Genomic DNA, 57,671 nt, shown 5'->3' with positions numbered 1-57,671 from the left:
GGTAACCCGGGCATAACACCAAGCCAGAACGGTCCTTATAAAATTGTACTCTTTAATGATCCTGACAGTGAGGATTCATAATGAAAAGTATACGTCTTCAACAAGGGTTAGCCATGGTCGAATTTACGATTATTCTACCCGTTTTATTAATATTACTTCTATCGATATTAGAACTAGGCCGTGCCTTTTACCTCTATTCAGAACTAGAAAAATTAAGCCGCGATAGCACTCGCTACCTTGCCAATGTGATTGGATCTGGCACAACAGGCGTTTATTCGTTAACAGATTCACAGGTAGCTAATGCTAGCAACCTTGTTGTATACGGTACAACCAGTACTGGTAACGATAGTTTACTCCCCTCGTTAACGACTGATCATGTATCTGTCACTTTTAACAACAATTATGTGCAAGTAGAGGTCGTATATCCTTTTCAACCCGTATTAACGACACTACCCAATTTTTTTTCTGGTGATGATATTTCTCTCAACTTTAATATGACGTCCAGTTATACGATGAGGGTGCTGTAATGAAACTACTAACACTAAATAATAAACAACATGGAATAACCATTGTAGAATTCAGTATTGTCGCTGTTTTATTCTTTATCATCATCTTTGCAATCATTGAATTTGGGCGTTTGATGTTTACATGGCATGTGCTCAATGAAACGAGCAGGCGTACCGCACGATTAGCCAGTGTTTGCCAAGTTACCACCGCAGAGCAAGCCGACATACTAACGGCTGCTATTGTTGATAATGTTCCACTTCAAAATTTCACATCGAACAACATCCAAATAAAATATTTAGGTAGTGATGGCAGTGAAATAGCGGGCTCATTATCTGACGCATCAACATTTCTTACCATTGAATATGTAGAAGCAAGCATTGTTGACTACGAAATAAATTTGATTATTCCACTGGCTACCTTTGGTGTTGATTTTATCGCCCCCAGCTTCACAACCCAATTACCTAGAGAAAGTTTAGGCGTTACTCGCACTGGCTTGTCTGACTGCTAAAGAATGGTGACATATGAATAATTTACAAGCAGTAGAAAATAAAGAAAAAAAAGCCAAACTGCCATTAGCTACCCTTTTAAAAGGTTGGGTTATTAGTAATAATGATCAGTTCACATCTCACCTATCTGCTTATATATCATTGTGGTCGAATGCAAAGTTTATCAGCATGACTAACTCAGAAGTCGAGCAAAGTTTAAGTCAATTAAAAGAATCAACCACACCTGATTTGATTCTAATGGATGGAAAAGATGATTGGCAAACACTTATCGTATCGTTAAAACAGGCACTAAAAGAAAACTCACGGATACCCGATATTGTATTACTGGTTGACCATGCTGATACAATCATAATGCGCCAAGCGCTTAAATTTGGCGTTAAAGATGTATTAACAATTCCATTTGGTGAAGAAGAGTTAGATCAGGTATTTTTTGATTGTGCAACCTTAAAAAAAAGCGACGTAAAGCTAGGCGAAATAAGTGTTTTCATTAATGCTAAAGGTGGAATGGGCGCGTCTATAATAGCAACAACTGTCGCACATATGGTGACTTTACAGCATACTTCCCCACCTGTACTCATTGATACTGATGCCCAATTTGGTTGTATACCCAATTTGCTTTCAACCAACCCTAAATTCATATTGAGCGATGCTTTAGAACAAACAGATGAGCTAGATGAATACGCTTTACAAGGGCTGCTATCAAAACATGAATCAGGGTTACGTTTTATTGCAAGTCGTAAAGATAAGCTATTTGACACTATACCTACACACTCCCCTCTTGCATTTAACCAATTTCTAACTAAATTGAGGGCTAACTTTGAACATATAATTATAGATATGTCGCGTGGTATAGAAAAATTCACTTTGCCTGCCCTATCAGAGGCCGAATATATTTTTATCGTTGTGCAACAGAATGTACCTGCGATAAGAGAAGCTGCAAATTTAATCAAACAACTTAAACACCTTTTGGGTATTAATGATAAAAAATTTAAAATCATTGTTAATCGTTATTCAAAAAAGATCGAAATAACACCTGAAGAAATAAAAAAATCACTACATATTGATGAACTGCTTTTAGTTCCTAATGACTTTCAATCTGTGAGCGCTTCAACCAATTTAGGCGAACTACTTGCCACTCACTCTAGCAAGCAGCCGATTATTAAAGAGATGAGAACAATCTCTAACATAATACTCAATAAGAACGAGAAAAAATTGAAAGGTATTGAACGGTTATTTTCATTCATAAGGAATTAGATATGTTTTTTAAAAAGGAACCACCAGCAGAGCTGATTATAGAAAATAACCCCGTGAAAGTTAATACCGAGGTTAAAGAACAAGAATCAAGACCACAACAGCACTCTATCAGTGAGAGTGATCGCCGAATTAAAAAAAATCTTCTAGAAGAATTATTTAACTCACTCGATTTATCACTGATAGAAACCCTAGATAGAGAACAAGCAAAAGAACAAATTTTTGATGCTGCCTCTACCTTGCTACTAGACCAAAATGTCCCTTTAAACGCCGATGCACGTATAAGAATCATCAACGAAATTATTGATGAAATTCTAGGACTTGGCCCCTTAGAACCTTTATTAAAAGATCCTACCATTTCAGATATTTTGGTTAATGGCCATGCCAGCATTTATATTGAACGGAAGGGTAAATTAGAAGCGACAGAAGCCCAATTTAGAGATGATGCTCATTTATTAAATGTCATTGATCGCATTGTTTCACTTGTCGGACGTCGTATTGATGAAAGTTCACCAATGGTTGATGCACGACTCAAAGATGGATCAAGGGTAAATGCCATTATTCCACCTTTAGCTATCGATGGCCCTTCACTGTCTATTCGACGTTTTGCGGTCGAAAAGTTGGACATAGAACAACTCTTAGACTACGGAAGCCTAAATAAACCCATGGCAGATTTACTACAAGCCATTGTTAAGGGTCGCTTAAATGTTTTAATTTCTGGCGGCACAGGCTCAGGAAAAACAACGACGCTTAATATTTGCTCAAGTTTTATTCCCTCTAATGAGCGTATTATTACCATTGAAGATTCTGCAGAATTACAACTTCAGCAACCTCACGTCGTAAGATTAGAAACAAGACCTCCAAATATTGAAGGCAGCGGCGCAATAACCCAAAGGGAACTGGTTATAAACTCATTACGTATGCGTCCAGATCGTATTGTAGTTGGAGAAGTTCGTGGCGGTGAAGCCGTTGATATGCTTGCCGCCATGAATACGGGTCATGATGGCTCAATGACTACCATTCACGCCAACACACCACGGGATGCTTTAGGGCGTATTGAGAATATGTTTGCCATGGCAGGCTGGAATATGCCCATAAAAAACGTACGCGCACAAATTGCGTCTGCGGTTCATATCGTTGTGCAGTTACGTCGAATGGAAGATGGTAAGCGCCGTATTACCAGCATTGTAGAGCTGAATGGTATGGAAGGTGAGGTCGTTACCATGACCGAGCTTTTTTGTTTCAAACGTATGGGTATCGATGAACAAGGCAATGTATTAGGTCATTATCAAGCAACAGGCAATGTTCCTTCATTTGTTGAAGCCTTTAAACATATGGGGATCAACCTGCCTTACTCACATTTCACACCAGATAATAGTTTACGGGGGCAATAATGGGGTTTGATATAAAAATATACTTACTTGTCTTTTTTATAGCGGCCGTTGTGGTTTCGCAAACCGTATTGGTTTCTTCTACTGGTTCGCGGGCAAAACGTTCTCGCTTGTTAAAAAATAAGCTCGAATTAATCGCAGAAACGGGCAATGGTCAAAATCAACAATCACTATTGCGTAAACATTACCTCGATAAACTGACCCCTACAGAACGCAAACTGGAAAACAATGCTGTTGGTGAATACTTATCAGAGCATTTAACGTTAGCAGGGCTTGAATGGAAAGCATATAAGACTATTTTCTGGTTAATCATAATGAGTATTGTCGCCGCTCCTATTACATTAGTGCTTACAAAAAGTATTATTTTTTCCGTTTTAATGCCATTTTTAATCATACTTTCTTTTACATTCTGGCTGAGATATAAAGCAGAAAAACGTTTATGCTTATTTGAAGAACAGTTCGTTGAAGCCTTGGATGTCATGAAACGAGCACTATTGGTTGGCTACCCTTTTACCGAAGTGATGAAAACGGTTAGCCAAGAAATGCCAGCACCAGTATCAGTAGAATTTGGAAAAACATTTTCTGAATTAAACTATGGGGTTGATATAAAAGTGGCTTTAGCAAATCTGGCACAACGCAACCCTTCTATTAGTGTATTGGCCTTTAATAGCGCTGTTATTATTCAGAAAGAAACCGGGGGGAATCTAGCCGAAACATTAGAAAACCTTTCCGAAGTCATTCGAGGTCGCTTTCGATTGCTCCGTAAGGTTCGTTCGTTATCTGCAGAAGGCAGAATGTCGGCATGGATTCTTATGTGTGTTCCCTTTGTTTTAGTCATCATGATTTATCTCTCTACACCCGATTACTTAGACCCTTTATTTGAATCTGATCGAGGTGTAAACCTATTAATGATTACAGGAGTGTGCATGCTGGTAGGTATGATTTGGATTCGTAAAATACTGCGTATCGAGGTCTAATATGGATTATCTTATTACCCTCATTACTGGTTTAGTCTCTGATGAAAACCTAGCGCGTTGGATATTTCTAGGGCTCGCATTTATTAGCGTGGTGACGTTCACTCTTTGTTTAACGCTGCTTATTACAAATTTACTTAACCCTTTAAAGAAACGATTACACAGTCTCTCTCATATAAGCAAGGATACAACCAAAAAAAGCGCAGAATCAAGTGCCCTTGATAATACGCTAGAATCAATGGACAAATATATCTCTCCATCTTCAATTAAAGAGCGGAATCAGACTAAAAATTTACTGATGCATGCTGGCTATGAACAGAAACAAGCATTAACCAACTTTTACGCCATAAAAATAATCTTGGTGATTATTGCCCTCTTCGGCGTATTAATTTCATCTAAATTTCTACCCGAACTCTCTACTCAAAAAATACTGTTCTATACTTTGCTTGCAATGGCTATCGCAACATTTTTGCCCAATTTTGTTCTTCAAAAGCAAGCAAAAAAGCGGATTCGAACATTATCCAATGCTTTTCCAGATGCGCTCGATTTACTTGTTGTTACCACAGAGGCGGGGCTTGGTTTTTTGGCCGCATTAAATCGAGTTGCGAATGAAATTGAGGCTCTATCCCCTGAATTAAGTAGTGAATTGCAAATTGTATGTAGAAAAGTACGACTCGGTGTACCTCTTCCTATCGCATTGTCACAATTTATCGAACGTACAGGGTTACTTGAGCTTCAAGGGTTGGTCAGCATCATCAGTCAATCCGTTAAACTTGGCTCAAGTATGGGCGACACGCTACGAGAATACGCCATAGAATTTAGGGATAGGCGTATGCAAAAAGCAGAAGAAGAAGCAGCAAAAATTGGGACTAAAATGATATTCCCACTAGTTACCTGCATCTGGCCTGGCTTTTTTACTGTTGCTATCGGTCCTGCCATTATCGCGGTACTGGAAGTCTTTGGCGGAAAATAACAAATTATTTCAAAGGGAGAGATTGAATGACAACATTTAGAAAAAAGACCTACCATTTTATACTATTATCAATACTCGCTCCACTTATTTTACTTGGGTGTGCGAGTAACGAGGTAACGGTAGAAACGACCAATCCTAACTTTGACCACGAACTTTATGATGGCAAAGCAACATTAGGATTGAATGGTGATTTTCCACCAGCATCTGCCGCTGAAGCAATCGCACGGGGTGATCAGGCTTATCGAAGTAAAGATACGGATCTCGCTCTTTATGAATACATAAGAGCGCTGAATTTCCCAGTTCAAGAGAATATCGATCAAGCTTATTATAAAATTGGGTATATTCACCAACAACGCGGTAATTATGAATTAGCACAAGTTGCTTATAATCGTGCTGTTATTATTAAAGATGATAATATTCAATATGCCGCAGCTTTGGGTATTATTGAACTCAAACAAGGCGAGCAAAAAAATGCAGAAAAGCAGTTATTGCGTGCCATAAGAATGGATCAACAGCGTTTCAAGAATGAAACATGGGATCCAACGAAACCTGATTTTGTACAACAATTAAAAATTAACCAAACATCGCCATTAAACGCCTATATTGCTTATGCCGTAATTAAAGACTTGAATGCACGCCATACTGAAGCTCAAGCACTTTATCAAGCCTGTTTGCGCATTAATCACAAATCTCGCCAAGCACTAACAAACCTCGGATATTCATATTATTTAAGCGGAGATTTAAAACAAGCAGAAGTGATCAATAGACGAGCAACAACTATTTATCAAACAGATAAACGCGCATGGTCAAATTTAGGATTAGTCTACATTCGCAGTAAGCGTTATAGCGATGCACTTGATGCACTTCAAAATGTAATGCCCGTGGCAGAAGCACTGAATGATATTGGTTATTTCACTATGTTAGAAGGTGATTATGAAGCTGCTGTTAGTTACTTAGAACGAGCTATCAATGCAAGCCCAACCTATTACGCAAAAGCACACCACAACTTAAAACAAGCTAAAAAACGTCAGATAGCATCTCCACCAGTAAAACTGACAAACAAATGGGGAAATGAGCAATCTCAGGCAACGGTATATTCCGTCGGAAACTGATCACAGAATAAACGAACCTGTGACTCATCCTTACCCAACGTTAGCTAAAAACCTAAAAAACCCGAAGTGAACATATGTCACTTCGGGTTTTAATGTTTAGGTCTGACAATAATTAAGTTGCAGTGGATCCTACAATTTAAATTGTGTTACCACATCAAATCATCAGGAATCACGAAATCTGCATATGGGTCATCTTCATCTACGTCTTTTTCGTCAACAATATTGTTTAGAACAACAATATCTTCATCACGTAAGCTGATTTTATCTGCGACAACCCCAGGAATAACGTCAAATCCATCACCAAAACGAACAATCGCCAAGCGACCTTTTACTAGCTCGTTTTGTGTTGTTTTATCAACATAAATATTTCGAACTAATGCACCGTCGGTGAAGTTATAGCTAATATCACCTTTAGTACGATCAATGCGATTCATTTCGATAAGCTGTTTAATCTGAGCAACAAATGCTTTCTTCATTGCTTCATCATCTCTTTGACGATTCAGCTCTTTGTCTTGCTCTAATTGTGCTGTGCGCTTTTCTTCAACGGCAGCTTTTGCTTCTCTTGATTGAACACGAGACTTTTTAGACGTTTTTGCTGCTTTTTTTAGTTTCTTTTTGTCAACAAGACCTGCTTTCAGCATTTGCTCTTGTAAGCTTAGCTTTGCCATCGAGACTCCATAATTTCGGTGAAAAATAAATGCCGGTTAATAACCTACATTTCTGTCAATTTGATCTATTGTACATATTATCGCTGGCGAGGTAGAAATGGGTCAAGAATACATTCCGATTAAACGCTCTAAATAGCCAAAAAATGCACATTATTGCTGTAACGCTTGCTTGAGAAAGTCGATTAAGGCTGTAATTCGCTGTGGTGAGAATTTACGATTAGGGAAAACGGCATACACCGCACCATCATCTTGTTGGAACTCGTCTAACACACTCACTAACGTTCCGTCGGCTAAGGCTGCCTTCACATCCCAAATAGATTTCATCGCGATACCTTTTGATGCCAGCGCCCAATGTTTTACCACTTCCCCATTATTACTGGAAAATGCCGCGTTTACGGCAACACTGTAGAGCTGATTGGCTTTATTAAACTGCCATTCAGCCTGTGTTTCTCCTTCACGGCTGATCAACAAGCACGCATGATCAGCCAATTCTTCCACACTTTGCGGATGCCCATGCTGAGCTAAATATTCCGGTGATGCCACCAGCACGCGATGATTATCAGCCAAACGGCGTGCGACCAAATTGGAATCCTTTAGCGCCCCAAATCGAATGGCTACATCAATACTCTCTTTCACCAAATCACTGAGCTTATCGGTGAGATGCAAATGAATCGACAATTGCGGATACAACGTCATAAACTCATCCAATAAAGGCACCAGAACATTGCGGCCAAAATCACACGTACAAGAAATAGCAATGCTTCCCTGTAACTGCTGCTGCTTTGACAAATGGTTTAATAACTCATCTTCTTGCTCTGCAGCTAATAAACAAAATTGGTAGAAATGCTCGCCTTCATACGTTAACTGTTGGTTACGCGTTGTTCTAGAAAGCAAACGTGCATCATATTGCTTTTCTAAGCGCGCCAACACTGCACTCACATTCGCGGGTGAGGCATTTAAACGACGTCCCGCAGCGGAAATACTCCCACTGTGTACTATTTCGAGGAATGTTCTGTAATCTGCAATACCCGCCACAATACTTAGCCTTTCTTCTTTATGATTCATTCAAGCTATAGCATAAACACACTTATAACTAGCTAAACAAACTCACTTTCAAATTTATTTTGAAGATGTTTACTGTAAGCACTGGCTTTTCAGCACCGTATTTCCTGTCACTATTATTCCATCAAACATTACACGACGGATCATTATTATGACTCACCCGCTATTCACACCAACATCGATGTCAAATAACTCTCAGCAGCCAATCGCACTTTCAAACCGAATGGTAATGGCACCAATGACACGCGCTAGAACCAGCCAACCGGGAAATATACCCAACGAAATGATGGCTGAATATTATGCTCAGCGTGCATCAGCAGGCTTAATCATTACAGAAGCTACACAAATTTCTGATGATAGCCAAGGGTACTCGTTCACTCCAGGAGTATATACCTCAGAGCACATTCAAGGCTGGCGAACAGTAACCGATGCTGTGCATCAGGCGGGCGGTAAAATATTTAACCAACTGTGGCATGTAGGTCGAGTATCGCATACACATTTTCAGAACGGCGAAGCACCAATAGCGCCATCGGCTATACAGCCTATCGATACGCAAGTATGGATTGTTAAAGACGGTGAAGATGGCACAATGTTTCCGTGCCCGATGCCTCGCGAAATGCATACCGATGATATTAAGCGTGTTATTGCCGATTTTGCACAAGCCGCAGAAAACGCGATAGAAGCAGGTTTCGACGGTATAGAGATCCACGGCGGAAATGGGTATTTAATCGACCAGTTCCTTCGTACTAATTCTAACAAACGCACCGATGAATACGGTGGCAACCGTGAAAATAGACTGCGCTTTTTGATGGAAGTAGTGGAAGCGGTATCTGCGCGTATTGGCGCTGAGCGTGTGGGCGTTCGCCTTGCACCCTTTGTGACATTTAAAGATATGGATTGCCCTGATATCGTTCCTACGATTTTAGATGCTGCAGAACACCTTAATCAATGTGGTATTGCGTACGTGCATTTATCTGAAGCTGATTGGGATGATGCACCTACTATTCCAGATGATTTTCGAGTTGCGTTACGTGAACGCTTTAGCGGAACCATTATTGTCGCGGGTCGATATGATCTTAAACGTGCAGAATCCATTCTAGATGCAGGCTATGCCGACTTGGTTGCCTTTGGGCGTGCATTTCTCGCAAACCCAGATTTAGCACATCGATTAGCCAATGACGTAGCCTTAGCAAAAGCAGATAACACTAAACTTTTTGGTGGTAATAAAAACGGTTATAGCGACTACCCTGCAAGCGTGTAATCGCTGGAAATAAACTAACAAAGCAATATAAAACGATATAGAGTAAACAAAATAAAAAGTCAGTAGTGTCGCGCTACTGATTTTCTATTTTTGATAACTGTTGAATAAACAATGGCCTCAAAACAAGGTAGGCTTGTTCCTTAATCCATTCAGGCTTAGAAAGGTAAACAATGCTTCAAGGTATTCATCATGCTGCAATTATTTGCTCAGATTATGAAAAATCTAAGCGATTTTATACCACTATTCTCGGGCTAACAGTGATTGCTGAAAATTACCGTGTTGAACGCAATTCTTACAAACTGGATTTAGCATTACCAAATGGCAATCAGGTAGAATTGTTTTCTTTTCCAAACAACCCTCCGCGACCTAGCTACCCTGAAGCTAGAGGACTGCGTCATTTAGCTTTTACCGTCGAATCGATAGACACTTTCACATTGCATCTACAAAACGCAGGCGTGGAAGTCGAACCTATTCGCACCGATGAATATACAGGAAAACGCTACACATTCTTCAGCGACCCCGATAACTTACCTTTAGAATTATACGAAGCTTAAAATTAAAACTGCCACGTAATGTGGCAGTATTTATCGGCGTTAAAACTCAAATATAAAATAGCAAGCTGTTCTATTTAGGAGTGACATTAAATAACAAATAGGCATCATGCACACCTTGAATCAACATTTGCATACCTATGACGGTTAAGATCAACCCCATCAAGCGTGTCGTAATATTAATACCGTTTTCACCAATCATATCGACCAATTTAGGTCCATATAAAAAGCATACGAATGTAATAAGGCACAAAATAGCAAACGCAGCGATAGTAACAATAATGTTCAGCATACTGCCAGATGCAGAATAATTCATTGCTGTAGCAATAGTACCGGGGCCAGCCAAAATCGGTAAGGCGAGCGGTGAAATGGCAATGTCTGCTGGCTGTACTTTCTCGCCCTTGTCAGGAGTTGCCTGTTCATTGGTGTGTAATTTAGAACTGCTACCTTGCAGCATGTGATATCCCACTAAGAAAACTAGAATACCGCCAGCTAATCGTAGGGCTGGTAATGTAATTCCGAATATCTCAAAAATGCCCTTACCCAAAAGACAAAATGCAGCAATAATACAAAACGCAGCGACTAGTGCTTTAATTGCCGTTTGTCGGCGTTGCTGTGGAGTGAAATCTCCTGTCATACCCACAAAAACTGCCGTATTGGCAATCGGATTCATCATCGCAAAAAAACCCATAAAGACAGTAACCGCAACAGTAACAATATCGTGCATAGCACTTCCTTCCTCAACTGTTTACTCATGTAATTCACACAAGCGAATATTAATATTTACTAAAAAACTTTCTTTGCGCGTTAAATACTTATACCACCAGCTCATTGTAATGGCACGCACTTCAATCAACACGAATAGCTGTAAATATTTAAAATTATTTAGAGGTCTCAAACGAGAAGCGTATTACTAAAAAATCTGGCTATGCCATATTCTTTTTTTCACGCGGTAGAAAGGTTAAAGACAATTGCTTGGCGTACTATATTTTAAGTGTAAATGGTGAGGAAATAACCTTTCATGAAGTTTCAACCATACAGATGGATGTTAGCGAGGTTAACTTTTAAAGCAAGCAAAGCTTAACACTGAATAATGGTAAGCTTTGCTCAGTCGTTATTATCCCAGAAAGAGATATTTAATCGGTTACCACTTCCAATGCCCCCGTCCTATCCCTTTCACCTTGCTACCTTGTGGTGCCAAATACCACGATGAAAACGTATTGTCAGAACTGGCAACATGATTAAGAAAATCGGTATAAGCTTCTCCTAAATCGGTATTCTCTAATGGTGGTTCCCAATCATCGGGAATGATAATAACGAACGGATATCCACTACTATCTTTAAATCCCGCTCCAGTTTCACTGTTATTGACGGAGATACCTAAGCGAGCAGGTTTGTTCGGCAGATGTATTTCATATCCTGAATTTTTAACATATAAATAAGGATCATACGGTGCGGTATCAAGCTGAGATACATCAATCAAGGCATCATAGTCCATTGAAATACTGAACTTGTGTCCTTGTACTAAGGCTTTATCTGTCAAGGTGTTCACCATTTCAGATCCCACTTGTGTCATTAGAGTTTTCGAACTAATTAAGATTTTCTGATCAAAATCATTCAGTTGCGTAATGGCTATCGGGTAGCCTTCTTCTTGTTCGGTAGAGCCCGGTTTAAACAAATTAAGTGTACCGCTACCACTTGTACCATCAGGGTACGCAAGGTGAAGATACCAATCATGGTTATAGCTAGAGCCTCGCGCAATAATATAGCCATATATCAACATAGAAGTAACTTGGCCATTATTCATACCAAAGCCAACGCGATAGCCTATGACTAAATCATTGAAATCATAATCCCCTTTTACTGGATACAGATCTTCATACGCAGCCAAAAAGTACTCTGTTGAAGATGGGTAATACACCCATGCATCAATGGGGTTCAATACTTGCCCTTGTGTTATCACCAATGGCGCTTCTGCCTGCCCCGCTCCGAGCCCAGTTAAAACGGAATTATCTTCATCACTGATTAATGCCACATCTTCAAAGCCCCCAGAAAAATCATAGAACGCTTCTGGATCCCCCAATGAAATATTGGTATCTAATAATGTGACATTTAACGTAACAGCCGTAGCCGAACTTAAATCTTGACCGACGGTTATAATTAACACCTCATCAAATGAAGAGCCATTAACATCACTGTTAGCATTCGGTGTCACTCTTGAAGAACCAGTTTCACCTATAATAGTGTAATACCCCGTTCGTTCGGTAGTTCCCGTTTTAGCTAACATAGACCGCGTCGGCGTTGAAAAATCAGAGAACGTAGTTGTAACTCCTCCACTGACTACCGTAATAGAAGCACTTTCTACCGCGATCCCTTGGCTCGAGGCTTTTTCGGTTCCGTTTGCAGCTTCATTCACATCAACAGCAAACACTAGTTTCCCACCATTATTGACACGAAAAGCTTCTAATTCTGCCGCCGTAGGGTTCTTATTTTGTGTTTGTGCTCGAAACACATCAATCGTTCCGCTACCTTGTTTAATCGTGTCTTTCAATTTCACCGAAACACTTTCAGCAAGTGTATGAGTGGAAACAGTTAGTAACAATATCAGAGCAGTTAACAGTATTAATCTCATAATACAAAATCTCCACTTATAGACAGATCATTAGCAGAATCAGTAAAAATGTCATAAGCGACGATAGAGTCACTATTTGGTAAGACTAATTCAATAGAGAAAAGGGCATCTTTATTTATTCTCCCCAAATAAAAGACGTTTCCATCCGTGTCGTAAACTTTCAGATATACATTATTTCCGTCGAAATTAAATGATTGAGGATCTACACTAAACGGCTTATTTTCGAAATTAGAAAATTGAGCATTGCCTGGGGCAAATTGCTCACTCAGTAATGAACTAGTTAGTTCTTCAGCCATATTCGTATTATTGTTATCGTCACTTCCCCCACATCCAACTATAAAAGATGCAATAACTAAAATATAAAAGTAGCGCATTATCTTTCACTCTTTTTTTGATATTTGGAAGGGGACTATCCACATAGCATGCCAAAAAAAAACACTTAAATTACATGATATTAAAAAAACATGCGAGTTTTAATTATTGTTAATTTCAAATTGCAAAGCATTCTTCAACATATCATTAACACATGCATAAACCAGAAAAAGCAGTGACTTAATAATAAGAAAGAAAGTATTTAATCATTGTGAAAAATCAGTATTAAATTCTCTAGCTTGATTTGAAATGGGAACGAGCAACAGCAAAGGTATAATTTTACATTCATATCCACTCAGCTTACAAAAGCATTAGCTGTCTTTCATTTTATTTATTGCTACAGAGCACAAAAAAAAGCAGAAAGGTAATCCTTTCTGCTTTTAAATAAGTCATAGTTCAATCATGAATGGCTATCGCTGGAAGGCGTAAACCGAGCCTAAATCTAAAATTTGAGTTAGCTCATCAAGTGCAGCACGAGATTCAACCACTAGCTGTGGGTCGGCAAGGTCAGCATCAGTTATCGTGTCACGATAATGGCTATCTACCCACGAATTTAAACGATTGAACAATATATCGTTCATTAACGTAGACTGATTGACGGCTTGAAGTTCTTGTTCATTCAAAACGACACGTAAACGTAAGCATGCCGGACCACCGCCATTTGCCATACTTTGCTTTAGGTCAAATATTTGTACTTTATCAATACCTTGCTTAGCATTAATAATCGTTTGTACGTGCGCCCAAACTCGCTCATTATTACGGCATTCTTCAGGCAGGACTAATACTGTTTCACCATTTGGCATTTCAAGCAATTGAGAATTAAACAAGTAACTAGTCACAGCATCTTCAATGGTTACGGCACTAGTTGGAACCTCTATAATTTTAAAATTTCCTCCAACTTTAGCGGTTAACTCGTTATACACATCTTGTTGATTCAAGAAAGCTTGTTCATGGCAGAATAGAACGTTCTTGTTGCCCACTGCAATAACGTCATTATGAAACACACCTTGATCAATAACGTCTGGGTTTTGCTGCGCTATCACAACTTTATCGCCATTTAATTGATGAAGACGCGCCACTGCTTCACATGCCTCAAAAGTATGACGAGCTGGATATTTTTTCGGAGCTGAGTATCGGCTATCAAAAGCATGACGACCATAAACAAAAAACTCGACACCTTGCTCATCATATTGATGACAAAAACGGGTATGGTTTGCAGCGCCTTCATCACCAAAGTGCTCTACAGCAGGTAACGCAGGATGATGAGCAAAGTGTTTTTTATCAGCAAAGGTTGCCTGAAGGATTCGCCCTGTTGTCTCATGTTCAATCGAGCGATGAAATTTATTTGTTAGATTAGCGGGGGTGAAATGTACTTTACCATCAGCGGTATCAGCTGAAGGAGACACTGTTGCCGCATTCGCCGTCCACATACTTGAAGCCGAACAACATGCAGCCAACACTTTAGGCGCTTGCTTAGCAGCTTGTTCAATAACATTCGCATCACTACCCATAAAGCCAAGTCGACGTAGTGTGTGAACATCTGGGCGTTCTTGAGGCGCTAAAATGCCCTGCACTAAGCCCATATCAGCCAGTGCTTTCATTTTCGCTAGCCCTTGCTTGGCAGCTTGCTTAGGGTTGGATTGATTCGCTTGATTCTTTTCAGATGCGACATTACCGAAAGATAAGCCACTGTAGTTATGTGTAGGACCTACCAACCCATCAAAATTCGCTTCACGTGCTTTCATATACATTCCATGTTCTGATTACCGCTAAAAACATAGCACACAACATAACAAAGTATTTACATTTGTGACAAGTACCAAACAAATTACTACTTGGTTATATAGTAGCAGCTGACCTACTAACAACAAGCATGTTTATTCAGCATAAAAGAAAGAAGCTGGCTTTGTTTTCTTCTCAAATGCCAGTACTGACTTATATCTGAGGCTAAGCCCCCTATTATTAATAGATTTATCAACGTATGCGTACTAGTCACTCATCAAACAGGTGACATGCCTATCTGGTGCGCGCTCTCGAAAATACATAATTACCCACATTTTTCTGATAGTTAAACCTAAAAAAGCCAACCGTAAATTGGTTGGCTTTTTTTCATTATGCGCGTTGGATCAAAGGTTAGGATCGACCTTAAATGCATCGTGGCTGAATAATTGATTCAGAATATCCGCCTGGCTAACATCGCCAAGACTCGCAGAGTCGATATTTTCAAGTACGATACTTTGTGTATCCCCAGAGTCGCTATTGGTAACAGATAAGTTAACTTTACCGTCGTTATCAAAGCTCGCGGTCAAATCACCAGATGTGACATGTCCAAGTAGATCATTCATATCAAATTTATCATCACCGTCATCTGACAATATTTGAGATAAATCGAGTTGGTCTTGATCCAGTTTAAAGTCAGTAATCACATCTTCATTAGATAATGCAGCATCCCATGTGAACAGGTTATTACCGTTACCGCCAGTCAAGAAGTCATCTCCTGCGCCACCAGTTAAGATATCGTTGCCGTCAAAACCGTAGAGATTCTCGCCGCTATTATCCGCAATAAGGGTATTCTCACCTGCATCACCGAAGTTGTTAGCCACATTAAGCTGTCCGCTGTTTAGTAGCGTGCTAATCTTATCTTCGTCAGACATACTTGCAGGATCACTACCCAATAGCACAGATTCAGCCACACCATTAAGCACAATATTTTGAATCAAACTACCCTGATCATCGTAAATCTCAAGAGTCGAATCCGTACCATTGCCCGTCAGCTTGATGAGGCTGCTCAAATCGGTCAGTGACATTGAATCATATGCACTGAAAGCGTCTGTTAAATCAATTTTATCGATACCCTGTTCGAAGTCCATGATGGTATCAGTAGCAACATTACCTACAGTCCCAAAGTCACCGGCTTGCCACTTGAAGATATCTTCAACACCATCGCCAGTTCCACCTTGCTCACCACCCCACATAATATCGTCGCCAGCACCGCCGACTAAGATGTCAGAAGCCACGCCACCAATTAAGATATCGTTGCCATCACCGCCTAATAATATTGCTTCGGCGCTACTATCAATCACAAGGTTTGCAGCATCAGAGTTCGATGAACCTCCAATCTGATTACCAGTATTGGCAAGGTTATCGACCACAACATTGATATCGATAGTTGCTGATTCAGCTTTGCTGCCATCAGTTTCTTCTGACACAGCCACAACTTCTAGGTTGTTGCCCCCTTCAGGCAAGCCAATCACATTTAAGTCTGCAAGGTCTTCTTTGGTGATAACCCAAGTACCATTACCTTGATTACCCGCAATGACATCACCATTGCTATTGACCAAGTCAGCTCCAGCAAGATTTTTAACCATAATACTCAAGGTTTCAGAACCATCGGTGTCAGTTAACACCGCTATCAAGCCAAGCAAAGGAATCATTGTGCCTAGCGAACCACGGATTGCAGCCGTCTGGATAAAGCTGTTATCCAGTGATAACGTTGGAATATCGGCTTTCGGTGTTACCGTTACAGGTACTTTACTGATTGCCGTATGCTCATTACCTGACCCCACATTACTGCCGTCATGGGTCGTCATGGTCAGCTCATCGACACCACTGTAGTTATTATCACCTTCATAAGTCACACCGTTGTTCAACAGTGCATTGATGTCATCCATTGAGCCCGTGATCATCACGTTGTCAGTACCTTGACCTGTCACCACTACACCGTTTCCAGTTGCAACATTCAGGGTGCCATGTGCCACGTTTAAGGTGACAGACATGGCATTCGTTGAGCCCGCCTCACCAAAATCGACATCACTGATCTGCATGCCTGTAATCACTGTACTGCCATCTTCCTCCGCAGTCACAGCATTAGGCACTGTATTCACAGGCGCATCATTAACAGGATTAACTGTTATCGTGATGCTGTCGCTGTCAGTCAACCCTTCTGCAGGACCGGTACCTGAGTTCGCCTGATCATTTGTTATCATGGTCAGGGTATCGTCACCATTGAAGTTAGAGTTCCCCGTATATTCAACACCACTCGCTAATAGCGCATTGATGTCATCAAGACTACCGGAGATAATTAAGGTATCAGATTCTTCACCCGTTACTTGTAGTCCCAATGCCGCCCAATCGAAGTTATCAGGAACATTTAATGTTCCATCGCCGACATTCAGGGTCACCGTCATTTCACTATTAGCAGTTTCGTTAGCGTCAACATCCGTCACTTTAAGGTTGTTAATCAATAACGGTACATCTTCATCAGCTGTCAAATTGCTTGGAAGCACGTTAACAGGCGCATCATTTTCGGCTTCAACATCGACATGAATGATTTCATCAACCACGATACTATCTTCTGCCACAACACCGTTATCCACAGCACGGATATCAACCTCAATATTACCGTCCCAATTCGCAGTGTTTGCATCACCAGGGTGGAATATCAACTTATCAAGGTCGGAAGAGACAACTGTCACTACCCAAACACCGCCCCCCATATTAGTCGCGGTGCCCGCTACACCATCCGGCAAAGCAATAGAACTAGATTCTGGAACATTCGTTAATGTAATTTGTAAACCTTCCGGTCCATTTTCTTTCACATTTAACGCTGAACCGCCGTAGCTATTTTGATCATCAAAGGCTTCAATGTTCAGGATTAAATCAATACCTGCAGTATCGTTTTCTGTTCCTGATGCTTCCGTTTCAACGTCTGTGTCCACGCGATCCGCCACTGGCTGCACCTCAATAGTGATACTGGTTGAATTTTCAGCCACTTCCGTTAACGAATCTTCTTTACTGTAAACCACCACATTTAATTCAACTTCCCCGCTGAAATCTTCGGGTGGGATCACTTTGATGTTATCTAAGTTAAAGGTTGTCTGACCTGATGGTAGCGAAATACTCCACTCACCATTACTGTTGTTCACGGCGCCTTCAATAATGAAACCTTCTGGCACACCCGTCAGCTTGATAGACAAAATTTGCTCAGAGCCATCAACATCAACAATCGTTCCGCCGATGCCCGCAAGCGACACACCTCCAGCATCTTCTTGACCAACCACAACTTTATCGGTACCGGTCCAATTCACGGCATCGTTAACTGCCACAACCTCAAAGCTAACATTCGTATTGTAAGAGCCCGTATCCGTTGCTGAACCACCTGTTTGATCGAAGTTCGCCGTATCCGTAATATCAACTTTTACACCAACACTGACTGAACCGCTGAAATCTTCCACTGGACGGAATTGAATATTGCCCAATTCGCTTGCAGGTAGAGTAATTTCAGAAACTAATGAACCGTCAGCTGCAACAAAGAAACCTTTCGTCGAATCAACCGTCAGTGTTACTGACGTCACCGTTTCTAAACCTTCGTTTAAAGAGGTACTGCTATCTGCAAGCACCACACTCAAATCAAGCGTAATATCACCGTCTTCATACGCGACACCAGTATAATCATGATCTGCGCTACCATCGCTGATCGGTTGCTTGTTACCGTCTAGTCCATCGGTCTTAACGACGCTAATTTCGACTTCTGGCGTATGATTGCCCGTTTGTGAATTACCAGGAATATCAACAACAGGGTTCACCTGCACAGGAATGATGTCAGTTACTTCTTTGACATCACCACTCACTGTATCTGTCGTCACGTATTTAACGTCAAGCTCAAAATCACCGGCAAAATCTTCAGGTAATTTAATACCAACCGCTGACAAATCAACGTGACCTTCTGAGTCAACAGGCACTTTAAGTACATACTCACCCGTTTCGTAGTTATATTCCGCGCCAGTGATAGACACACCATTAGGTAGCGTTGAAGCATCAATGACTAAGGTAAATACATCATTATCATGATGTGACCCCGCGATGCTGACAGAAATGAATGCATCTAATTGATCGCCAAAATTAAGATGATTATCTTCGGTACCAATAATGATCACATCGTTATCAACATCGATATTTCCAGCCAACTGGCTACCACCAGATGAGCCTTGGAAATCAAGTTCAATGACAGTATCAATTTCTTTCGTCACAGCGCTGCTCGAATCTCCCTCGTTGTTATCACCAAGGTCACGAATCACAGCTGAAATATGAATATAAACTGGAGAGGTCTGACTTTCTGTTGCAATAATTTGCAGATTACCTAATTCAGATTGAGGTACCGTCCAGCTACCATCACCATTATTAATGCCACCCATCACCAAGAACTGATCTAAGATGCTTTGATCGGTAATCGTATTACCATCAGCATCGACTAACGTAATAATGACTTTTTCAATAACTTCAGTACTGCTTAAATCATCTTCGATGAAACTTAAGCCATTGGTAAACGTCTGATCACCCGTTGTATTAATATTGATGTCGATAACACCATTCGCATCACTGGTAATCTTATTCGTCACATCGCCGTTATTGTCCACAATCGCTAATTTACCATCGTCTTCCACAACAGCATTAATATTGACATTGAGTGTGCCTTCTATGTTTTTAACATCAGTTGCCGCAGAATCGACATCCACTTCGGTGACTGTCACTTCCGTCTTCAATGTTAAATCAACATCAGAATCTTCAGGACCTTTCACGCGCAGTGATTGGCCGCCAGATGTAATCTGAGCCACCTGAGCTGGCGTCAAGGTAATGTCCCCACCACCAGAAGAAATCAATGCGTTGCCTATGTACAAATCATAATCAGCAGGAAGATCTTTAATCACCAAACCAGTAATTACTTCCTTGCTGTCAGTGAGATCAGGCTGCCAATTCAAGTTAACGTAGTTATCCTCGTTTCCGTTTGAGTTTTTGCTGTAATCCGTCGCATCAACAACCGGCTCAACATGGATAACCAAGTTACCGTCAAACGATTTACTGTCACCGTCATTCTCTGTCACGACCAATCGCACATCGAGATCAATATCAGCCGTACTGTTTAATGGTGGAGTTATTGTGATGCCATGCAATGTATCAAGATTCACTTCATACTTAGGGTTACCATTCGCATCCGTACCAACATAGACTAGCGATTGTTCATTACCATTCGCATCAAAAATCTTAACACCTTCAGGAATGTTCGAAATCACAAGGCTGAGTGTTTCTGAATTATCTGTTGGCGCTAACGCGTGTTCGCCCGACATGACAGAGAAGTCAAAAACTGCAGAGCTATCTTCATCAATCGTAGTTTCAAGACCAGTACGGCCATCGGTTAATTCTGTCCATGATGAATTGTTGAAATCAAAGTCCGGCTTATCAGCAACACCCGTTAAGTCAACTTCAATTGTTTGCTCACCAGTTACAAACTCATTCACCACATCTGTGGTTGTTGTGCCATCAGGATTAGTGACTGTTGCGGTATCTTTTATTACACCTTCAACTTTTATCGTGAAATCAACATTACTCTCTGGCGTTGGTTGTAGCTGCAGCTTATCAATTTCATCATAAGCCACTTCGTATTTTCCATCGGCATCAGGTACTAATGCTTGTCCATCAAGGAACAATATAGCGCCTGTTGGTAAACCGGAAATGCGTACAAAGAGTTTTTCTGAACCATCAGCGTTGTCGTCTTGAGGTGTTAGGAAGATGTGATCTTTCAAGCTAATCAACTCATCTTCATCTGACTCAATACGCTTCACTTTCATGGTCGCATCATCAGCATCAGGATTGACATTGATGATGATTTCTTTATGAACAGAATCAGCCGTATCGTGATTGTCACGTTCTTCACTCTGCGCATATACATCCAGCTTAATGTCGCCACTGAAGTTATTCGCGGGGTCTACTTGTACAGAACCAATATCAGCGGCAGCAACTTTATAGATGCCAGAACCCGTAGGCGTTTCTACTAGGTTGTTACCAACTAAAGTGCCTTCACCTTCTTTAATCGTAATGAAGTAATACAGATCTTCTGAGCTAGTATTAGAGCCATCGTCATCTTGAAGTACGGCTGTCAAGTTCAGATCAACGTTATCCGTGTCTTCCGTTACGGTATAGTGATAGGTGGTATTGGTATCATCCCAGGTTGGGATATCGGCCACACCGTCGACATGCACAGTAAAGCTACCGTTCATACCTGGGTGCTTGCTGCCATCGGTATTGACGACTTCAGCACTCACATTGAAGTTCACATCACCGTTGATAGTTGAGAAATCTTCATCAGGCATGAAGGTCATGCCACTGAGAGAGAAAGTACCGTCACCATTATCGGTGAAGGCTGCTGACGGGAAGGTAATTGAACCATCGGCATTAGGCGTAATCACAGCACCATTCCACATGAAATCACCATGCATATCACCCACAGGTGTAATGGTAACCGTGCCCACAGATTCACCACGGTCTAAGTCACCAACATCGATATCCATGTTGATGGCAATACCGTGGTAATTCGAAGTAATCGTGTCTGAAGCACTGCCGCTATCTTCTTGGCCCGTACTGTTATGTGTGGTTAAGGTGGAATCTTGGTCACTTATTTCTAACGTAATCGTACTCGTATCAGTATCACCATCACCATCGGTAATTTCCACATCAATGAGTTTCGTTATATCTTCAATGGCATGGTCTAGATCACCGTTAGCACTGAAGTACGTTTCACCTTCAGCTGTGATCAACAATATTCCAAGAACAGTGACACCATCTTTAACTTCATACTGATAGTACTCACCAGACTTTGATAATGTATCTAAAGGAATACGAACACCGTCGACAATCAATGCGGTCACGGTTGCATCATCAGCACCTTCACCTACGATTGATAACACATCCTCCAATGTAGAAGTACGACCCTCAACCGTATTTAAAGTAACATCACTCGCCGTTGGCTCATCATCTTTGATCGTAACAGGTACATTAACGGTATTACTCTTATCACCATCCTGATCAACAGCTTGTACAGGTAGAGTAATAGTCAATTGTTCATCAGTTGCACCATCTTCTTCGTGGTCAACATTGCCTTTTAGAATGAATTCATATTTTCCGCTATCACTCAGCTTGATAACGAAAATAGTCGTATTGCCAGCCTTACCAAAATATTTACCATTATTACTATTGTAAGATAGTGTGATTTGTTGGCCATCCGACATTAACACACCAGCATTTTGCTGATTAAAGGTAGCAACATCAATTACGAAATCAGTGACCTCATCACTACCACTATCAACAACAATTTGTCCCTTTGCTTTTTCGCCTTTACTTGACGGGTCAGAACCTTGATGGTTTTTGTTATCACCATTCACAGCACTTTCATCAACAGTAATAGCTTTAAAGTCTGTAATCACAGGATTGCTGCCATCGTTGATAGTCACATCAACTGAAATACCAGCGGCGAGTTTGTCACCGTCAGTATCTGCAACTTGGACAGGCACATTGATGGTAATCTTGTCACCATCAGTTGATACCATGTCATTTGCATTGCCACCTTGGTGATCAAGCGGTTGGTTTTGTGTGATGGTAATGGTGATATCTACATCATGACCATTCGCGGCTTGCACTGCGTCTACAACCACTGTCATCACGACAACACCGGCAGCAACACCCGTTAATGTGCCCGCATTTGCGTTGTAGGTGAACGTAATTGGCTGATCACCCGCTGTTAATTCATTTTGTAGTTCAGTAATTAATGCATCAAGCGTATCGCTATCGATCTCAGCAGAATTAGGATCTAGACGATCGACGCCTGCAGGGACATTGATCGTAGTACTACCTGTTACAGGGTAAGGAGACTCATTACCTTCAGGTGTCAAATCACCTTCAGTGATAGTAATAGTACCCGTTTGACCACCACCAGCATTGGTGCCGTCATTGACCACGACATTAATATGACCCGGCGCACTGGTATCACCATCTTTATCATCAGCTAATACATCAAGAACAATATTCTCATTATCACCTGCTTTATCGTCAACCTGATCAATCGGTTGTTTCTGATCAACCGTATAGTTACCGTCGATATCAACCGTGGCTTCCATGACCACCACATTCGGATCACTCACTAAAGTGACAATAATCGTGCTGCCATCTGCACTAACGGTATAAGTGGTTGCTTCACCATTGCTGGTTAGGCCATTTAGCGAAGATTGCATATCGTCAAAGTACACTTTAACAACATCGTCACTGCCTGTGTCGACATCAATTTGACCTGTGCCGGAAACAACACCGTCATCCCCTTCTTCTAGGTTAACAGTGCTGTCAGCACCAAATTTCGGATCATCACCATCAGTAATGGTGACATTCACACTCACTGGCTTTTCAAGATCATCGCCGTCAGAATCCGTCATTTGAACTGGAATATCGACAGTGATCGCGTCGTCACCCACATTCACGTAAGTACCCGAGCCATTGGTGTGATCCAGTGGACCACTTTGCTCAATGGCCATCGCTACGCTGACATCACCATTCACTAGTTGTGTTGGCGTCAGTGTTATTTCTAAAATTTCTGTACTGCCTGTCTGTGTCATGCCCGAAATGGTAATCACGCCATTGGCATCAACCGTTAGCGTAAACGTCAATGGCGCACCATTTGATGTCAGGCCATTCAACTCAGCTAAGAGGTCAGTTTGCACACCGACTTCAACACGCATCGTATTTGAAACCAGATTGTCGTTCACGGCTTCAATCGTAAAGCTGCCAGACCCTGTTGATGGGTACGCTTTACCGATAGCCGGATTTTCAAGGTCGCCTTCTACAACCGTTAGGTTTGCTGTAACATTTTCACCTGTCGCATCTTGACCATCTTTGATCGTAATGATGACTTGACCGCTATTACTGACATCTCCGTCTTTATCTGTCGCAACGATACCCAAGGTCAGACCGATGTCATCTCCTTGTGTATTATCTTGATCAAGCGGTTCATCTTGCTTAACTGTATACGTACCATCTTTATTCATGGTGATGGTTAGAACGGGAGCACCATTATTGATACCACCATCAATCGTTACCGTGATTACATTTCCATTGACGGTGTACGTTGTCGCCTGACCATTAGTCGTTAAGCTAACAAGCGATGCTTGTACCGCATCAAATTCCACCTTATCAATTGCATCACTGCCTATATCAAGGTCAATCGCACCTGATACCATTTGGCTATTTTCGGTTTCTATAATGGTTGTGCCACCATCAAGACCGAAGACAGGATCGGCACCATCTTGAATCGTGATATCCACTTTCGCGGCAGTATCTAAATCATCACCATCAGTGTCTTTCGCTTGTACAGGCACGCTAATCGTAATGTCATCGCCATTGGTTTTGACGAAGCCATCGGCATCTGTTGGATTATTATGATCGAGTGGCAGGTGCTGTTTGAACTCAACATTCACATTGATATCGTCACCCACTTGAGTGCCTGATAGTGTAATTGTTACAGCAACATCACCGCCTGGGGTTGTGGTGCCGACTAAAGTCGAGCCATCCGCACTGAGCAAGAAGACTAAATTTTCACCACCAGATGTTAATTCTGATTCCAACTCGGTAATCAGCGCTGCCACTTTTACTGGATCTACGTTCACTGTTGTTGGGTCGAGGCGATCTTCACCTGCAGTTACCATAAAGGAATCTGACGTTGTTTTAGGATAGGTCGTTCCACCCGTTGAGGTTTCAAGATCCCCTTCAACTGCAGTCATTGCGAGGCTTTCACCGCCTGTCGCATCGCTACCGTCAGCCACTTCAATATTAATGGTACCGCTGGCGGTGTCACCATCATCATCTGTTACAGTCACTTTGATCGGCAAGTTCAGCAGGTTATTAATATCCTGATCCAACTCTCCGGTGATTTTCGCCGTGTAAGAACCATCGTTATTAATGGTGACTTCAAGTACAGTCTTGCCATCACTGTCTTTCAGCAGTAATACATTACCACTCACTTCAACTGTCGTTGAGTGTCCATTACTGGTGACACCATTAAAGCCAGATTGCATATTTGCATCATCAAATTCGATAGATGCAATCGCATCACTACCCGTATCAACAGCAATACTGCCAGAGATAACTAGGCCTTCTTGCGTTTCTTCGTTCAGAGAAATTCCAGTATCAACACCAAATGACGGCAATTGACCATCTTTAATTGTTACTGTCACAACCGCAGGGGTATCTAAGCTGTCACCATCGGTATCTTTACCTTGCAGAGGAACATCGATTGCAATGCTGTCACCATCTTCGCTGACATATCCCGTACTATTACCCGACGCGTTATGATCCAGAGGCAGAAGTTGATCGACTTTAACTGTCACAGTGACATCTTGACCAGCTTGTACCGCAGTCACTGTCACGCTAACCGCAATAGCACCATTTGGAAGCTTACCTACTAACACACCATTTTCGAGTGTGAATGCCAGTGTTTCACCTCCAGAAGTCAGTTCCGCTTCCAGTTCAGAAATTAACGCTGCTTGCTGTGTGGCATCAATACCAACAGTTGTAACATCAAGGCGGTCTTCTCCCGCATTCAGCGTGATATCAGTCTCAGCCGACACTGGGTAGCCATTTGGACTTAAATCCGGCTCTGTAATTTCCACGCTAACAGTTTCATCACCACTGGCATTCGCACCATCGGTAATGCTGATGTTCATTGAACCTGAAGCACTATCACCGTCTTTATCTGTCGCTATGACACCCAAGTTCAAATCAGTCGACAAACTTGCTTCTTGATCAATAGGACCTGTTACTGTCACGGTATACTTGCCGTCTGTATCAACAGTGATCACCATGATTGGCTGAGCATTGCTATCAAATAATGTGATGGTGTTATCAACCACATCATAGGTAGTAGGATTACCGTTACTGGTAAGGTTTTCGAGATCTGTTTGGGTCTCCGCAAAGACTAACGTTGCAATAGCATCTGAGCCCACATCCAGATTCAGTTGACCTTCTACAGCGACACCTTTATTCGATGTTTCATTAACAGTGGTGCCAGAATCAGTACCAAATGATGGATCATCACCATCTTTAATAATGATGCCTACATTGGCAGGGTTTGTTAGGTCATCGCCATCAGTATCGGTTGCCTGAACCGGTACCTTAATGTGAATTTCATCGCTTTCAGAAGTAATGTAACCCGCAGTATCACCTATATTATTGTGATCCAATGGAACGTTTTGCGTGATATCGACAGTCACCGTCAGATCTTGACCGTTTTGTGCCGCAGACAGTTCAACCGTCAACGCAACTTGGCCATTTAACCTACCAACAATGTCACCGTTAGCATTTAACGAGAAGGTTAATGCTTGCCCACCTGACGTTAATTCAGACGCCAATTCCAGCATCAAGGCATTGACTTGCGCTGGGTCCACTTCAACAGAATCAGGGACTAGGCGGTCTTCACCGGCAGTTAATTCAAAATTACCTGACTTCGTTGCAGGATAAGAAGTATCTGTACCACCGACACCATTGCCGTCAGTATCGAGGTCACCTTCGATCAGTTCAATCGTACCTGAATAACCGCCTGCGGCATCATCACCATCGGTGATCGTGATGTCCATTGAGCCGTTCGTTTTATCACCGTCTTTATCGGTTGCTGTGACACCCAAATCAACATTGATACTATCGCTCACACCGCTTTGATCAACTGGTCCAGTGACCGTGACTTTGTATGAACCATCGGTATCAATAGTTACTGTCATTACTGGCTTATTCGCGCTGTCAAAAACAGTCAGCGTATTGCCTGTGACGGTATACGTGGTTGGTAGCCCATTACTGGTAATGTCGACTAATTCAGGTTGGTCAGCTTGGAACACAAGGGTATCAATCGCATCTGAACCGACATTCAGTGGGATCTGACCACTAATCACATCGCCTTTTTGTGTGGTTTCATCAACGGTGACACCAGAGTCTGCACCGAACGATGGGTTCGCACCGTCTGTAATGGTGATGTCGACATTGGCTGGCGTATCTAAATCATCGCCGTCAGTATCAGTGGCTTGCACGGGCACGTTAATATGAATGTCATCACCCGCTGACGTCACATAGCCCGCACCGTTTGTGCCGTTATGATCAAGCGGAACGTTTTGCGTAATTTTAACGCTCACCGTCAAGTCTTGACCGTTTTGCGCCGCTGACAGTTCGACCGTCAACGCCACTGTGTTGCCCAACATACCAACAATGTCACCGTCAGTATTTTGAGAAAAGGTTAATGCTTGCCCCGCAGACGTCAGCTCACTCGCCAACTCGGTCATCAAGGCATTCACTTGTGCAGGATCAATAACAATCGAATCTGGAACTAAACGATCTTCACCCGCTTTGATCACAAATGAACCAGATTGAGATGCAGGATAAGTCGTATCTGTATCGCCAGAGTTAACACCATCGCCAGCCACATCCAAGTCACCTTCGTTCAGCGTTAGCGTATGATCACCACCCGCAGCATTGATGCCGTCAGTGATAGTAATACCCATTGAGCCGTCAGTGGTGTCGCCATCTTTATCGGTCGCAGTAACGTTCAAATTAATATTGGTGGATTCGCTGTCACCTTGATCGATCGGACCTGTAACTGTGACTTCGTATGAACCATCCGTCGCGATGGTCACCATCATGACTGGGTTATTGGCACTATCAATCACCGTGATCGTGTTACCAGAAACACTAAATATCGTCGCCTCACCGTTACTGGTGATCCCCGCTAATCCTGGTTGGTCAGCTTGGAAGACAATGGTATCAATCGCATCAGAGCCCACATCCAATGGGATTTGACCCGAAATCACATCGCCTTTCTGCGTGGTTTCATCAACAGTCACGCCAGAATCAGCACCAAATGATGGGTTAGCGCCGTCGGTAATAGTGATATCCACATTGGCTGGCGTATCTAAATCATCGCCGTCAGTATCAGTCGCTTGTACGGGCACATTTATATGAATGTCATCATTGGCGGAAGTAATGTAACCCGTTCCATCTGAGCCGTTATGATCCAGCGGGACATTTTGTGTGATAGTCACCGTGACTTTCACGTCTTGACCTTGCTGCTCACCCGACAAAGTAACGGTTACAGCAACAATACCGTTTGGCAATTTACCGACCAGATTACCGTTACTATCCAATTCAAACGTCAGTGTCTCGCCGCCAGAGGTCAGCTCATTTTGCAGCTCGGTGATCAAATCACTTTGTAACGCTGGGTCGATTTTTACTGAACTCGGAACAAGGCTGTCTTCACCCGCTTTGATAACAAACGAGCCTGATTGCGATGCTGGGTATGTCGTATCTGTATCACCTAGGTTAACACCGTCACCCGCCGTGTCTAAATCACCTTCGTTCAGCGTTAGCGCACCTTGGTCGCCACCCGTGGCATTGGTGCCGTCAGTGATGGTGATGTCCATCGCACCGTCAGTGGTGTCGCCATCTTTATCGGTAGCAGTAACGTTTAAATCGATATTGGTTGATTCACTGTCACCTTGATCGATCGGACCTGTAACTGTCACCTTATATGAACCATCAGTGGCGATGGTCACCGTCATAACAGGAATATTGGCACTATCAACAACAGTAATCGTGTTACCTGAAACAGTGTATGTTGTCGCTTCGCCGTTACTGGTGATCCCTGTTAATCCAGGCTGACTAGCTTGGAAGACAACGGTATCAATCGTATCTGAACCCACATCCAATGGAATCTGACCAGAAATCACATCGCCTTGTTGTGAAGATTCATTGATCGTGACGCCTGTATCCGTACCGAATGTAGGATCGTCACCGTCTTTAAGAATGATGCCCACGGTGGCCGGTGTCGTCAGATCATCGCCGTCAGTATCTTTGGCTTGAACCGGCACATTGATATGAAGTTCGTCGTTTTCAGAGCGGATGTAGCCCGCTGTATCGCCAGTGTTGTTGTGATCCAATGGCACGTTTTGCGCAATATCAACGGTCACCGTCAGATCTTGACCATCTTGTACCGCAGACAGCTTGACCGTCAACGCCACCTCGGCACCCAACATACCCACGATGTCGCCATTCGCATTCAGATCGAAAGTTAACGCTTGACCGCCTGAGGTCAGTTCAGCCGCAAGCTCTGCCATTAAGGCATCAACTTGGGATGGATCAACTTCAACAGAGTCAGGCACTAAACGATCTTCACCCGCAGTTAAAGCAAAATTACCCGATTGTGTGGCTGGGTAAGAGGTATCTCCACCGCTGACACCATCACCAACGGTATCGAGATCACCTTCAGTCAGTGTAATCGTGCCGTAATAACCGCCCGATGCATCATCACCATCAGTGATGGTAATGTCCATCACACCGTCAGTGGTGTCGCCATCTTTATCGGTAGCGGTAACATTCAGGTCGATATTGGTTGATTCACTGTCACCTTGATCGATTGGCCCCGTCACTTTGACTTCGTACGAACCGTCAGTGGCGATAGTTACTGTTATGACTGGGTTATTCGCACTATCTACAACGGTAATTGTGTTGCCAGAAACAGTGAACGTCGTCGCTTCGCCGTTACTGGTGATCCCTGTTAATCCAGGTTGGTCAGCTTGGAAGACAATGGTATCAATCGCATCAGAGCCCACATCCAGTGGGATCTGACCTTCAATCACATTACCTTTATCTGACGATTCATTGAGTGTGACACCCGAATCCGCACCGAACGACGGATTCGCACCGTCAGTGATCGTGATGTCCACATTGGCTGGGGTATCTAAATCATCGCCATCAGTATCAGTCGCTTGCACGGGCACATTTATATGAATGTCATCATTGGCGGAAGTAATGTAACCCGTTCCATCTGAGCCGTTATGATCCAGCGGGACATTTTGTGTGATGGTCACCGTGACTTTCACGTCTTGACCTTGCTGCTCACCTTGTAGTGAAACGGTCACCGCAACAACACCGTTTGGCAGTTTGCCGACAAGGTTACCGCTGCTATCGACTTCGAAGGTCAGCTTTTCGCCACCCGAGGTCAGTTCGTTTTGCAACTCGGTGATCAAGTCACTTTGTAACGCTGGGTCTATTTTAACCGAGCCAGAAACAAGGCTGTCTTCACCCGCTTTAATCACAAACGAGCCCGATTGTGATGCTGGGTAAGTGGTATCAGTACCACCGACACCATTGCCGTCAACATCCAAGTCGCCTTCGTTCAGCGTTAGTGTGCCTTGATCACCACCCGCGGCATTGGTGCCGTCAGTGATAGTGATGTTCATCGAACCATCAGTGGTGTCACCATCTTTGTCAGCAGCAGTAACGTTCAAATAAATATTGGTGGATTCGCTGTCACCTTGGTCGATTGGACCTGTAACCGTGACTTCATATGAACCATCAGTGGCAATGGTCACCGTCATAACAGGAATATTGGCACTATCAACAACAGTAATCGTGTTACCTGAAACAGTGTATGTTGTCGCTTCGCCGTTACTGGTGATCCCTGTTAATCCAGGCTGACTAGCTTGGAAGACAACGGTATCAATCGTATCTGAACCCACATCCAATGGAATCTGACCAGAAATCACATCGCCTTGTTGTGAAGATTCATTGATCGTGACGCCTGTATCCGTACCGAATGTAGGATCGTCACCGTCTTTAAGAATGATGCCCACGGTGGCCGGTGTCGTCAGATCATCGCCGTCAGTATCTTTGGCTTGAACCGGCACATTGATATGAAGTTCGTCGTTTTCAGAGCGGATGTAGCCCGCTGTATCTCCAGTGTTGTTGTGATCCAATGGCACGTTTTGCGCAATATCAACGGTCACCGTCAGATCTTGACCATCTTGTACCGCAGACAGCTTGACCGTCAACGCCACCTCGGCACCCAACATACCCACGATGTCGCCATTCGCATTCAGATCGAAAGTTAACACTTGACCACCAGAGGTCAGTTCAGCCGCAAGCTCTGCCATTAAGGCATCAACTTGGGATGGATCAACTTCAACAGAGTCAGGCACTAAACGATCTTCACCGGCGATTAACGCAAAATCACCCGACTGTGTAGCAGGATAAGAAGTATCTGTGCCACCGACCCCATTGCCGTCAGTGTCTAAATCACCTTCAGTCAGTGTAATCGTGCCGTAATAACCGCCCGATGCATCATCACCATCAGTGATGGTAATGTCCATCGCACCGTCAGTGGTATCGCCATCTTTATCGGTCGCGGTAACATTCAGGTCGATATTGGTCGATTCACTGTCACCTTGATCGATTGGCCCCGTCACTTTGACTTCGTACGAACCGTCAGTGGCGATAGTTACTGTTATGACTGGGTTATTCGCACTATCTACAACGGTAATTGTGTTGCCAGAAACAGTGAACGTCGTCGCATCACCATTACTGGTGATACTTGCTAGACTTGGCTGACTTAATTGGAATTCAATCGTTGCGATTTCGTCTGAACCCACATCCAGTGGGATCTGACCAGAAATCACATCACCTTGTTGTGAAGATTCATTGATGGTGACGCCGTCATCTGTACCGAACGACGGATTCGCACCGTCGGTGATCGTGATGTCCACATTGGCAGGTATATCTAAATTATCGCCATCGGTATCGGTGGCTTGTACTGGGACATTGATATGGATGTCATCACCCGCCGACGTCACATAACCTGCACCGTTAGAGCCGTTATGGTCCAGCGGGACATTTTGTGTGATGGTCACCGTGACTTTCACGTCTTGGTCTTGCTGCTCACCAGACAAAGACACCGTTACTGCAACAACACCGTTCGGCAATTTACCAACGAGATTGCCGTTACTATCCACTTCAAACGTCAGTGTCTCGCCGCCTGAGGTCAGTTCGTTTTGCAGCTCGGTGATTAAGTCACTTTGTAACGCGGGATCGATTTTTACTGAACCCGGAACAAGGCTATCTTCACCCGCTTTAATCACAAACGAGCCCGATTGTGATGCTGGGTAAGTGGTATCAGTACCACCAACACCATTACCGTCAACATCCAAATCGCCTTCACTTAGCGTGACTGCACCTTGAGCACCACCCGCTGCATTGGTGCCGTCAGTAATAGTGATGTTCATCGAACCGTCAGTGGTATCGCCGTCTTTATCAGTAGCAGTCACGTTTAAATCAATGTTGGTGGATTCACTGTCACCTTGATCGATTGGTCCTGTCACTTTCACGTCGTAAGAACCATCGGTAGCGATGGTTACCGTCATGACAGGGTTACTCGCGCTATCCACAACCGTGATCGTATTGCCTGTTACGGTATACGTCGTTGACTGACCATTGCTGGTAATGCCAGTAAGACTTGGTTGATTTGATTGAAATTCAATGGTCGCGATGTCATCAGAGCCCACATCCAATGGGATCTGACCAGAAATTACATCACCTTGTTGTGAAGATTCATTGATCGTGACGCCTGTATCCGTACCGAATGTAGGATCGTCACCGTCTTTAAGAATGATGCCCACGGTGGCCGGTGTCGTCAGATCATCGCCGTCAGTATCTTTGGCTTGAACCGGCACATTGATATGAAGTTCGTCGTTTTCAGAGCGGATGTAGCCCGCTGTATCCCCAGTATTGTTGTGATCCAATGGCACGTTTTGCGCAATATCAACGGTCACCGTCAGATCTTGACCATCTTGTACCGCAGACAGCTTAACCGTCAGCGCCACCTCGGCACCCAACATACCCACGATGTCGCCATTCGCATTCAGATCGAAAGTTAACACTTGACCACCAGAGGTCAGTTCAGCCGCAAGCTCAGCCATCAAGGCAGCCACTTGGGATGGGTCAACTTCAACAGAGTCAGGCACTAAACGGTCTTCACCGGCGGTTAAAGCAAAATTACCCGATTGTGTGGCTGGGTAAGAGGTATCTCCACCGCTGACACCATCACCAACGGTATCGAGATCACCTTCAGTCAGTGTAATCGTGCCGTAATAACCGCCCGATGCATCATCACCATCAGTGATGGTAATGTCCATCGCACCGTCAGTGGTGTCGCCATCTTTATCGGTGGCAGTGACATTCAAATCAATATTGGTGGATTCACTGTCACCTTGATCGATTGGCCCCGTCATTGTGACTTTATATGAACCGTCAGTGGCGATAGTTACCGTCATGACAGGATTATTCGCACTGTCTACAACCGTGATCGTATTGCCAGAAACGGTATACGTCGTTGCCTGACCATTGCTGGTAATACCAACAAGGCTTGGTTGGTTTGATTGGAATTCAATAGTATCAATCGCATCAGAGCCTACATTCAATGGGATCTGACCAGAAATTACATCGCCTTTTTGTGCTGTTTCATCAATCGTCACACCAGAATCAGCACCGAACGATGGGTTCGCACCGTCGGTGATCGTGATATCTACATTGGCTGGCGTATCTAAATCATCGCCATCGGTGTCTGTGGCTTGTACGGGTACATTGATGTGGATTTCATCATTGGCCGATGTTACGTAACCCGCACCGTCTGAACCGTTATGGTCCAACGGTACATTTTGCGTAATAGTCACCGTGACTTTCACGTCTTGACCTTGCTGCTCGCCAGACAAAGACACCGTGACAGCAACGTCACCATTCGGTAGTTTGCCGACAAGGTTACCGCTGCTATCGACTTCGAAGGTCAGCTTTTCGCCACCCGAGGTCAGTTCGTTTTGCAACTCGGTGATCAAGTCACTTTGTAACGCTGGGTCTATTTTAACTGAACCCGGAACAAGGTTGTCTTCACCCGCTTTAATCACAAACGAGCCCGATTGTGATGCTGGGTAAGTGGTATCAGTACCACCAACACCATTACCGTCAACATCCAAATCGCCTTCACTTAGCGTGACTGCACCTTGAGCACCACCCGCGGCATTGGTGCCGTCAGTAATCGTGATGTCCATCGCACCGTCAGTGGTATCACCGTCTTTATCGGTGGCAGTAACATTCAAATCGATATTGGTGGATTCGCTGTTACTTTGGTCGATTGGGCCAGTCACTTTAACGTCGTACGAACCGTCAGTCGCGATGGTCACCGTCATCACGGTATCGCCAGTGCTGTCGAGAACCGTCAAGGTATTACCTACAACCGTGTAAGTCGTTGCTTCACCGTTACTCGTGATACTTGTTAGGCTAGGTTGATCGGCTTGGAAAACGATGGTTGCGATGTCATCAGAGCCCACATCCAATGGGATCTGACCACTAATCACATCGCCTTGTTGTGATGATTCATTGATCGTGACGCCTGTATCCGTGCCGAATGTAGGATCGTCACCGTCTTTAAGAATGATGCCCACGGTAGCCGATGTCGTCAGATCATCGCCGTCAGTATCTTTGGCTTGAACCGGCACATTGATATGAAGTTCGTCGTTTTCAGAACTGATGTAGCCCGCTGTATCGCCAGTGTTGTTGTGATCCAATGGCACGTTTTGCGCAATATCAACGGTCACCGTCAGATCTTGACCATCTTGTACCGCAGACAGCTTGATCGTCAACGCCACCTCGGTACCCAACATACCCACGATGTCGCCATTCGCATTCAGATCGAAAGTTAACGCTTGACCACCTGAGGTCAGTTCAGACGATAATTCCGCCATCAAGGCAGCCACTTGGGCTGGGTCCACTTGAACAGAGCCCGGGACTAAACGGTCTTCACCGGCGATTAACGCAAAATCACCCGACTGTGTAGCAGGATAAGAAGTATCTGTGCCACCGACCCCATTGCCGTCAGTGTCTAAATCACCTTCAGTCAGTGTAATGGTGCCGTTATAGCTGCCCGATGCATCATCACCATCTGTGATGGTAATGTCCATCGCACCGTCAGTGGTGTCGCCATCTTTATCGGTAGCGGTAACCTTCAGGTCAATATTGGTGGATTCACTGTCACCTTGGTCGATTGGACCGGTCACTTTGACGTCGTACGAACCGTCAGTGGCAATGGTCACCGTCATCACGGTATCGCCTGCACTGTCGAGAACCGTCAAGATATTACCAACAACTGTGAAAGTCGTCGCTTCACCGTTACTGGTGATCCCCGCTAAACCTGGCTGATCAGATTGGAAGTGAATCGTATCAATCGCATCAGAGCCCACATCCAGTGGGATCTGACCAGAAATCACTTTACCTTTATCTGACGATTCATTGAGTGTGACACCCGAATCCGTACCAAATGACGGGTTCGCACCGTCAGTGATGGTGATATCTACATTGGCTGGCGTATCTAAATCATCACCATCGGTATCCGTCGCTTGCACGGGCACATTAATATGGATGTCATCATTGGCTGAAGTAATGTAACCCGTACCGTTTGAGCCATTATGATCCAGTGGGACATTTTGCGTGATAGTCACTGTGACTTTCACGTCTTGACCTTGCTGCTCACCAGACAAGGTAACGGTTACAGCAACATCGCCGTTCGGCAGTTTACCGACTAGATTACCGTTACTATCCACTTCAAACGTCAGCGTCTCGCCGCCTGAAGTCAGCTCATTTTGCAGCTCGGTAATTAACGCATCTTTCAAGGCTGGATCGATAGCAACCGAACCTGGAACTAAGCGGTCTTCACCCGCTTGGATCACAAACGAACCAGACTGTGACGCAGGGTAAGTGGTATCTGTGTCACCCGAATTAACACCGTCGCCAACCGTATCTAAATCGCCTTCGTTCAGCGTTAGCGCACCTTGGTCACCACCCGCAGCATTGGTGCCATCGGTGATGGTGATGTCCATTGCACCATCAGTGGTGTCGCCATCTTTATCGGTAGCGGTCACATTCAAACCGATATTGGTTAATTCACTGTCACCTTGATCGATAGGACCAGTCACTTTCACGTCGTACGAGCCATCAGTCGCGATGGTCACTGTCATCACGGTATCGCCAGCACTGTCGAGAACCGTCAAGGTATTACCTACAACCGTGTAAGTCGTCGCTTCACCGTTACTGGTGATCCCTGCTAATCCCGGTTGGTCAGCTTGGAACACTATGGTATCAATCGCATCAGAGCCCACATCTAATGGGATCTGACCGGAAATCACATCGCCCTGTTGTAATGATTCATTGATCGTCACGCCTGTATCCGTGCCGAATGTAGGATTGTCACCGTCTTTCAGAATGATGCCCACTGTGGCCGGTGTCGTCAGATCATCGCCGTCAGTATCTTTGGCTTGAACCGGCACACTGATATGAAGTTCGTCGTTTTCTGAGGAGATGTAACCCGCCGTGTCGCCCGTGTTGTTGTGATCCAATGGCACATTTTGCGCAATATCAACGGTCACCGTCAGATCTTGACCATCTTGTACCGCAGACAGCTTGACCGTCAACGCCACCTCGGTACCCAACATACCCACGATGTCACCATCAGCATTCAAAGAGAAGGTTAAGGCTTGTCCGCCTGAAGTCAGTTCAGCCGCAAGCTCTGCCATCAAGTCTGCCACTTGGGCTGGATCCACTTGAACAGAGTCAGGGACTAAACGGTCTTCACCGGCGGTTAACGCAAAATCACCCGATTGTGTGGCTGGGTAAGAGGCATCTCCACCGCTGACACCATCACCAACGGTATCGAGGTCACCTTCAGTCAGTGTAATGGTGCCGTTATAGCTGCCCGACGCATCATCACCATCAGTGATGGTGATGTCCATCGCACCGTCAGTGGTGTCGCCATCTTTATCAGTGGCAGTAACGTTCAAATCAATATTGGTGGATTCGCTGTCACCTTGATCGATTGGACCTGTCACTTTGACGTCGTACGAACCGTCAGTCGCGATGGTTACTGTCATGACAGGGTTATTTGCACTGTCTACAACAGTAATTGTGTTGCCAGAAACAGTGAACGTCGTCACTTCGCCGTTACTGGTGATACTTGTTAGACTGGGTTGGTCAGCTTGAAAAACAATGGTCGCGATTTCATCTGAGCCGACATTCAATGGAATTTGACCGGAAATCACATTGCCTTTATCTGACGATTCATTAATCGTCACACCTGAATCGGCACCGAATGATGGATCTGCACCGTCAGTAATCGTGATATCTACATTGGCTGGCGTATCTAAATCATCGCCGTCAGTGTCAGTGGCTTGGACTGGCACATTAATGTGGATTTCATCATTGGCCGATGTTACGTAACCCGCACCATTTGAGCCGTTATGATCAAGCGGTACATTTTGCGTGATGGTCACCGAGACTTTCACGTCTTGACCTTGTTGTTCACCAGATAAGGAAACCGTCACAGCAACATCACCGTTCGGCAGTTTTCCGATAAGGTTGCCTTTAGTATCGACTTCAAACGTCAGCGTCTCACCGCCTGAGGTCAGCTCATTTTGCAGTTCAGTGATCAAATCACTTTGTAATGCTGGGTCAATTTTTACTGAACCCGGAACAAGGCTGTCTTCACCCGCTTTAATCACAAACGAACCAGACTGTAACGCAGGATACGTTGTATCGGTATCGCTTGGATTTACACCGTCGCCAGCAACATCCAAGTCACCTTCGTTCAGCGTGACTGCGCCTTGAACACCACCTGCGGCATTGGTGCCGTCAGTGATGGTGATATCCATCGCACCGTCAGTGGTATCGCCGTCTTTATCGGTGGCAATAACGTTCAAATCAATGTTGGTCGATTCGCTGTCACCTTGGTCAATTGGACCTGTTACGACCACCTTATATGAACCGTCGGTATCGACCGTTACCGTCATGACTGGGCTATTCGCGCTATCCACAACCGTGACCGTATTGCCTGAAACGGTGTAAGTCGTCGCTTCACCGTTACTGGTGATACTTGTTAGGCTGGGTTGATCGGCTTGGAAAACGATGGTTGCGATTTCATCAGAGCCCACATCCAATGGGATCTGACCACTAATCACATCACCTTGTTGTGATGATTCATTGATCGTGACGCCTGTATCCGTACTAAAAGACGGATCAGCACCATCAGCAATGCCGATATCAATGTTAATAGGATTATCGAGAGCATTGTTACTGGTATCTGTGCCTTGAATAGACACATTGATATTGATTTGATCATCAACGTTGGTCACTAAACCGGAGTTATTCGCACCATCCGTATGATCGATAGGTTGGTGTAATGTCGTCGTGATATCGATGGTGACATCTCGACCGTTGGTACTAGTATCTAAATCAATAGTCAGTACCAGTTCACCATTTTTCGTACCAATAATAGAATTCGTTGCCGAATCAAAGACAAATTCAACAGACTCACCGCCTGATGTGATGTCACTATTTAGTTCGCTAAGTAAACTATCAATAGTGAGAGAATCGAACGTAAATGAATTAGGATCGAGTGGTTGTGTTCCTGCTTCAATGGTTACAGATTGAGTGGTTTCTACTGGGTACGTACTTGGTTGATTAACATCACCCAGATCTGGTAAATCACCTTCAACCAAAGAAATAGACGCAGTATCGCCCCCTTCAGCAGTCAGAATAGTGAGGCTTTCATCTTCATTTATCGTTTCTTGCTGCTCACTGGCAGTATCAAAACCCGCTTGTGCAAGCATTTCATTGTTATCGTAATCAATAACAACAAAACGGCTGTTTGATGAGCCTTGTGCTTCATTACCTGCTGCTGCGGCTTCTAGCGTTTCTGTCGGGTCATCGCCAGATAAAATTGCATTTTGAATCGTGGCTACATCATTCGATGAAAAGCTAGAATTACTCGCACCTTCTGCGCTAAACGATACACTATCACTGAGCTCTGAGATTTTTAGACCGTCTACGGACATCATGATACAAGCTGGGCAAGATTCATTCACAATAGTAGGAATGCCATTTTGCATCACAACAAATTTAGCACCCGCATTTGCAACGACTACATCATCTGATTGCATCTGATAATCAGCTTTTATAGGAACAACCTTGTTCCCTGCTTTAATGATAAAAGCGACATCCTTTGAAGCCTGCATATCAACCATATTCTTTGTATCGTTCGTATCCATAAAAAGACCACTCAGTTAGCACTTGGATATGTACATACGCACATATGATTTTATCTTTATTATTATTATTATTTTTATCAAATACCTAACTTCATCTGAATAGATAAAATCATGTATTTCTTCTAGCATTTGGAAGTAATCTCTAAAAAGCATACTTTCCAATAATGCTACGTTAATCGTTAAACTGTGCTTCTATCACTTTTTTGACGTCATTTTGTGATAAAGCATTCATACTTTTAGCAAAAAATAACACTTTACGTCAATATATTGGCAGTTTATCATCTGGAATAATCTGTTACAAACATACTGACAGAAGACAAATTAAACCAATTGCACATAACAGTGTATTTTATAAGTAGTGAATAGCATAATGAGTAGATCCCTCATCTATGTTTTGTATAGAAAAATGCACCTTAAGCACCTGTGGAGCAAGATGCATTTAATGACATAAGAAGAAATAGCAAGATATGAAACTTTTACTCTCTGTTTTATAAAGAATATATTTTTTTAAGACTAGAATGTAAGTAGATGTTTGCTGTATAAATTTTTAGGCTACTGCATTGGTAATTTTATGGCGAAGAAAAACCGAGCACTTTCAACTACTCAATTAGACTTCGTTGATGACAAATCAGCGGCTTTATTGCTAAATACACCACATAGTGCGCGAATAATGCTTTGGGTGATGGTGTTGTTTTTTATCGTTGCAATTGCTTGGGCATCTGTCGCCAAGCTAGATAAGGTAACAGTTGGCACAGGGAAGGTAATTCCATCATCGCAGCTACAAATTGTGCAAAACCTAGAAGGCGGCATTGTCAAAGAAGTGTTGATAAAAGAAGGACAGCATGTAGAGCAAAATCAAAAGCTGCTATTGATTGATGACACTCTATTCCGATCCGATTTTCGTGAGCGAACGCAAAACTTGGCAGGATCTCAAGCTGACTCTATACGCCTAAATGCTTTATTAAATAGCGTCACGATTCACAAAAAAAATGCAAATAGTAACTGGCGAAAAAGTGTTGATGTAGAAGATAACATTCTTAAATTTGATACCAATTTTGAAGATAAACATAAAAGACTGGTTCAACGTCAAAGAAATGAATACAACGATAACATTTCAAATGTTCAAAACCAACTGTCAGGAATGGCACAACAGATTAGTCAAAAAGAGCGTGAATTAATCGAAACTAAATCACGTATGAATAACCTTCGACGTAGCTATAACATCGCCAGTAAAGAATATAACATCACAAAACCTCTAGCTGATGAAGGCGTTGTACCCAAGATTGAATTGCTCAAACTACAACGGCAACTAAACGATACTAAGCGTGAATTGACATCTGCAGAGCTACAGATACCGGTTACACAGGCAACAATTCAAGAAGTGATTTTCAAATATATTAATATCGCATCTAATTTTCGCTCTGAAGCACAAGCAGAATTGAATGAAACCAGTTACCAACTCGACAGTTTATTAGAATCACAGGTGGGCCTTGAAGATCGCGTCAATCGAACTGTCGTTTTATCTCCTGTAACAGGCACAATCCAAAAGATTCATGTCAATACTGTGGGCGGTGTCATTCAACCAGGAATGGACCTAGTTGAGATTGTTCCATCAGAAGATAATTTACTGGTTGAGGCAAAAATCGCACCTCAAGATATTGGTTTTTTACGTCCAGATTTACCTGTAATGATCAAATTTAGTGCTTATGATTTTACAGTTTACGGTGGTTTGTCTGGTTACTTAGAAACAATCAGTGCTGACACGATTCAGGATGAAGAAGGAAATAGTTATTACCAAGTACGTATAAGGACTGAAGATAACACCCTTAAAGGACCAGATGGTGAGCCCTTACCTATCATCCCTGGTATGACCGCGTCGGCAGATATCATCACAGGCAAGCGTTCTGTTTTAGATTATCTGCTTAAACCAGTGCTCAAAGCGCGTCAAACAGCGTTAAGAGAGTAATTATAATGATAACAAACCAACGCATTAAAAAGATCGCTCTAGTAATTAGCTTACAATTTATGGCTATGCCTGTGATGGCTCAATCATTAGAGCAAGCTATTGCTCAAACCTTAAGCTCAAACCCGGAAATCCGAAGTGCCTATAATGAATTTATGAGTCGTAACGAGCTCATTGATGCATCAACGGGAGACTACCTACCTTCTGTCGATCTAGAGGCCGGTATTGGCTATGAAGATTACGATAACAAGTTAGGCACTAAAGGGGAATTTGACCCTCGAAATGCAAAAATATCAATCAGACAATTACTGTGGGATGGCTCAATAACGTATAACGATATTCAGCGTAATAAAGCAGAAACAGAAGCTCAACGTTACCAATTATTGTCTGACGCACAAGACATGGCACTAAAAGCCACAGAAAGCTACCTCGATGTATTACGTGCTCAAGAAATATTAGCGCTGTCTGAAGCCAACTTTGCGGTTCACCAACGCATGTATTCAGATATTAAAAAGCGTGCCGATTCAGGCATAGGTTCTACTGCAGATCTAGCTCAAGTAGCAGGTCGTCTAGCTCGTTCAAACACCAATTTATTATCAGCAAAAAGTAACCTAAACGACAAAAATACAGCTTATATTCGTACAATTGGAGCATATCCCGAGGCGTTAGAAAAACCAGAAGTCGACATAAATTACGTGGCGAGCTCGCTTGATGACGCAATGGAAAAAGCACGAAAGAACAACCCTGTTATTTATGTGGCTTCTAATGATATCGAAGCTGCTCAGCAACAATATGAACAGGCTAAAGGCACATTTTATCCATCATTCAGTATTGAAGCTTCTCAAGAATGGGGAGAAGAACTCGATGGTTCACGTGGTGATACCGATGAGTTCAAAGCAATGCTAAAAATGCGTTATAACCTCTATAACGGTGGCTCTGATGCAGCAAAAAGTCGTCGTGCGGCATACCAAATCAATAAATCTAAAGATGTTCGTGATCGCGCCCACCGCATGCTAGATGAAGGCACGCGTTTAGCATGGAGTGCCATGGAACTGGCATCTGATCAAACTAAATTTTTGCAAGAACATGTTGATGCTTCTGCTCGAACAGTCATCGCTTATGAGAAACAATTTAGAATTGGTAAGCGAACGTTATTGGACGTATTGAACACAGAAAATGAGCTATTTGAATCACGTAAAGCCTATCTAAATGCCCATTACAGCGGTATTTTAGCCAAATACCGTGTTTTGAATGCGACAGGTTTACTACTCGATGAAATGCGTGTTGATGTACCAGAGAGCTGGGTTAAAACAGTCAAATAAATAAGGGAATAATAACAATGAAACGAGCTGTAACCAGTTTATTAGCACTCACCTTATTTGGCTGTTCTGTCACAGTGGAAGAGCCTCCTATTGCTGAGCAATCACAAGACCAACGGGATTTTGATAACGATGGCGTTATTAACGCTCGTGATAAATGTGCTGACACCCCACATTCTGCCATCGTAGATAATGATGGCTGCCCAACCAGCGTAAATCGTGAAGAAGAAAATGATGTACGGGTTCTTTTTGCCAATGATTCATCAACAATACCTGAAGTCTTTTTGTCAGAAATTCAGCGTATGGCTGATTTTTTAGAGGTATACCCAGAAACGTATATTGAATTAAAAGGTTATGCGAGCCCAGTCGGTAACGCAGAATACAATATTGGTCTATCAAAACGACGAGCTGCAAAAGTACGCGAACAACTCATTGCCGAAGGTGTTGCTGCACAGCGAATAAAAACAATTGGCTTTGGCGACGCTGAGCCAGTCGAAGCAGAATCAAGTGAAGCCACTAACACGCTAAGCCGTCGTGTTGTTGCACGTGTTATCGGTTCAAAAGGTAGCCTTGTTGAAGAATGGACTATTTTTACGTTAAGAGATAATTAATGCTTTCACTGATAATTGACCCAATAGAATGAAGAGAGTGGCTTTCTGGGTTCTCGCTCTATTATTATCAACAAGTGCGATTGCATTGACGGATAAAGAGTCGAAGCAAATCAATACCATCATGCAATTTTATGGTGAACGTGCTGGAAAGCGAGTGACGGCATGGCGGAATATTGTTAATGATAATGCTTCACAAGATATTGATACCAAGCTACAAGAGGTAAATAATTTCTTTAACCAGCTGATTTTTATTGATGATATCAAGCTATGGGGAAAAGAAGACTTCTGGGCGACCCCCCTTGAGTTTCTAGGTGTGGGGGCTGGTGATTGTGAAGATTTCAGTATTGCAAAATACTTCTCGTTGCGTGAATTGGGCGTTGCCGATAACAAGTTACGATTAGTATATGTAAAGGCACTAGAACTTAATCAGTTTCATATGGTGGTAGCCTATTACCCTACCCCGTCATCTGTACCATTGCTGCTTGATAACCTTAATGGTGACATTAAGCCAGCAACAGAACGACCAGATTTACTGCCTATATACAGCTTTAATGCTAGCAAACTCTGGTTGATGAAACAGAAAGGACAAGGACAGTTAGCAGGTAAAGCTTCCAGGTTAAGTTTGTGGAATGACCTACGCCAACGTTCAGATCGTATAAAACTGAATAGACCTAAAATTAACTTTGATGAGTGACCACAATGACACTTTATAGACAACTCTTGATATGGATGCTGGTTGTATTTTTTGCGCTTATCACCTCCGTGTTTGTGATTCAATTCAACACAACACGTGACTTTTTACGTGAGCAACAATCAACAGAAATAGATAATGCGATCAGTGCTGTTGGTATGGCGCTGGCCCCCTACTTGGAGGTCAATGACACAATATCTGCAGAGTCTGTAATCAATGCCACCTTTGACAGCAGCTTTTACAGCAAAGTGCACTTAAGTATGTTGAATGACAGCGGTGAAATTGTGCGCAGTTATCCTACGCAGGTAGCAGGTGTACCCAGCTGGTTTCAAAGTGTAATAATCATTGAGCCTATCACTCGAACCACGACCTTAACCAGTGGTTGGATGCAACTAGCAAGCCTCACTGTAACCAGCAGCTCTATCTATGTTTACCAGCAACTTTGGCAAGCCAGTTTACAACTTCTGATCGGCTTTACTGCCACGTTCTTGTTAGGCTTACTATTTCTCGCATTTATTTTATCCAAAGTACTTAAACCGCTAAAAGCGATTCAAATTCGTGCCCGTCAAATGTCAAATAATCAATTTGGCGACCCTTTAGCTATTCCCAACATTCGCGAGTTAAGTGACGTTGTTATTGCGTTTAACCATATGAGTGCACAGCTTAAAGTTCATTTTGATCAACAAGCACAAGAAGCTGATAATTTACGCATTAGGGCTTATCAAGATCCGGTATCGGGGCTAGCAAACCGTAGTTACTTAATGACTCAACTTAATTCTTGGTTATCATCACCATCAGAAGGCGGTATCGCATTATTAAAAGTGGATTTAATTACAGATGCCTATCTACAAGATGGATATGAGGCTGGTGATTACCTAGTACAAACACTGTCTGTTCGGATGAAAGAGCTCATCAACGATGATTACACTATTGCGCGCCTTAACCAGTGCGAATTCATGTTACTCGCGCCAAATATCACAGCTGCTGAGCTAAAAATAATTGGCCGCTCATTACTGCACATGACATCTGAACTGCAAAGCGATCCTCTCGATCTTGCTCCAGTTCAAGCGACTGTCGGTTTAGTCATGCGCAACCATGATGATAATATTACAACGCTACTTGCTCAAGCTGACAATGCTCTAATGCAAGCAAGGCAACAACCGCAAGAGCCCCTTGCATTATTTGATGTAAAAGAACAAAGCGACACAGGCAAACAAACCACTATGGGTAAGCAACAATGGAAAGCATTAGTAGACGAAGCTATTGCTAATAAGTTGTTTAAATTCAATTTCCAAAAAGCAATTGATCATCACCAGAACACCCTCCATCAAGAAGCATTTGCCTACATTAAGAAAGGCAGCCAACATTACTCGGCAGCACAGTTCTTAGGTGCAATAGAACAATTAAATGCGGGTACACATATGGATATGCACATTATCGATGAGCTATTCAATGTGCTAAATAGCGATAAAAATGTCGGAAACATTGCCGTTAATATTACAAAAAGTAGTGTGAACGACACTGGATTTATTCGCTGGCTAGCCAATAAAATGCAATCTAACCCACAACTGAAAGAACGTATTATATTTGAGCTTCCTGAAATTTGTTTTATTAAACATAGCGACAATGCAGGGTTATTGTGTGAAATTATCCATCAAAATAACTTCGCCTTTGGTATCGATAATTTTGGGCATAATTTCAGTTCGATCGGCTATCTTAATAAGTTCCGTCCGGCTTATGTAAAACTGGATTTTGCCTATACTCATCAAATTGAACATCAAGTTAAAGCTGATGTACTCGCATCAATTACCCGCACAGCGAATAATCTATTAATCACCACCATCGCCACTCGTGTTGAAACAATTAGCCAGCAAGAAAAGCTGGCCGAACTCATGGTGCGAGGTTTCCAAGGCTATGTGGTAGATAAAATAAATAGCGAGAAAACAGTATGAAAGACCCACTACTGCAGTCTTTAGTCTATGTTAGCCGCTATTATGGACAAGCTAACTCTCCTGAAGCCTTGGTTGCAGATCTTCCCCTTGCCGATGGTCTTCTTACTCCATTCCTTCTACCTCGTGCAGCCGAAAAAGCAGGTTTGCAAGCCAAAGATAGCAAAATTGCACTCAAAGACATCTCACCGTTATTATTCCCTGTCGTCGCACTATTAAAAGGTGGCGATGCATGTGTTGTGCTGAGTGTAGATAATGAAAAAGGCGAAGTAGAAGTTGTACTGGCACAATCAGACGATAGCCAGCAATGGATAAGCCTTGATGACTTAAACCAGCAATACACTGGTCATTTATTTTTGATGAAAAAACGCTTTCGATATGATGAGCGTTCACCTGAAATATTAAAAACGCGTGATGGCCACTGGTTTTGGAGTACATTATGGGAATCTCGTAACATCTACCGAGATGTATTCATCGCTTCCATTTTGATCAATATTTTTGCTATTTCTGCCCCTCTTTTCACTCGTCTTGTTTACGATAAAATAGTACCTAATCTTGCGTTTGACTCTTTATGGGTACTGGCAATTGGTATCACCATTATTTTTGGCTTTGATTTAGTGCTAAAAGTCATGCGTAGTTACTTCATTGACTTAGCCGGAAAAAAATCAGACCTGTTAATTTCAGCTAAAATATTTAGCCGAGTCATGGGTATTCGTATGGAAGCCAAGCCGCCTTCAGTGGGTGCGTTTGCTCGTCATATGCAAGAATTTGAATCCATAAGAGAATTTTTTACCTCTGCCACAGTTTCATCAATGATTGATTTACCATTTGCATTGATGTTTCTTCTTATTATTTGGTTTGTTGCAGGCCCTCTAGCACTTGTCCCTTTGGTTGCGGTAACTATTCTGGCTATTTATAGCTTACTCATTCAACGACCTTTACGTCGTAGTATTGAAGAAGGTTCTCGTCTTTCATCGCAAAAAAATGCGAACTTAATTGAAAGCTTGAGTGGCTTGGAAACCGTGAAGCTGTTTGGGGCACAAAATCAATTTCAATACCGTTGGGAAGAAGCAGTTGCTCACATGGCCAACTGGGGGATCAAATCTCGTCGTCTTACTGATTCGGTTCAAAATACTGCAGGGTTTTTACAGCAATTCGTGTCCGTTGCCATGATCGTATTTGGCGTATATCTCATTGCTGATGGTCAGTTAACCATGGGCGGACTCATTGCCGCCACCATGCTAAGCGGACGAGCTGTTGGCCCTATGGTGCAACTTTCATTGTTATCAACTCGTTATAATCAAGCAAAATCAGCGATGACAATCATCGAACAGCTCATGCAGATGCCGACAGAGCAAGAAGATGGTAAACGCTACATCCACCGCCCTGTTATCAAAGGGAAAATTGTTTTTGATAAAGTCAGCTTTACTTACCCCAATGCAACCAGCGCAGCACTTAAAGACGTGAGCTTCACGATTAATCCGGGTGAGAAAATCGCCATTATTGGCCGTATTGGTTCTGGTAAAACCACAATTGAACGCTTGATTATGGGATTATATCAGCCCATTGAGGGATCGGTTCAAATTGATGATACCGACATCAACCAACTTCATCACATTGATGTACGTCGAAATATCGGTTGTGTGCCTCAAGACATAACCTTGTTCTTTGGTTCTATTCGCGACAACATCATATTGGGTCGCCCGTTAACAACGGATCAAGACATTTTACTTGCCGCAGAACGAGCAGGGGTAACAAACTTTACACAGCAAGATGCAGCAGGTTTAGAGAAACAAGTCGGTGAAGGTGGCGCATCTCTTTCAGGCGGGCAACGTCAAGCCATTGCGATTGCACGTGCTCTGGTTGGAAAGCCTCCCGTTCTGTTAATGGATGAACCAACAAGCAGCATGGATAACCGTTCAGAGATGTACATTAAGCATCAATTAAAAAGCTTATCTAAAGATGAAACGCTTATTCTTATTACTCATAAAACCAGCATGTTAGATATTGTTGACCGTTTAATTGTGATGGAACAAGGGCACATTATTGCTGATGGTCCTAAAAATCAGGTGCTCAAACAATTAAGTGAAGGCAACGTTACTCGAGCAAGAGCCAGTAACGAATAAGTCGCGAAGCTAGAATAATCTAGCCACAACTATCAATGATAAAATAGAAAAATAACAGTAAAAAGCACTCGAGCAATGAAATAAAAGTGGTGAGTTAAATGGCAATATTCACAGCCTTAACTCATCACTTATTTTTTTAAAATACAGTTCCCAAACAGATGAATGTTTTTCTACACAACAACTTAGTTCTCATCGCCTTTTTCTGCTTGTAGCTTCTCGACAACATCCGAGTATCCTTTGGGTGGTGGTGTCCACCCTCGTTCACTTTTTGCATGTTTATCACTGCGTTCACCTTTCATCGCTTCACCTAGCGCTTCTTCTAACTGCATAAAGAGTTCACGGTAAGACGCATTAAACTTGTTCTCTTCCGTGCTTTCTTTCCATGTTTGGTAAAGCACTTCTTTACTTTTTGCTTCTGTTTCGACGAATGCAGCTTTTAACTGCTCGGCGCGAAACGGATGAAAACCAACATCCTTCAATGCTTGAGTACCTAAAGCCAATGCAGAGCGGTATGTTTCGCTAATCATATAATCAGCCCCAGCACAGCGTAGCGCATAATGATGGCCTCGATCGTAGGCACGCGCTAATATGCGAATATGTGGATAGGATTTTCTTACATATTTCACCAATTCAACCGCACGCTCTTTATCGTCGATAGCCACAATCATGACTTTGGCTTCTTCTATTCCCGATGTGTGCAGTAAATCAGGACGAGTCGCATCACCAAAGAAGCTTTTAATACCAATACTGCGCATGTTTTCAATCTGTCCGACCTCGTGATCGAGCACGACAGTTTTAACCCCATTCGCCACCAGCAAGCGGTTAACAATCTGACCAAAACGACCAATACCCGCGATGATTACAGTACCTTGCTCATCAATTTCATCGGCTTCTCGTTCATTCTCTGTTTTCTGGAAACGTGGAAGAATCACCTTGTCGAACAGAATGAATAAGCCCGGTGTTAAAAACATCGACAGAGCAACAACTAACGATAGTGTCTTTGCAATATCAGTTGGAAGTACATGGTTTTGCACGGTATAGCTCAATAACACAAAACCAAACTCACCCGCTTGTGCCAAACTAAGGGCAAAAAGCCAACGGTCACTACCTTTCACTTTAAAGATAAATGACAGTACAAGTAGCACTGTTGCTTTAATTAGCATAACCCCCAGCGTTAAACCAATTACCGTACTGAAGTCACCGAATAACACACCAAAATCAATGCCTGCACCGACTGTGATAAAAAATAGCCCCAGTAATAGACCTTTAAACGGCTCAAGGTTAGATTCAAGCTCATGTCTGAATTCGCTGTTAGCTAATACAACACCGGCTAAGAAAGTGCCCAAAGCAGGTGATAACCCGACCAAACTCATTAAGGCTGCAATACCAATCACCAGCATGAGTGCTGTCGCTGTAAATATCTCTCGTAAGCCTGAACTGGCAACAAAGCGAAATAGTGGACGACTTAAAAAGTGCCCGCCAACAACAACGATAACAATAGCCGTAATAACCACAATGGCATAAGCCCAGCCAGGAAGCCCAGCAACAAGGCTAAGCTCTTCGCTATGTTCAGATGCTGTTTGCACTAGATTTTGCGCTTTTTCTACTAACTCTGGTAACGCCAACAATGGAATTAAAGCCAGCATTGGGATAACCGCAATATCTTGGAACAGAAGAACCGAAAATGCAGTGCGACCGCCTTCAGTTTTACCTAATCCTTTCTCATTAAATGTCTGAAGTACAATTGCCGTTGAAGAGAGTGAAAAAACCAAACCGATTGTTAATGCAACCGTCCAACCAATCCCCATAGCCATCGCAATAGCCATCACAATAAAGGTGCTAAGCCCAACCTGCAGGCCTCCCAAACCGACAAGACGATGGCGCATATCCCAAAGCATTCTTGGTTCTAATTCTAACCCCACTAAAAACAGCATCATCACGACACCAAATTCAGCAAAGTGTTGAATGGTAGTTGTCTCGCTACCCACTAAGCCAATAACAGGCCCTATCACCACACCTGCGATTAAATACCCTAATACCGAACCTAATCCCAGTCTTTTGGCGATAGGCACTGCAATAACAGCTGCAAATAAATAGATAAATGCCTGAAGAAAATATCCCGTCATGATTAATCCCTTATAAGTCGTGGAAGATCATGATTTAGCTTTGATAGCTCACTCGCGAGTACCAAATCCATCTTATTATCTCGCAAAGCAACGAGTACCTTTTTCCAATCATCGACATGTGCATGAATACGTTTTTCTTCAACAGCAGTACGCGCTCCAAATAAAGCAAATGGCGCAAGAAACTGCATACCCGTTAGATCAGCCGTCTGCTCTAAAGGTTGAAGTAACTCTCGAATAGTAAAATGGTTATACCCTTCAGAACGATAGGCTTTTTCAGAACCACCAGCGGTAAGTGAACATAAGAAACTTTTACCATGTAGTTCGGTGCCATCTGAACCATAAGCAAAACCATATTCCAATACCAGATCTTGCCACTCTTTTAAAATCGCGGGTGTTGAATACCAGTAAAGTGGAAACATAAAGATAATAACATCGTGATCGCGCAAACGTTGCTGTTCGATATCGATGTTAATACGAAACGTAGGATACTCACTGTAGAGATCTACCGTCGTAACATTATCGATGGTTTTAGATGCTTCAAACAATGGCGAATTAACTTCTGAACGCGATTGCGATGGATGCGCAAAAAGGATCAGTATTTTCTTTTGTATACCAGACATGCCGCTCCTTTGATTTTTGTTTTAATTATTTTTTCTGTTTATAGCTCGATAGTTTATACCTTGATACTTAATCGACATATAACATTATCCCAACAGATTAACTTAAGCCGCTGATATAAAAATAGAACAGATGAAAGTTTTTACGATTAAATGACAATGAGAATCTCACGTTATAACCGTGTTAAGCCAACATTTATAACGTAGAAAATCATTATGGTTCTTTTTTTTTGCTCGTTTTTTGCTCTAAATTTGTCGCATCCCAATAAATGTAAACAGACTCATTTTTCAATTTAAAAATCACACCATCGACCCCCAACCCTCTTTGCCTATAAACGGTATTCCCCTTTTGATCTTCATAGTTACCAGGGTTATCTCCTACAGGAGTGAAGCTGTAAGTAACCTCATCAGATCGCGTTATCGTTACATTCCCTTTCCGTTGAGAAAATGTACAAGGAGACGTAATAGCTGGCTTTTCACTGCCTTTTATATATATATCGCAACGAGCGGGTGTTGAATCAGCATAAGCCACCCCATTCAACAAAACGCTTAGCAAGCCCAGTACCTCCCACCGCACTTTGCCCTTAAATACGCTATTTACCGTCTTCATCGTTCAATTCCAAGCTCATTAGACTTTTAAAGTGTACACCCAAGTAACCCTCAAGGCGCAGGATTCAGAGCACCTTGAAGTAACTTGGGCATAGCCGGATAAATGAAATTTAAGGCTCCAAAAAACAAAGCTAGATACACAGATTGCAATGTTATAACATAACCAAAATTACTTTAAGTCAAGTCTATTAGAACGCGTTTAAGGGCGTGTTAAAGACATATGATAATGACAACAAGAGCCTTAATTTGAATATTTTTATCAATCAATTAACCAGCCTTCTCATACAACATCGTCACTCAAAAGGAATATCGTCTCGTCTTTTTACTCTGATCTTCTGTGTGCTATTTCCATTCACAGTTCAAGCTCATCCTCATTCTTGGATTGATTTAAAAACTGAAATAGAGGGCAGCCAAAATCAAATAACCGGACTTAAAATGTCTTGGACTTTTGATGCAATGACATCCGCTTACATGCTTGATGGTGAAGATTTATCGACCGAAAACAAAGCAAAAACGATGCAGAAAGTTGCCGACTCTGTCATGAAAAACATGATGGGGGAGCATTACTTTACGTATTTTTATGATGGTGATACACCCATCAAGTATTCTTTAGCCAGACGAGGTGTACTCACCCAGCATAGATCAAAACTCACGCTTGATTTTGAGCTACCACTATCGAAACCCAAAGTACTCGATGGCGATCCTTTAAAGCTACTAATTTTCGAACCGAGTTATTACGTTGATATGAGCTGGCAAACAAAAGGAGATATTCAACTTTCTCCCGATCTTGCTAAACATTGTTCATTGGAATTAATTGAACCGAATCCAACCTCAGAGCAAATGTCTTATGCGATGTCATTACCCGCTGATGCCGACCCAGATAATGCTCTCGGGCAATTATTCACACAAACTGTCTTGATTACATGCTCAGAGAATAAAGGATAAATTGATGACGAAAACACAAACAGCACAACCTTTCTTCTTTTCAAAATACGGAATACTCATTTTAACAGGTTTATTTCTTGGTACTGGATATGTCATCTGGCAAGCTTGGCCTTCACTACTGATTTCAAGCATGCAATGGCAAAAAGACATTAATAATCAACTCAGTGAACTCTTATACGATGCTCAAGCCGACAGCATAGCTGCGGGGTTATCTCTAGCTGGACTTAGCTTTATCTATGGCATGTTACATTCTTTAGGGCCTGGCCATGGGAAGTTGATTGTGAGCACATACTTAGCCACCCACCCCACCAAAATTAAGCTCAGTTTAACCCTCACTGTATTATCAGCATTGTTACAGGCCGTTGTTGCTATTGCACTTGTCTCAACCTTGCTTGTTATCTTTAATTCATCGATGCGTGAAGTAAACAGTGAGGCTAACCGCTTCGTTACTCTGAGTTTTTACACTGTTGTTATATTAGGGCTTATTATTGTGTGGCGTAATTTGCGTACACTTTGGCAATCTTTTCGGTTAAACCAATCCCTCAAGAATGCACAACAGCCGCAAACACCTGCCTTCGTATTCAACACAAATAACATTACAGCCATAAAACACATACCAACAAATACGGCCAAGCCTAACGTGATATTACGCTCAGCTCAAAACACGCATACTCTCCCCGACGATCATATTCACAGCAGTGACTGTGGTTGTGGGCATCAACATTTTGCAGATGCAGAGGTCATCAATAGCGCTTCTTCAATCAAAGAGTATTTGGTGATTATTCTGAGCATAGGCATCCGACCTTGTACGGGTGCCATTATGGTGTTGCTGTTTGCAAATATGGTAGATATGTATTGGCTAGGTGTTGTAAGTGCATTCTTAATGGCCATTGGCACGGCGCTAACAACGTCTATTATCGCAATCATGACGATAACAGGAAGGCAATTAGTTAAACGTTATCTTAATGAGAATAAACAACAAATAGACCATGATTCCAAAGACAATCAGAATGCAGAGACTTCACTTCATTTGGCAGGAACAATTGTTCAACTAGCAGGCGGGGTTGCATTAATTTTGATGGGTGCCGTACTACTTAGCTCTCAGCCTGTAGGAATGTCGCCCGTATTCTAAGTTATCACTTCCATATTATGTAACAGCTAAATAAAAGCCCAAAATCAATTACTTATTATTAGCAAATAGATATTGGGCTTTTATAACAGTCACTAGTAATTAAATACTCATCGAATTGAATGTCAATTAACGTAAAACATGAGCATCAATGTGATAGTGCTTTCACAATTGTATCCACATTATATTGCATCATTTCAATATAGGTCGACGCAGGTCCTTCAGAGCTAGATAGCGCATCAGAAAATAATTTACCACCAATTTTAGCGCCTGTTTCTCGGCTAATTTGTTCAATCATTCGGTTATCAGCAATATTTTCCATAAACACTGCAGTTACATTATCTTCGCGTATTTGCGTAATGATTGCAGCAACATCAGCTGCACTTGCTTCCGATTCTGTACTTGTGCCTTGTGGAGCAATAAAAGTCACATCAAAGTCTCGAGAGAAGTAACCAAAAGCGTCGTGTGGCGTTATGACTTTACGCTGTGATGCTGGAATTTTATCTATTTCGGCATGTAACTGAAGTTCAAGCTTATCAAGCTTTTGAATGTAATGAAGGGCATTCGCTTCATAATCACTGGTGTTTTTAGGATCGACCTTACTTAGCCCCTTTTCAATATTTCTCACATATATTTTCACATTCGCAATGCTATTCCACGCATGGGGATCAAACTCACCATGATGATGGTGATCATGTTCAGCATGCTCTTCATGATGGTCATTATCGTGCTCAGCATGGTGTTCATGTTCAACATGATCGCTATCATGAGTATCATGTTCGTCATTATTATGATCACCTTTCATTGCATCAATTCCATCAGACGCAACCACTTTTTCACCGATAAAATTGGAAGACTCAACCAATCGTGGCATCCAACCTTCAAATTCTAGTCCATTCACCACTAACAACTTTGCATGAGTAACCGCTTTTGCGTCCATAGGGCTTGGGCTATATACATGTGCATCACCATTTGCTTTCACTAATGTTGTTAATGAAATATGCTCGCCACCCACTTGAGAAACTAAATCCCCCAAAATTGAAAAACTAGCAACAACAGGCACTTTTTCTTCAGCCATAGCCGTCGAGCTCATACCTAAACCCAAAGCTATCAATGAAAGCATGAGAGGAGATTTTGACATTTTGTATTCCTTTCCGTTAATACGCAGAACTGTTTTTAAAAAGTAAGCCACCGTGTCGACCAAAAAGTAACGACGCAATGTAGATACACCCCATAACAAGTACGATTGCTGGACTTGTTGCGAGGCTGACGTGAAATGAAAGAAAAAGACCGAGATAGCCGCTTATAACGGAGGTAACAAAAGCAATTAGCAGCATTCCTCCTAGCTTTGCAGTCCAAAAACGGGCGACAGAGGCTGGAAGAATCATTAACCCCACAGCCATTAGCGTGCCTAGAGCATGAAAACCTGCGACTAAATTCAGTACAACTAGTAATAAAAAGCAATAGTGAGCGACAGCACTTAGCTTACTGACGGTCTTAAAAAAAGCAGGGTCAACGCACTCCATTACCAACGGACGATACAATACCGCTAGCGTGAGCAAAGAAATGGTAGCAATAGACGTTAATAAAATAAGTGCGTCATTATTCAACGCTAATGTCGAACCAAATAACACGTGCAGTAAATCAATATTGCTGCCTTTTGCTGAAATAATGAGGACGCCAGACGCGAGCGACAATAAGTAAAAAGCCGCCAAACTAGAGTCTTCTTCCGCATTCGAGTGGCGTGCAACTACCCCGGCTAATATTGCGACAATGCAACCCGCGATAACGCCACCTATGGTCATGGCTGTAACAGAAACGCCCGAGATTAAAAAGCCAATCGCAGCACCGGGTAATATTGCATGCGACATCGCATCGCCCGTTAGGCTCATTCTTCTTAAGGTAAGAAAAACACCGACAGGCGTAGCACTAGCACTTAAAATAATACATCCCCACAATGCGCGTTGCATAAACGAAAAATCAGCGAAGGGTTCAATAAACAATGTGTATAAATCTGTAATCATGAGATATTTCGACCATAAAATGGCAGTTCTGTCGGTGATAGAGAATTAACCGAACACTCAGTGTTAAGTGGCTGCATTTCAGATGACAAGTATTGATAACCAGCCTTCGCTAAATTTTCACCTGTCATCACTGTTTCTGTTGTTCCACTAGCAATCAATTGAGTTGCAATTAACATTACATTAGGAAAAAAGCGCCTCACTAATGCTAAATCATGAATCACCGCGAGAATGGTTTTGCCTTTACGTTGACAGTCATGAATGACGGTCATCAAATCTTCCGTTGTTTGTGCATCAATCGCATTAAAGGGCTCATCCAATAACAATATATCGGCATCCTGCATTAACATTCGCGCAAATAACATACGTTGAAACTGCCCACCCGATAATGTACTTATTTGTCGATCGTCAACCCCAATAAGGTTCACCTTCTGCAAAGCTTCTTGTAGCAAACGTTGCTCAGTACAACCGAAAGCCCGCCAAAAACTGATACGTTGCCATGAACCCGCCGAAACAAATTCACGTACCGTTATTGGAAACTGGCGATCGATTTGATGACTTTGTGGTAAATAAGCAATATCCTTCAAGCAGCGATGACCAAGATCGATACAGCCCGTACTTAGCTTTAGTTGCTGCATAATACTTTTGAGGAGTGTGGACTTACCCGCTCCATTCGGACCGACGACAGCTATCAATTCCCCTTCTTCAATGAATACTGAAACCTTATCTAAAGCGAGTGATTCTCGGTAGTGAACACTCAAATTAGTAATATTGATCATAAGTGCACCACTACAATAATTGACTAAGAACAAACCAAAGACAGCTGATAACCGCAACAGCAACGACTAAGCGAAAATTCACACTTCTAAGCAATAATGACGCTGAAGGTTTGCTCGAAAGAGCATTAAATATTTCTTTATTACTTTTACATGGATGTAATGTTATATCATTACATTTGTGACGTATAATTGAAGAAAATAAAGAGGATTGGGATTCATGTTTCATGAGTAGTTATAACTTAGTCAAATGCATAATTACGGTTTGGGTATGTTATAACATAACAATTGCATTGTGCAAGAGGGTATTAGGAAAGATATTAATCACCCACTTTCAAGGTTGAAACAATTTAGACGGTACAATGATCAACAAAAAAGCCCTATCAATATGATTAACACATTGATAGGGCTAGCTATAATTACAATTTACTCAGGTTAGTGGAAACTGTATTAAACTTGGTCCCAAGGGCCACCAGCGTTGCCTGGTTGATCACCTTTTGTCCACCATTTCGCTTTATAAGTCACACCATTGAAGGTTGTTTGATCCCCTGCCGTGTAGGCTTTATCTGCTTTCCACTCACCAGTAGTACCATCGTTAAATTCAACCCAAGCAGAACTTGAACCTGGTTGCTCGCCTTTCGTCCACCACTGTGCGGTGTACTTCACACCACCGAAGAGAACAGTATCACCTGTATTGTATATTGCGTCAGCATTCCACGTTGTATCCCCACCCGTGCCTGATTCAGCTTTTACATTCACAATAACAGTCGCCACATCAGATGCTTGACCATCATTAACGGTAACCAACACGTCAATTGTGGTATCAACTTGTGTTATAGGCGCTGTAACAGTGATATCGGCACCTGTCGCGGTTACTGCAACCGTACCAACAGATGAAGAATAGGCCAGTGCATCGCCGTCTGCATCTTGTGCTGAAACTGAAATCACAACAGTTTTGCCACTGTCGACAATTACAGAAGCTGGCGTAGTGAGTACTGGCGGCGCATTTTCAACGACGCCTGAACCTTTAACATTAACCACAACATCTTTTATCACGCTCTTTCTACCATCACTGACCGATACTGTGACTATCACCTGAGTATCTGTGGCGGTATTAACTGCTTGATAAGTTATCGTCGCTGAACCATTACCATTATCGACAACGGTGGCATTCGTGGCAGTGAAAGACAATGCATCACCATCAGTATCTGTCGCAGAAACAGAGAAACTTACCGTTTGACCAGAATCAACGACCTGTGCTGTTGGCACACTTAATACTGGTGCAGCGTTAGGAACAGTACCTGCACTAAACACACGATCAATGGCTTCTGCCAAAGGCGAGCTTAATTTAGTACATTCTTTTAGCTTCGTACCATGACTAATAAATGTGCCTTCACATTTAATATCACCATGCACTTGCCACACGATTACGCCACCAAGATCATTATCAACAATGTATTGGGCTTTTTTCTCGATAGAAGGAACGTCGTCATAACTTAAGAAATACTTACCTTTTACGGCATAAGGTACTTCTGCTGCTGCATCCCACTTATGCTCCCAACCACCTTTTTGTATAATGTAATTATAATTTGGCTGGCCTTCGAATTCTTTCCAGTTATCTAAATCAGCGGAAGATAATGTTGGCCCATCAACACTAAAGTTAACGGTACGTTTTTCTGTTGGAGCCCCAAGATACGCTGTGGCTTCAGATGTTTGAACACCACGTCCATAAAAGGCTGCACCGAAGTTAATCTTGT

At 42.6% G+C, this 57,671-nt stretch carries 32 protein-coding genes (1 of these 32 running past the window's edge); 18 read left to right on the top strand and 14 right to left on the bottom strand.

What is annotated here, in order from left to right; all coding sequences use genetic code 11:
• The 8 genes in view from C9J12_RS23535 to C9J12_RS23500 are tightly spaced (at most 26 nt apart) and all read left to right on the top strand, a layout consistent with a single transcriptional unit that may run on beyond the window.
• Window positions 1-81 carry the end of a Tad domain-containing protein gene (locus tag C9J12_RS23535; protein ID WP_107244925.1) on the top strand. The gene continues 1,230 nt to the left of window position 1, outside the view, so only the last 81 of its 1,311 coding nucleotides appear in the window; the start codon falls outside the window, past its left edge; the stop codon is at window positions 79-81.
• Window positions 81-527 carry a TadE/TadG family type IV pilus assembly protein gene (locus C9J12_RS23530; RefSeq protein ID WP_107244924.1) on the top strand — a complete coding sequence of 149 codons (447 nt, stop codon included), beginning with the start codon at window positions 81-83 and terminating at the stop codon, window positions 525-527. The genes C9J12_RS23535 and C9J12_RS23530 overlap by 1 nt, the downstream gene beginning before the upstream one ends.
• Window positions 527-1,015 (top strand): TadE/TadG family type IV pilus assembly protein, encoded by a 489-nt coding sequence (locus tag C9J12_RS23525; RefSeq protein WP_107244923.1) that lies wholly within the window; start codon window positions 527-529, stop codon window positions 1,013-1,015. Before C9J12_RS23530 ends, C9J12_RS23525 begins: the two co-directional genes overlap by 1 nt.
• Window positions 1,016-1,028: 13 nt before the next feature.
• A complete protein-coding gene (locus tag C9J12_RS23520; protein WP_107244922.1) occupies window positions 1,029-2,267 on the top strand; it encodes a response regulator in 1,239 nt (412 codons plus the stop codon).
• Window positions 2,268-2,269: 2 nt separating this feature from the next.
• The gene (locus tag C9J12_RS23515; protein ID WP_107244921.1) at window positions 2,270-3,658 is read left to right on the top strand and encodes a CpaF family protein; all 1,389 of its coding nucleotides are present in this window, start codon (window positions 2,270-2,272) and stop codon (window positions 3,656-3,658) included.
• Window positions 3,658-4,632: a type II secretion system F family protein gene (locus C9J12_RS23510; protein ID WP_107244920.1), complete on the top strand. Its 975-nt coding sequence runs from the start codon at window positions 3,658-3,660 to the stop codon at window positions 4,630-4,632. The genes C9J12_RS23515 and C9J12_RS23510 overlap by 1 nt, the downstream gene beginning before the upstream one ends.
• 1 nt (window position 4,633) lies before the next feature.
• Entirely contained in the window at window positions 4,634-5,602 is a 969-nt protein-coding gene (locus C9J12_RS23505; protein ID WP_107244919.1) for a type II secretion system F family protein, read from the top strand.
• A gap of 26 nt (window positions 5,603-5,628) precedes the next feature.
• A complete protein-coding gene (locus C9J12_RS23500; RefSeq protein WP_107244918.1) occupies window positions 5,629-6,714 on the top strand; it encodes a tetratricopeptide repeat protein in 1,086 nt (361 codons plus the stop codon).
• 146 nt (window positions 6,715-6,860) lie between these two features.
• On the opposite strand, the gene C9J12_RS23495 is transcribed toward C9J12_RS23500, so the two are convergent.
• A complete protein-coding gene (locus C9J12_RS23495; protein ID WP_107244917.1) occupies window positions 6,861-7,382 on the bottom strand; it encodes a DUF2058 domain-containing protein in 522 nt (173 codons plus the stop codon).
• A 150-nt stretch (window positions 7,383-7,532) separates the two neighbouring features.
• Complete coding sequence (locus C9J12_RS23490; protein ID WP_107244916.1) at window positions 7,533-8,447, bottom strand: LysR family transcriptional regulator; 915 nt, start codon at window positions 8,445-8,447, stop codon at window positions 7,533-7,535.
• A 148-nt stretch (window positions 8,448-8,595) separates the two neighbouring features.
• Here C9J12_RS23490 and C9J12_RS23485 point away from each other — a divergent pair, with 148 nt between their 5' ends.
• Together C9J12_RS23485 and gloA2 are read left to right on the top strand one after the other, a co-directional pair.
• Window positions 8,596-9,705 (top strand): alkene reductase, encoded by a 1,110-nt coding sequence (locus tag C9J12_RS23485; RefSeq protein ID WP_107244915.1) that lies wholly within the window; start codon window positions 8,596-8,598, stop codon window positions 9,703-9,705.
• A 170-nt stretch (window positions 9,706-9,875) separates the two neighbouring features.
• Window positions 9,876-10,259, top strand: a complete 384-nt coding sequence (gene gloA2 / locus C9J12_RS23480) for an SMU1112c/YaeR family gloxylase I-like metalloprotein (protein ID WP_107244914.1) — start codon at window positions 9,876-9,878, stop codon at window positions 10,257-10,259.
• A gap of 70 nt (window positions 10,260-10,329) precedes the next feature.
• Here gloA2 and C9J12_RS23475 read toward each other — a convergent pair whose 3' ends face one another.
• From C9J12_RS23475 to C9J12_RS30825, 5 genes are all read right to left on the bottom strand, one after another.
• A complete protein-coding gene (locus C9J12_RS23475) occupies window positions 10,330-10,983 on the bottom strand; it encodes a MarC family protein (RefSeq protein WP_107244913.1) in 654 nt (217 codons plus the stop codon).
• A gap of 417 nt (window positions 10,984-11,400) precedes the next feature.
• Window positions 11,401-12,888, bottom strand: a complete 1,488-nt coding sequence (locus tag C9J12_RS23470; protein WP_107244912.1) for an LruC domain-containing protein — start codon at window positions 12,886-12,888, stop codon at window positions 11,401-11,403.
• Window positions 12,885-13,262 carry a hypothetical protein gene (locus C9J12_RS23465; RefSeq protein ID WP_107244911.1) on the bottom strand — a complete coding sequence of 126 codons (378 nt, stop codon included), beginning with the start codon at window positions 13,260-13,262 and terminating at the stop codon, window positions 12,885-12,887. The genes C9J12_RS23470 and C9J12_RS23465 overlap by 4 nt, the downstream gene beginning before the upstream one ends.
• Window positions 13,263-13,670: 408 nt before the next feature.
• On the bottom strand, window positions 13,671-15,005 hold the full coding sequence (astB, locus tag C9J12_RS23460; protein WP_107244910.1) for an N-succinylarginine dihydrolase: 1,335 nt from the start codon (window positions 15,003-15,005) through the stop codon (window positions 13,671-13,673).
• Window positions 15,006-15,386: 381 nt separating this feature from the next.
• Window positions 15,387-39,032, bottom strand: a complete 23,646-nt coding sequence (locus C9J12_RS30825; RefSeq protein ID WP_170111864.1) for a T1SS-143 repeat domain-containing protein — start codon at window positions 39,030-39,032, stop codon at window positions 15,387-15,389.
• A gap of 571 nt (window positions 39,033-39,603) precedes the next feature.
• On the opposite strand from C9J12_RS30825, the gene C9J12_RS23380 reads away from it, so the two are divergent.
• From C9J12_RS23380 to C9J12_RS23355, 6 genes are read left to right on the top strand one after another with little or no spacing between them, the layout of a single operon-like run.
• Window positions 39,604-40,998 (top strand): HlyD family type I secretion periplasmic adaptor subunit, encoded by a 1,395-nt coding sequence (locus C9J12_RS23380; protein WP_107244909.1) that lies wholly within the window; start codon window positions 39,604-39,606, stop codon window positions 40,996-40,998.
• Window positions 40,999-41,003: 5 nt separating this feature from the next.
• Complete coding sequence (locus C9J12_RS23375; protein WP_107244908.1) at window positions 41,004-42,317, top strand: TolC family outer membrane protein; 1,314 nt, start codon at window positions 41,004-41,006, stop codon at window positions 42,315-42,317.
• A gap of 17 nt (window positions 42,318-42,334) precedes the next feature.
• The gene (locus tag C9J12_RS23370; protein ID WP_107244907.1) at window positions 42,335-42,925 is read left to right on the top strand and encodes an OmpA family protein; all 591 of its coding nucleotides are present in this window, start codon (window positions 42,335-42,337) and stop codon (window positions 42,923-42,925) included.
• 28 nt (window positions 42,926-42,953) lie between these two features.
• Window positions 42,954-43,619: a transglutaminase-like cysteine peptidase gene (locus C9J12_RS23365; protein ID WP_107244906.1), complete on the top strand. Its 666-nt coding sequence runs from the start codon at window positions 42,954-42,956 to the stop codon at window positions 43,617-43,619.
• Window positions 43,620-43,624: 5 nt separating this feature from the next.
• The gene (locus C9J12_RS23360; protein WP_107244905.1) at window positions 43,625-45,568 is read left to right on the top strand and encodes a bifunctional diguanylate cyclase/phosphodiesterase; all 1,944 of its coding nucleotides are present in this window, start codon (window positions 43,625-43,627) and stop codon (window positions 45,566-45,568) included.
• Window positions 45,565-47,691, top strand: a complete 2,127-nt coding sequence (locus C9J12_RS23355; protein ID WP_107244904.1) for a type I secretion system permease/ATPase — start codon at window positions 45,565-45,567, stop codon at window positions 47,689-47,691. The genes C9J12_RS23360 and C9J12_RS23355 overlap by 4 nt, the downstream gene beginning before the upstream one ends.
• Before the next feature lie 182 nt (window positions 47,692-47,873).
• Here the strand turns inward: C9J12_RS23355 and C9J12_RS23350 are convergent, their stop codons facing one another.
• From C9J12_RS23350 to C9J12_RS23340, 3 genes are all read right to left on the bottom strand, one after another.
• Window positions 47,874-49,817 (bottom strand): monovalent cation:proton antiporter-2 (CPA2) family protein, encoded by a 1,944-nt coding sequence (locus tag C9J12_RS23350; protein ID WP_107244903.1) that lies wholly within the window; start codon window positions 49,815-49,817, stop codon window positions 47,874-47,876.
• A 2-nt stretch (window positions 49,818-49,819) separates the two neighbouring features.
• Window positions 49,820-50,437: an NAD(P)H-dependent oxidoreductase gene (locus C9J12_RS23345; RefSeq protein ID WP_107244902.1), complete on the bottom strand. Its 618-nt coding sequence runs from the start codon at window positions 50,435-50,437 to the stop codon at window positions 49,820-49,822.
• Window positions 50,438-50,648: 211 nt separating this feature from the next.
• Window positions 50,649-51,044 carry a hypothetical protein gene (locus tag C9J12_RS23340; RefSeq protein ID WP_107244901.1) on the bottom strand — a complete coding sequence of 132 codons (396 nt, stop codon included), beginning with the start codon at window positions 51,042-51,044 and terminating at the stop codon, window positions 50,649-50,651.
• Window positions 51,045-51,349: 305 nt separating this feature from the next.
• On the opposite strand from C9J12_RS23340, the gene C9J12_RS23335 reads away from it, so the two are divergent.
• Together C9J12_RS23335 and C9J12_RS23330 are read left to right on the top strand one after the other, a co-directional pair.
• Entirely contained in the window at window positions 51,350-51,988 is a 639-nt protein-coding gene (locus C9J12_RS23335) for a DUF1007 family protein (protein ID WP_265416164.1), read from the top strand.
• Window positions 51,989-51,992: 4 nt separating this feature from the next.
• The gene (locus C9J12_RS23330; RefSeq protein WP_107244899.1) at window positions 51,993-53,120 is read left to right on the top strand and encodes a nickel/cobalt transporter; all 1,128 of its coding nucleotides are present in this window, start codon (window positions 51,993-51,995) and stop codon (window positions 53,118-53,120) included.
• A 145-nt stretch (window positions 53,121-53,265) separates the two neighbouring features.
• Here the strand turns inward: C9J12_RS23330 and C9J12_RS23325 are convergent, their stop codons facing one another.
• The 4 genes from C9J12_RS23325 to C9J12_RS23310 all read right to left on the bottom strand — a co-directional run.
• Window positions 53,266-54,258, bottom strand: a complete 993-nt coding sequence (locus tag C9J12_RS23325) for a metal ABC transporter substrate-binding protein (RefSeq protein WP_107244898.1) — start codon at window positions 54,256-54,258, stop codon at window positions 53,266-53,268.
• A gap of 16 nt (window positions 54,259-54,274) precedes the next feature.
• Window positions 54,275-55,141 carry a metal ABC transporter permease gene (locus C9J12_RS23320; protein ID WP_107244897.1) on the bottom strand — a complete coding sequence of 289 codons (867 nt, stop codon included), beginning with the start codon at window positions 55,139-55,141 and terminating at the stop codon, window positions 54,275-54,277.
• On the bottom strand, window positions 55,138-55,917 hold the full coding sequence (locus C9J12_RS23315; RefSeq protein ID WP_227876439.1) for a metal ABC transporter ATP-binding protein: 780 nt from the start codon (window positions 55,915-55,917) through the stop codon (window positions 55,138-55,140). Before C9J12_RS23315 ends, C9J12_RS23320 begins: the two co-directional genes overlap by 4 nt.
• 447 nt (window positions 55,918-56,364) lie before the next feature.
• A partial coding sequence (locus C9J12_RS23310; protein WP_227876438.1) for a carbohydrate-binding protein occupies window positions 56,365-57,671 on the bottom strand: 1,307 nt, incomplete at its 5' end.

The sequence above is a fragment of the Photobacterium frigidiphilum genome (genome assembly GCF_003025615.1).
GTDB classification, from domain to species: Bacteria; Pseudomonadota; Gammaproteobacteria; order Enterobacterales; family Vibrionaceae; genus Photobacterium; species Photobacterium frigidiphilum.
The sequence above is the reverse complement of the archived record's forward strand: the minus strand, read 5'-3'. Positions and strand labels throughout refer to the sequence as shown.

Bases quoted from the DNA above. Each gene is read 5' to 3' on its own strand.
- C9J12_RS23500 (WP_107244918.1), top strand. From the start codon at position 5,629: ATGACAACATTTAGAAAAAAGACCTACCATTTTATACTATTATCAATA.
- C9J12_RS23525 (WP_107244923.1), top strand. From the start codon at position 527: ATGAAACTACTAACACTAAATAATAAACAACATGGAATAACCATTGTA.
- C9J12_RS23350 (WP_107244903.1), bottom strand. From the start codon at position 49,817: ATGACGGGATATTTTCTTCAGGCATTTATCTATTTATTTGCAGCTGTT.
- C9J12_RS30825 (WP_170111864.1), bottom strand. From the start codon at position 39,032: ATGGATACGAACGATACAAAGAATATGGTTGATATGCAGGCTTCAAAG.
- C9J12_RS23505 (WP_107244919.1), top strand. From the start codon at position 4,634: ATGGATTATCTTATTACCCTCATTACTGGTTTAGTCTCTGATGAAAAC.
- C9J12_RS23465 (WP_107244911.1), bottom strand. From the start codon at position 13,262: ATGCGCTACTTTTATATTTTAGTTATTGCATCTTTTATAGTTGGATGT.
- gloA2 (WP_107244914.1), top strand. From the start codon at position 9,876: ATGCTTCAAGGTATTCATCATGCTGCAATTATTTGCTCAGATTATGAA.
- C9J12_RS23470 (WP_107244912.1), bottom strand. From the start codon at position 12,888: ATGAGATTAATACTGTTAACTGCTCTGATATTGTTACTAACTGTTTCC.
- C9J12_RS23360 (WP_107244905.1), top strand. From the start codon at position 43,625: ATGACACTTTATAGACAACTCTTGATATGGATGCTGGTTGTATTTTTT.
- C9J12_RS23510 (WP_107244920.1), top strand. From the start codon at position 3,658: ATGGGGTTTGATATAAAAATATACTTACTTGTCTTTTTTATAGCGGCC.
- C9J12_RS23340 (WP_107244901.1), bottom strand. From the start codon at position 51,044: ATGAAGACGGTAAATAGCGTATTTAAGGGCAAAGTGCGGTGGGAGGTA.
- C9J12_RS23520 (WP_107244922.1), top strand. From the start codon at position 1,029: ATGAATAATTTACAAGCAGTAGAAAATAAAGAAAAAAAAGCCAAACTG.
- C9J12_RS23370 (WP_107244907.1), top strand. From the start codon at position 42,335: ATGAAACGAGCTGTAACCAGTTTATTAGCACTCACCTTATTTGGCTGT.
- C9J12_RS23475 (WP_107244913.1), bottom strand. From the start codon at position 10,983: ATGCACGATATTGTTACTGTTGCGGTTACTGTCTTTATGGGTTTTTTT.
- C9J12_RS23330 (WP_107244899.1), top strand. From the start codon at position 51,993: ATGACGAAAACACAAACAGCACAACCTTTCTTCTTTTCAAAATACGGA.
- C9J12_RS23320 (WP_107244897.1), bottom strand. From the start codon at position 55,141: ATGATTACAGATTTATACACATTGTTTATTGAACCCTTCGCTGATTTT.
- astB (WP_107244910.1), bottom strand. From the start codon at position 15,005: ATGAAAGCACGTGAAGCGAATTTTGATGGGTTGGTAGGTCCTACACAT.
- C9J12_RS23495 (WP_107244917.1), bottom strand. From the start codon at position 7,382: ATGGCAAAGCTAAGCTTACAAGAGCAAATGCTGAAAGCAGGTCTTGTT.
- C9J12_RS23375 (WP_107244908.1), top strand. From the start codon at position 41,004: ATGATAACAAACCAACGCATTAAAAAGATCGCTCTAGTAATTAGCTTA.
- C9J12_RS23490 (WP_107244916.1), bottom strand. From the start codon at position 8,447: ATGAATCATAAAGAAGAAAGGCTAAGTATTGTGGCGGGTATTGCAGAT.
- C9J12_RS23325 (WP_107244898.1), bottom strand. From the start codon at position 54,258: ATGTCAAAATCTCCTCTCATGCTTTCATTGATAGCTTTGGGTTTAGGT.
- C9J12_RS23530 (WP_107244924.1), top strand. From the start codon at position 81: ATGAAAAGTATACGTCTTCAACAAGGGTTAGCCATGGTCGAATTTACG.
- C9J12_RS23515 (WP_107244921.1), top strand. From the start codon at position 2,270: ATGTTTTTTAAAAAGGAACCACCAGCAGAGCTGATTATAGAAAATAAC.
- C9J12_RS23365 (WP_107244906.1), top strand. From the start codon at position 42,954: ATGAAGAGAGTGGCTTTCTGGGTTCTCGCTCTATTATTATCAACAAGT.
- C9J12_RS23380 (WP_107244909.1), top strand. From the start codon at position 39,604: ATGGCGAAGAAAAACCGAGCACTTTCAACTACTCAATTAGACTTCGTT.
- C9J12_RS23355 (WP_107244904.1), top strand. From the start codon at position 45,565: ATGAAAGACCCACTACTGCAGTCTTTAGTCTATGTTAGCCGCTATTAT.
- C9J12_RS23315 (WP_227876439.1), bottom strand. From the start codon at position 55,917: ATGATCAATATTACTAATTTGAGTGTTCACTACCGAGAATCACTCGCT.
- C9J12_RS23345 (WP_107244902.1), bottom strand. From the start codon at position 50,437: ATGTCTGGTATACAAAAGAAAATACTGATCCTTTTTGCGCATCCATCG.
- C9J12_RS23485 (WP_107244915.1), top strand. From the start codon at position 8,596: ATGACTCACCCGCTATTCACACCAACATCGATGTCAAATAACTCTCAG.